We start from the raw sequence: 56925 nt of genomic DNA, 5'->3' as shown, positions 1-56925 counted from the left end.
GTCAATCTGGCAACAGAATTGCTTGACATTCGACCTTAAGTCCGTCGTGCTACAGCACTGATGCGCGAAAACACCTGTGAACTCAGTCACCTGGGCACCACACTTCACGCGCCCGGTTTTAAAGAGGGGTTGATAACCACGGATATCGCCGCCACATCATCGGATGTCGCGGTGGAGAGTGAATCAACGTGCGACGTATTCCTGGAAGAATCAAATTAGGTAAAGGTGAATATGGGTAAAGCACTCGTCATCGTTGAGTCCCCGGCAAAAGCCAAAACGATCAATAAGTATCTGGGTAATGACTACGTGGTGAAATCCAGCGTCGGTCATATCCGCGATCTGCCGACCAGTGGCTCAGCACCCAAAAAGAGCGCCGACTCCGCCACCACCAAAACGGCCAAAAAGCCTAAAAAGGATGAACGTGGCGCGCTGGTCAACCGCATGGGCGTTGACCCATGGAACGAATGGGATGCACGCTATGAAGTGCTTCCGGGCAAAGAAAAAGTCGTTGCCGAACTGAAAGCCATCGCTGAAAAAGCGGACCATATCTATCTCGCAACCGACCTTGACCGCGAAGGGGAAGCCATTGCCTGGCACCTGCGGGAAGTGATCGGGGGCGATGACTCGCGCTACAGCCGCGTGGTGTTTAACGAAATCACCAAAAACGCTATCCAGCAGGCGTTTGAAAAGCCGGGTGAACTGAATATCGACCGTGTAAATGCTCAACAGGCGCGCCGCTTTGTGGATCGCGTGGTGGGTTACATGGTGTCGCCGCTGCTGTGGAAAAAGATCGCCCGCGGCCTGTCTGCCGGACGCGTTCAGTCCGTGGCGGTGCGTCTGGTGGTCGAGCGTGAGCGCGAAATCAAAGCCTTTGTCCCGGAAGAGTTCTGGGAAATCGACGCCAGCGTTACCACGCCTTCCGGCGATGCGCTGCCGTTGCAGGTGACGCATCAGCAGGACAAGCCTTTCCGTCCGGTTAATCGCGAGCAGACTATGGCGGCGGTAAGCCTGCTGGAAAAAGCGCGCTACACCGTTACGGATCGGGAAGATAAGCCCACCAGCAGCAAGCCTGGCGCGCCTTTTATTACCTCCACGCTTCAGCAGGCGGCCAGTACGCGCCTTGGCTTTGGCGTGAAGAAAACCATGATGATGGCGCAGCGTCTGTACGAAGCGGGCCACATTACCTATATGCGTACCGACTCCACCAACCTGAGTCAGGACGCCGTCAGCATGGTGCGTGGCTATATCAGCGATAATTTCGGTAAAAAATATCTGCCGGAAAGCGCCAATCAGTACGCCAGCAAAGAAAACTCCCAGGAAGCGCACGAAGCCATCCGTCCTTCCGACGTGGCGGTGCTGGCAGAGTCCCTGAAGGATATGGAAGCGGACGCGCAGAAGCTGTATCAGCTGATCTGGCGTCAGTTTGTCGCCTGTCAGATGACGCCAGCGCAGTACGATTCCACCACCCTGACCGTGGAAGCGGGCGAGTTCCGCCTGAAGGCGCGTGGCCGTACGCTGCGTTTCGATGGCTGGACGAAGGTGATGCCGCAGCTGCGTAAGGGCGATGAAGATCGCACGCTGCCGGCGGTGAACAAAGGCGATGTGGTATCCCTTGTGGAACTGCTCCCGGCGCAGCACTTTACCAAGCCGCCTGCGCGTTTCAGCGAAGCATCCCTGGTGAAAGAGCTGGAAAAACGCGGTATCGGTCGTCCGTCGACCTATGCTTCTATCATCTCGACCATTCAGGATCGCGGCTACGTGCGTGTAGAAAACCGCCGCTTCTATGCCGAGAAAATGGGCGAAATCGTCACTGACCGTCTGGAAGAGAATTTCCGCGAGCTGATGAACTACGATTTCACCGCGCAAATGGAAAACAGCCTTGACCAGGTTGCCAACCATGAAGCGGAATGGAAAGGCGTGCTGGACAACTTCTTTACCGACTTCACCGGCCAGCTTGAAAAAGCGGAAAAGGATCCGGAAGAAGGCGGCATGCGTCCGAATCAGATGGTGCTGACCAGTATCGACTGTCCGACCTGCGGTCGCAAAATGGGTATCCGTACCGCCAGCACCGGCGTGTTCCTCGGCTGTTCCGGCTATGCGCTGCCGCCGAAAGAACGCTGCAAAACCACCATTAACCTGGTGCCGGAAAACGAAGTCCTTAACGTGCTGGAAGGCGACGACGCCGAAACCAACGCCCTGCGTGCTAAGCGTCGTTGCGTGAAATGCGGCACCGCTATGGACAGCTATCTGATCGATCCCAAGCGTAAGCTGCACGTCTGTGGTAACAACCCGACCTGCGACGGCTATGAAATCGAAGAGGGCGAATTCCGCATCAAAGGCTATGACGGCCCGATCGTGGAGTGTGAGAAGTGTGGTTCTGAAATGCACCTGAAAATGGGGCGTTTCGGCAAGTACATGGCCTGCACCAACGACGAATGCAAAAACACGCGTAAGATCCTGCGTAACGGCGAAGTCGCGCCACCGAAAGAAGATCCGGTGCCGCTGCCTGAGCTGCCATGTGAAAAATCAGACGCCTATTTTGTACTGCGCGACGGTGCGGCAGGGGTATTCCTGGCGGCGAACACCTTCCCGAAATCCCGTGAAACCCGCGCACCGCTGGTGGAAGAGCTGCATCGCTTCCGCGATTGTCTGCCGGAAAAACTGCGTTATCTGGCCGATGCGCCTGTCGCGGATCCAGAAGGCAACAAAACTGTCGTTCGCTTTAGCCGTAAGACTAAGCAGCAGTATGTTTCCGCCGAGAAAGAGGGTAAAGCGACCGGCTGGTCTGCTTTCTTCATCGACGGGAAATGGGTGGAAGGTAAGAAGTAATTTAGCCTGTCTGCTCCCTGCAAGGGCCGGATATCCGGCCCTTTTTTGTTGCTTATAATTTTGCGTTCCTGTCTATACAGACCGGGCATTAATGATATAGTGGTTATAGTTAAGTCATTTCTTATTATTAAATCGTCTTAAACGATTGCTCGTCAGCGCTCAACCGGATGGTCCGTCATGAAACTACAGCAGCTTCGTTATATCGTTGAGGTGGTGAATCACAACCTTAATGTCTCCTCTACCGCTGAGGGGCTATACACCTCGCAACCCGGCATCAGCAAACAGGTCCGTATGCTGGAAGATGAGCTGGGGATCCAGATTTTCGCCCGCAGCGGCAAGCATCTTACCCAGGTCACGCCAGCCGGTGAGGAGATCATACGCATCGCCCGTGAAGTGCTCTCCAAAGTTGATGCCATTAAGTCGGTGGCGGGAGAGCATACCTGGCCGGATAAAGGCTCGCTCTACGTCGCGACCACCCATACCCAGGCGCGTTATGCGCTGCCCGGCGTAATCAAGGGCTTTATTGAGCGCTACCCACGTGTTTCGCTGCATATGCACCAGGGCTCGCCGACGCAGATTGCGGAAGCCGTCTCCAAAGGCAATGCTGATTTCGCCATCGCCACCGAAGCGCTGCACCTGTATGACGATCTGGTCATGCTGCCGTGCTACCACTGGAATCGTTCGATTGTCGTCACGCCCGATCATCCGCTGGCGGGCAAACAGTCGGTGAGCATTGAGGAGCTGGCGCAGTACCCGCTGGTTACTTATACCTTTGGCTTTACCGGCCGTTCAGAGCTGGACACCGCCTTTAATCGCGCCGGGCTGACGCCGCGTATCGTCTTTACCGCCACGGACGCTGACGTGATCAAAACTTATGTGCGCCTGGGTCTTGGGGTAGGGGTGATCGCCAGCATGGCGGTTGATCCGGTATCGGATCCGGATCTGGTAAAACTGGACGCACAGGACGTGTTCAGCCACAGCACCACGAAAATCGGTTTTCGTCGCAGCACTTTCCTGCGCAGTTATATGTATGATTTTATTCAGCGCTTCGCACCACATTTAACCCGTGACGTGGTGGATACCGCGGTGGCATTGCGTTCAAATGATGATATTGAAGCCATGTTCCAGGACATTAAGCTGCCAGAAAAATAATTTCCTGCGGTATCTTCCCGCCCGGGAAGATACCCTTTTATCGCCCTAAACCTAAATCAGAATTATCATCATCTGCCTTAACTCACATTTCCCCGAGTGATTCCTGTCACAACTTAACCGCAATTGTGTCGTGTTTTCGCGACAAAAGTAGAAAGTAATTTACGGGTCCGCAAATTTTATTCTTCAATTATTTATTTCCGGTCAAAAGATTGAATATTTAACTGGAAATCATTGGTAAATTCGCTGGCTTTTTTCCTAAACTTATTTTAGGATTTGTCTCATCTAGTGATTACTTATACCTATTGTTAGGTGTCAAAATGATAAGTGATGTCGATTGTGTGAGGTTAGCAATGCCATCAGGAAGCGACGAATCGCAAAGGGATCACGCGCTGAAACGCAAAGCCTGGCTGGCGGTGTTTCTTGGCTCAGCCCTGTTCTGGGTGGTTGTAGCCTTGCTGGTGTGGAAATTTTGGGGTTGAGAATGGTGTTTACGGGGCAGTTCGGCACAGTGAAGCCAGTATGTCAGTTACATGACAAGCCTCTTAGCGCCAAAAAGGACGCCGAGGTGCGTATTCCTGACGAATGGGAACTCACCCCGCAGCAGCGTGCCTTTATTGAAACGTTCGCAGAAGACGAACCAAAAAAACAATAATTTAACCAACAGCGTGGGCGCGAAATTAGCCTGACGCCCAGCGGTCTTTTGTACTTCTTAATAAATACACCTCAGCAATATAGAAACGGGTAACAACCCGGTGTGGCGCTTGATTAATTCGTAGGGTGTATAAATGATAAATAATCTCAAATACTGGTCATGGATGGGCGCATTCACCGTCTCGGTTATGTTCTGGGGACAACTGGTCTGGATGATGGCTCACTAACCGCATAAAAACCTCGCTTAAGCGGGGTTTTTTGTTTTTATCCCTTCAATGGTTTTACCTCTTTTATCAATTTGAGTTGTTATCAAAACGTTACAGCATGTTTGTGTTATCTTTAATACAGACCCTGATGATAATCAGGGAATTGCAATCCCTGTATTAAGGAGGAGCTTATGTCGTCGACCCTACGCGAAGCCAGTAAGGACACATTGCAGGCTGAAAACAAAACCTACCATTACTACAGCCTGCCCCTGGCCGCAAAGGAACTTGGGGATATTTCCCGTTTGCCCAAGTCGTTAAAAGTGTTACTGGAAAACCTGCTGCGCTGGCAGGATGGTGAGTCCGTCACTGAGGAGGATATCCATGCCCTCGCAGGCTGGTTGAAATCCGCCCACGCCGATCGTGAAATCGCTTATCGTCCCGCCCGCGTGCTGATGCAGGATTTTACCGGCGTTCCCGCTGTTGTTGATCTCGCCGCCATGCGTGAAGCCGTGAAACGCCTTGGTGGCGATACCACTAAAGTTAACCCGCTTTCCCCTGTTGATCTGGTTATCGACCACTCTGTCACCGTCGACCATTTCGGCGATGACGACGCCTTTGAAGAAAACGTCCGTCTGGAAATGGAGCGTAACCACGAACGCTATGTGTTTCTGCGCTGGGGCCAGCAGGCCTTCAGCCGGTTCAGCGTTGTGCCGCCTGGCACCGGCATCTGCCATCAGGTCAACCTGGAATATCTGGGTAAGGCCGTCTGGAGCGAGCTGCAGGATAAAGAGTGGGTCGCTTATCCGGATACCCTGGTCGGCACCGACTCCCACACTACCATGATCAACGGGCTGGGCGTGCTTGGCTGGGGCGTGGGCGGTATCGAAGCGGAAGCCGCCATGCTTGGTCAGCCTGTATCCATGCTGATCCCGGATGTGGTGGGCTTTAAGCTCACCGGTAAACTGAGCGAAGGCATCACCGCCACTGACCTCGTGCTAACCGTGACGCAAATGCTGCGTAAACACGGCGTGGTGGGTAAGTTTGTGGAGTTTTATGGCGACGGTCTCGACTCCCTGCCGCTGGCGGACCGGGCCACTATCGCCAATATGGCGCCGGAATATGGCGCGACATGCGGATTCTTCCCGATTGATGACGTGACGCTTGAGTACATGCGTCTTAGCGGCCGCAGCGACGATCAGGTGGCGCTGGTGGAAGCCTATGCGAAAGCGCAGGGCATGTGGCGTCAGCCGGGTGATGAACCTGTCTTTACCAGTACCCTGGAACTGGACATGAGCAGCGTCGAAGCCAGCCTTGCCGGACCAAAACGTCCGCAGGATCGCGTGGCGCTGGGCGATGTGCCAAAAGCCTTTGCGGCCAGCACCGAGCTGGAGCTCAATACCGCCCAGAAAGATCGTCAGCCGGTGGATTATGTTCTGAACGGTCATCAGTATCAGCTGCCAGATGGCGCGGTGGTCATCGCAGCCATTACCTCATGTACCAACACCTCGAACCCGAGCGTGCTGATGGCGGCCGGTCTGCTGGCGAAAAAAGCCGTCACCCTCGGGCTGAAGCGTCAGCCGTGGGTGAAAGCCTCGCTGGCGCCCGGCTCGAAAGTGGTATCGGATTATCTGGCGCAGGCGCGTCTGACGCCGTATCTCGATGAGCTGGGCTTTAACCTGGTGGGCTATGGTTGCACCACCTGTATCGGTAACTCCGGCCCGCTGCCGGATCCTATCGAACAGGCGATCAAAAAAGGCGATCTGACCGTCGGGGCCGTGCTTTCCGGCAACCGTAACTTTGAAGGTCGTATTCATCCGCTGGTGAAAACCAACTGGCTGGCCTCGCCGCCGCTGGTGGTGGCCTATGCGCTGGCCGGCAATATGAACATCAACCTGGCAACCGATCCGCTGGGCCACGATCGCAAAGGCGATCCGGTGTATCTGAAAGATATCTGGCCGAGCGGACAGGAGATCGCCCGTGCGGTAGAGCAGGTGTCCACTGACATGTTCCGCAAGGAGTATGCGGAAGTGTTTGAAGGGACTGACGAGTGGAAGTCCATCAAAGTGGAAGCCTCCGATACCTACGGCTGGCAGTTTGACTCCACCTACATCCGCTCCTCGCCATTCTTTGAGGAGATGGAAGCCCAGCCGAAGCCGGTAGAGGATATTCAGGGCGCGCGCATTCTGGCGATGCTCGGCGATTCTGTGACCACTGACCATATCTCACCGGCGGGCAGCATTAAAGCCGACAGCCCGGCGGGACGCTATCTGCAAAACCATGGCGTGGAGCGCCGCGATTTTAACTCCTACGGTTCACGACGCGGTAACCACGAGGTGATGATGCGCGGCACCTTCGCCAACATCCGCATCCGCAACGAAATGGTGCCCGGTGTGGAAGGGGGCATGACGCGCCATCTGCCGGGCAGTGAAGTGATCTCCATTTATGATGCCGCGATGCGTTATCAGCAGGAGGGCACGCCGCTGGCGGTGATTGCCGGTAAAGAATACGGTTCCGGCTCCAGCCGTGACTGGGCGGCGAAAGGCCCGCGTCTGTTAGGGATCCGCGTGGTGATCGCTGAATCTTTCGAGCGTATCCACCGTTCTAACCTGATCGGCATGGGCATTTTGCCGCTGGAGTTCCCGCAGGGCGTGACCCGTAAAACGCTGGGGCTGAGCGGGGAAGAGCGGCTGGATGTGGAAGATCTGACCGGACTTAAACCTGGTGCGACGGTACCGGTACGCCTGACCCGCGCCGACGGCTCGCAGGAAGTGATTTCCTGTCGCTGCCGTATTGATACGGCAACCGAGCTGACTTACTACCAGCACGGCGGGATCCTGCATTACGTGATCCGCAACATGCTGCACTGATAACCCTTCACGCTAGCCCGGCGGGACATACCGCCGGGCTTTTTTTATTAATCCAGCAAATGCCCCATTTTCGCGGCCTTGGTATCAAGGTAATGCGCGTTTTTCGGGTTGCGTCCGACGATCAGCGGTACGCGTTCAACAATATTAATGCCTGCTTCGGTGAGGATCTCCACCTTGCGCGGGTTGTTAGTCAGCAAACGCACTTCGTCCACGCCCAGTAGTTTGAACATGTCCGCGCATAAAGTGAAATCACGCTCATCGGCGGCAAAGCCGAGCTGGTGGTTTGCTTCTACAGTGTCGTAACCCTGATCCTGTAACGCATACGCGCGGATTTTATTCAGCAGCCCAATATTACGGCCTTCCTGACGATGATAGAGCAGGATGCCGCGGCCTTCTTCGGCAATATGGGACAGCGCCGCTTCCAGCTGGAAACCGCAGTCGCAGCGCAGACTGAACAGGGCATCGCCGGTCAGACACTCTGAATGGACGCGGGCAAGCACCGGCGTCTGGCCTGAAATGTCGCCATAGACCAGCGCAACATGGTCCTGCCCGGTGGCCAGTTCTTCAAAACCCACCATCAGGAAATCGCCCCATGGGGTTGGCAGTTTGGCTTCTGCCACACGTTTAAGCTGCATGTGATTCTCCGGATTTATTCTGGCACCTGACGTGCCTTGTCGCCCTCAGGCTTTCATTCTGGGGGTATTTTGCCACAAGGCGGCCAACTTCTCTAATTGCGTCAACGGGCTGTAAAGATTAAGCGCACAAATCCGTCACTCCTGCCGGTGATGTTGTTTTTCAGTTACTATTAAGCGGCCTGGCACATAAAGGAGAGAACATGCTGTCTATTGTAAAGCGCACCATGGCGGGGGTGGGGATATTACTGATTATGCCGCTGATAGTATGGGGATCCGGCTGGCAGTGGACGCCAGGTAACAACAGCGCGTGGCTGAAGGCGCTGTACTGGGTAACCGAAACGGTGACGCAGCCCTGGGGGATCATCACCCATGTGCTGCTCTGCGGCTGGTTTTTATGGTGTCTGCGATTTCGTCTGAAAGCCGCGCTGATGCTTTTTGTGATCCTCGCCGCCGCTATCCTAATCGGGCAGGGCGTGAAGTCCTGGGTGAAGGATCGGGTGCAGGAGCCGCGGCCTTTTGTCATCTGGCTTGAAAAAACACACCATATTCCGGTTGATGAGTTCTACACTTTAAAACGTAAGGATCGCGGGCATCTGGTAAAAGAGCAGCTGAGCGGTGAAGAGAACATTCCGGCGTTCTTGCGCAAACACTGGCAAAAAGAGACCGGTTTCGCTTTCCCGTCAGGGCATACCATGTTTGCCGCCAGCTGGGCGTTGCTGGGCGTAGGTTTGCTGTGGCCACGGCGGCGCACTATCACTATTGCCGTGCTGCTGATGTGGGCGACGGCGGTGATGGGCAGCCGCATGCTGTTGGGAATGCACTGGCCACGCGATCTGGTGGTCGCCACGCTGATTTCCGGACTGCTTGTCACCTTCGCCACCATGCTGGCGCAGCGTATCTGCGGGCCATTAACGCCGCCGGTCGAAGAGAAGAAAGAGATCGCCGACCGCGACGACGAATAATATTATCGACGGGCCTGATGGGTTAACGCGCATTCGGGGTTGAAATAGCGAATTTCGCCCGCAAATCCATCAGGTCACTCGCTTTTCCATTTCGTCCAGGTCGCGAAAATGGTAGGTTATAAGGCTGGATGCAGTCAGTTGAACAGAATTTATTCGCTCCAATCCACATAACGGGACGTAATGTGAAATATTTACTCATTTTCTTACTGGTGTTAGCGATTTTTGTCATTTCGGTCACGCTGGGTGCACAGAACGATCAGCTCGTCACATTCAATTATTTGCTGGCGCAGGGTGAATTCCGTATTTCAACGCTGCTGGCGTGTCTGTTTGCCGCAGGCTTTGTGATTGGCTGGCTGGTATGCGGACTGTTCTGGCTGCGTGTGCGTGTTTCGCTGGTACGCGCGGAACGTAAAATTAAACGACTTGAACATCAGCTTGCCCCCGCAAACGACGTTCCCGTAACGACCGGCACGCCGTCCGTCAAGGAATAACATTATATGCTTGAGTTGTTGTTTCTGCTGTTGCCCGTAGCGGCCGCGTATGGCTGGTATATGGGGCGCAGAAGCGCGCAACAAACAAAGCAGGATGAGGCAAACCGACTCTCGCGTGATTACGTGGCGGGTGTTAACTTTCTGCTTAGTAATCAACAGGATAAAGCGGTTGACCTGTTCCTCGATATGTTAAAAGAGGATACCGGAACCGTTGAGGCCCATCTCACCCTCGGAAACCTCTTCCGCTCGCGTGGCGAGGTTGACCGCGCAATCCGCATTCACCAGACGCTGATGGAAAGCGCCTCGCTGTCTTACGATCAGCGTCTGCTGGCCGTACAACAGCTGGGCCGCGATTACATGGCGGCGGGTCTGTACGATCGCGCTGAAGACATGTTCAATCAGCTGGTTGACGAAACCGACTTCCGTATCGGCGCGCTGCAACAACTGCTGCAAATTTACCAGGCGACCAGCGACTGGCAGAAAGCCATTGATGTGGCCGAACGTCTGGTCAAGCTGGGTAAAGATAAACAGCGTGTCGAAATCGCCCACTTCTACTGTGAGCTGGCGTTACAACAGATGGGCAACGACGATCTGGATCGTGCCATGGCGCTGCTGAAGAAGGGAGCCGCTGCCGATCGCAACAGCCCGCGCGTTTCCATCATGATGGGCCGCGTGCTGATGGCGAAAGGGGAGTACGAAAAAGCCATCGAAAGTCTGCTGCGTGTGGTGGATCAGGATAAAGAACTGGTCAGCGAAACGCTGGAGATGCTGCAAACCTGCTATCTGCATACCGGTAAAACCGATGAGTGGGCGGAATTTCTTCAGCGCTGCGTGGAAGAGAACACCGGCGCGGTAGCCGATCTGATGCTGGCGGATATCGTCGAGCAACGTGAAGGGCAGGATACGGCGCAAATGCTGGTGACGCGTCAGCTCCAGCGTCAGCCCACCATGCGCGTGTTCCACAAACTGATGGATTACCATTTGCAGGAAGCGGAAGAAGGGCGCGCGAAAGAGAGCCTGATGGCGTTGCGTGACATGGTGGGCGAGCAGATCCGCAGTAAGCCACGCTATCGCTGCCACAAATGCGGCTTTACCGCTTTCACCATGTACTGGCATTGCCCGTCCTGTCGCGCGTGGTCCACCGTCAAGCCCATTCGTGGCCTTGATGGTCAGTAATATTAAAAAAAACCCGCACTTTAGTTACAACATACTTTTTGTTCCCATGCATAACTACTGCGACATCGTGCCCTTATCGCCTGGTAGCAAAAAAATGCATTCTGTCCTTTTCAACGGCGCGCAGGTAGAATGCACGCCGTTTATTCTTATTGCGCCTGCGCGGGTGCCCATCATCAGGAAGGTCTGATCATGACGTCTACTGCTACATCCTCTTTTGCCGCTGTAACGCATTCCCCTGTGGTTGTTGCCCTTGATTACGCCGATCGCCATCAGGCGCTTGCTTTCGTCGACCGTATTTCCCCGTCGGATTGCCGCCTGAAAGTCGGGAAAGAAATGTTCACGCTGTTTGGCCCGCAATTTGTCCGCGACCTGCAACAGCGCGGCTTTGACGTCTTCCTGGATCTCAAATTCCACGATATTCCCAATACCACGGCACATGCGGTAGCCGCCGCCGCAGAGCTGGGCGTGTGGATGGTGAACGTTCATGCCTCCGGCGGGGCGCGAATGATGAGTGCGGCCCGTGAAGCGTTGATGCCTTTCGGTAAAGATGCGCCGCTGCTGATTGCTGTGACGGTCCTGACCAGCATGGAAGCGAGCGACCTGCATGATTTGGGGATCACCAGCACTCCGGCGGAACATGCCGAACGCCTGGCGCGTCTGACGCAAAACTGTGGGCTTGACGGCGTTGTCTGTTCTGCACAGGAAGCCGTGCGTTTTAAAAGCGAACTGGGGCAGGCCTTCAAACTGGTCACGCCGGGTATTCGTCCACAGGGCAGTGATGCTGGCGACCAGCGCCGCATTATGACGCCGGAACAGGCGCAGGCTGCCGGTGTGGATTACATGGTCATAGGCCGTCCGGTTACGCAATCTGCCGATCCGGCGCAGACGCTGAAGGCCATTAATGCTTCATTACGTGTGGAGGCCTAAATGAAGGATGCAAACAGCCGGCTGGTCTATTCCACCGACAGTGGACGTATCGATGAACCCAAACCGGTGGTCGAGCGCCCGAAAGGTGACGGTATTGTCCGTATCCAGCGTCAGACCAGCGGCCGTAAAGGGAAGGGCGTCTGTCTGATTACTGGTATTGATGCCAGTGACGAGGAAATTGCCCGTCTGGCCGCGGAGCTTAAAAAGAAATGCGGTTGTGGTGGTTCAGTGAAGGATGGCGTAATTGAAATTCAGGGCGATAAACGCGACCTGATTAAATCATTACTGGAAGCCAAAGGTATGAAGGTAAAACTGGCTGGCGGTTAACCGGATAAATAAGATAAGGCCACGGCAAATGCCGTGGCCTTTTAATTCACTGCGAATTTACGCAATAACGCCAGTATATATTCTGTACTGCGCGACACCTGTACGATTATTTACCGACCTGGTGACCCACAATACCACCGACTGCCGCGCCACCTAATGTGCCGAGTGTGCTACCGTCGGTTAATACTGCGCCGCCCAGTGCGCCTGCGCCTGCGCCAATCGCGGTATTACGATCGCGTTTAGACCAGTTAGAACAAGCACTCAGAGACATTGCCAGCGTTACCGCCAGTACCGCTGTAGCCATTTTTTTACCAGATAACATCATCATACTAATCTCCTGAAATAGGTATCCACGGAAAGAATTTCTCTATGAGTATAGTGCCTGTTCAGCAAACTTAAGTTCATTTCCGTAAATTATGTTGCGCAGGTGTTACTATAGATCACGTGAGTGATAGTTACGTCCTGTTATATCGTTCAACATAATTTTACTTCCTGCCGCTAAACGAGACAGGTAAATAGTCTTAATTGACAGGTCGGAAAACTCTCAGAGATGAAAGGTAAGCCCGCGCATGGCGGGCGCTGGCGAGTTATTGTGCGGAAGCTTTTTTTACTATATCGACAATCAGTCCGGATTGCGTTAATTGCGCCTGCTGCGCTGCATCCAGTTTTTCATCGGTAATTACCCGGTTAAATCGTCCCATTGGCCCTAAAGTATAGGGATGTACCGCGCCGAATTTTGAGCTGTCAGTGAGCACAATGGCTTCGCAGCTTTTTTCCAGTACCGCGTTGACTACATCGGCCCGCATCATATCCCGTCCGGTAAAGCCTGTTTCCGGCTGCCAGCCGTCAATGCCAATAAACGCCTTGCTGAAATGCACCTGCTGAACATACTGGCGCGTAAGCGGGCCAACCATGCTTTCGCTTCTCTTCTGATAAATGCCCCCCAGCAGGATCACTTCGCAGGCCGTCTCTTTTAACAGATGGGCGATGTAGGCGCTGACGGTAATAATAGTGATGTCTTTCTCATCGGCCAGCGCGCGGGCCAGCAGGGCATTGCTGCTGCCGTTTTCGATAAATACCGTTTCACCGGGAGACACCAGCGACGCGGCAAAGGCGGCCAGTTCGCGCTTAAGGGTGAAGTTACTCATCATGCGGGTTTCCACATCGTCGCTTTCCAGCGGCACGGCATAGCCATGGGTGCGGCGCAGATAACTTTGCTTCTCCAGGGTGTTCAGATCCTGACGGATAGTAACTTCAGAAACGCCGGTTGTTTTCGCCAGCTCGGCCACGCTGACGCGGCCCTGGTCAATGACCATTTGCAGAATAATTTGTTGTCGGGAATTCATAGCGTCTTATTCAGATTTCCCAGGGTGTTTTTGGCGCACCCTGCGGGGATATTTGCCCGGCGGCGTCAAGGGCGAGTAATTCGTCTTTCAGGATTTCCAGATTATGGATGGCGGAGTGGTAATCACCCGCCACCAGAATGTCCAGCACCGTATCAATACGTCCTGCCAGTTGCTTTGCGTCGATGTCGGCCATGTCGTCACCCTGTATCGAAAAGTTAATAAATTCAATGATGCAGAAATTAGTGTAAAAAGAGAAGGGAAAAAAGGAAATCTTAAAAAAGCATAAGTACCAATTATAAATTAGCTTACGCACATACTGCCTGGTTTGCTCCTGCATTAGTCTAAATCTGCGCGCAATGCGCTTTAATTAATGAGGAAAAGACCATGACAGTTACCAACCATGCATCATGCAAATTGTTCACTGATACAGAGCGCTTTACCCAACTGGCAGGCTACTACGAAGAGGAACGTCGCACGGTCTGGATGATGTTACGGGCGCAACCCCGCCCATGCTTCAATCACGGACTGATTGAGGAGATCATGAATATTTCCTGGCTGGTCAGGCAGGCGGGGTTCGCGGTGGATTTTTGGGTAACAGGCTCACTGGTCCCCGGTATTTATAACGCCGGAGGCGATCTGGGTTTCTTCGTTGACTGCCTGCAAAATGGCCGTCGTGAAGCGCTACGGGCTTACGCGCGAGCCTGTGTCGACTGTGTGCACGCCGCTTCACGCGGTTTCGATACCGGGGCGATCAGTCTGGCGATGGTGGAAGGCAGTGCGCTGGGCGGTGGCTTTGAAGCCGCGCTGGCGCACCATTTTGTGCTCGCGCAGCGGGACGCACGCCTGGGCTTCCCGGAAATCGCCTTTAACCTGTTTCCTGGCATGGGGGGATATTCGCTGGTCGCCCGGCGTTCGGGCATGAAGCTGGCCGAGGAGTTGATCTATAAAGGCGAATCCCATACGGCGGAATGGTACGAACCTAAAGGCCTGGTGGATGAACTCTTTGAACCGGGGCAGGGGGCGGTTGCCGTGCGCACCTTCATCGATACGCTGCAACCGCGTCTCAATGGCGTCCGTGCCATGCTGCGCGCGCGTCAGCGGGTCATACAGTTGCCTCGCAGTGAACTGATGGACATCACCGAAGACTGGGTGGACGCGGCGTTCTGCCTGCAACCCAAAGACATCGCCTACATGGAACGTCTGGTGCAGTTACAAAACCGGCATGTCGCCAGTCTGAGTAAAGCCAGCTAACGCGCTTTGCGCGTCAGATAACGTTTATACCATCGCTCGAATACGGCTGCGGGCATGGGCTTAGCAAAGAGAAAACCCTGCCGTTCATTGACGCCATTCTTCGTGAGAAAGGCGTCTTCTTTGGCGCTTTCCACTCCTTCCGCAATCACCTGCAAATTAAGCGCCTGAGCCACAGCGACAATGGCCCGTACCAGCGATTGGGAAATTGGCTGCTTATGCACATCACGCACAAAGGACTGATCGAGCTTAATGGCATCCAGCGGGAAGCGCGCCAGCTGCGACAGCGACGAATAGCCGGTACCGAAATCATCCAGATGCACCTGCGCCCCCAGCGCGCTGAACTGCTGGATCACTGACAGCGCCAGCTCCTCGTTTTCAATCAGGCAGCTTTCCGTTAACTCAACGTCGATCGGACAATATTCAAAATTGAGATCGCTCAGCGCCTGTTTCAGATCGCTGAAAATAGTCTGATCCGCCAGCTGACGGGCCGAAACGTTCACCGCCACGCGCAAATGAATGCCCTTGTCGCGCCACTTCGCCACCTGCTGCACCACGTTGAGCATGACCCAACGTCCCAGCGGCACAATCAGCCCGGACTCCTCGGCATAAGAGATAAACTCCATGGGGCCAATTAAGCCGCGCTCCGGCGACTGCCAGCGCACCAGCGCCTCCAGGCTGCGGATCTCGCCGCGCCAGGTCATTTTCGGCTGATAGTGGATCAGCAGCTGATCGTTCTCCAGCGCCTTACGCAGATTGGTATCCAGCCACAGGTATTCAAATACCCGCTGATTCATTTCTGGTGAGAAGACGCAGAACTTACCGCGGCCGCTCTCTTTGGCAGTATACATCGCGGTATCCGCGTTGCGGATCACGCTCTCGCGATCGTTGCCGTGCTGCGGCGCAAGGGAAATCCCCAGCGAACAACCGGTATAGACTTCGATAAGCCCGATGCGGAACGGCTGGCGCAGGCGCGTCAGAATACGCGAGGCCATGGCTTCCAGCGTACTCTGCGACGAATTCGTCGCCAGCACGATAAACTCATCGCCGCCCAGACGCGCCAGCACCTGGCCTTCTTCCAGGCAGCTTAAAATCGCCAGCGACACCGCCTGTAACAGCTGATCGCCAAACATATGCCCGTAGGCATCGTTCACCTTTTTAAAATTATCCAGATCGAGATAAACAATGCCCACCTGCGTATCGTCGCGGCAGGCAATGGCATCGCTGATCAGTTCATGGATGGCATTGCGGTTCGGCAGTCCGGTAATGGTGTCGGTGTTGGCCAGTACGCGCAGCCGCTCCTGAGCCCGGCGCTCTTCGGTAATGTCGGTGCCGGAACAAATCAGGAAAATTTCGTTTTTGCCGCTGCCGCTGTGCACAAATTTATTGCGAAACAAAAACAGTCGCTGGCCTTTGCGCGTCTTGATCCAGCGCTCCACTTCATAGGAACTGCCGTTGCGGAAAAACTCGCTGATATTACGCTTTGAGGCGAGCGCCTCGCTGCGGCTCATAAATAATTTAAAAACGTTCTGCCCGATAACTTCCTGCTCGCGCATCCCTGTATATTCTTCAGATAGCCGGTTAAAGCGCTGGATGTTGCCGTGTCGATCAAGGATCACAATGACCGAATTGGCTTCGGATACCACCTGTTCCGCAAAGGACAACCCCTGCACCAAATCACGGGCTACGGAGGAAGTATCATTCCAGGAAGACGCCGTACCCGCCCACTCTTTTTTCGATATCTTGCGGCCCACCAGATGCAGCGGCACGTCATCGCCAAACATGGAAATGGTCATGGTCAAACTGGTGGTAATCACCGTCATTTCACGGATCGTATCCGCCTGATGATCGCTCAGCGCAAACACCTGGCTGATGTCTGCGGTTTCACTCGCGGCAAGATGAAGTGCGTTGCTGTCAGCGGTGAGACGCCAGAAAGGGCTGGTGGTCCCAAGGTAACGAAACAGCAAATTTTGCTCCACATCGTCTTTCATGCAGTCTCCCATTCCACCCAAAGCGCAACAGAACCTTATAACGGTGAAGTTTTCACACTGACTCTCCACAGGAGCAGGTTGAACTTACTGTTTTCCATTCGCATTCTTATAATAAAGCGTGGCTAACAAATTGCATATCTATTGCTAAACTCTTGTTCTGAACGACTTTTCATGCGTAAAAGTGCATAACTAAGTGTGGCTGTTTTTAGCCAAATGTGGGGGAAAAAATCCGGAATTTTGACGTAGCGCGGCAGACGTCAGGAGAGAGTAACGGTCTCGCCAGAACAGCGAGACCGGTTTATATACCGTTCGGCTTTTATGCCACAGGTCGGGCGATCACGCTACGGGTTTCCATACGCACCTCGGCGATGGTCACATCAATCACATCAGTGACTTTATACACCGTCTCGCCTTTGATCTGCACGGTACCGCTTTCCTGGCTGCATACCATTTCGTCGCGCACCGCATGGATGAACGGGGCGGGAATAAAGGCCACCGCGCCATTATCCACCAGACGGACGCGCATCCCGCCACGGCTGATGTCGATGATCTCTGCGGCAAAGCGCGTATCGGTTCCGGCTTTGTCTTTCAGGAAACGGGCATACAGCCAGTCGCCGACATCGCGCTCCGCCATACGGTTAAGGCGACGGCGTTCGGTCATCTGCACCGTGGTATCGTCCTGCGGACGGGCGATGGTTTCATTTTTGATGATCGCTTTCAGCAGACGATGGTTGATCATATCGCCGTACTTACGGATCGGTGACGTCCAGGTGGCATAGGCCTCAAGACCGAGGCCAAAGTGCGGGCCTGGCTCGGTGCTGATTTCCGCGTAAGACTGGAAGCGGCGAATGCGGCTGTCGAGGAAACCAGACGGCTGTGCGTCCAGTTCACGACGCAGCTTGCAGAAGCCGTTCAGCGTCAGCACTTCTTCGGCATCCACATGCAGACCGTGGGTGCTGAGCAGGGCCGCCAGCGCTTCGCCATTAGCCGGATCGAACCCTAAATGTACGTTGTAGATGCCGAAACCGAGCTTATCGCGCAGCACGCGGGCGGCACAGATGTTGGCGGCAATCATCGACTCTTCAACAATGCGGTTAGCGATGCGGCGCGGCTCGGCAACGATGTCCAGCACTTCGCCTTTTTCGCCCAGCACAAAGCGGTAATCCGGACGGTCTTTAAACACCAGCGCATGGGTGGTGCGCCATTCAGCGCGGGCAAGGCAGATACGATGCAGCAGACGGATCTGCGCGGCGATGGCATCCGTCGGCGGCGTCCAGCCATCTTTGCCTTCCAGCCAGTCAGAGATCTCGTCGTACACCAGCTTGGCTTTCGACTCGATGGTAGCGGCGAAGAATTCAATATTGTCTTCGATAGTGCCGTCAGCGCTGATGGTCATGCGGCAGGCCAGCGCCGGGCGCAGGGTCTGCGGACGCAGTGAACAGAGATCGTCAGAAAGCTCGCGCGGCAGCATCGGGATGTTAAAGCCCGGCAGATAGTTAGTGAAAGCACGAACTTTAGCGATGTTGTCCAGCTTGCTGTCCTGGGCTATCCACGCTGTCGGATCGGCAATGGCCACCGTCAGTTGCAGGCGGCCATCCGCCAGCTCTTCGGCGTACAGGGCATCATCCATATCTTCGGTGCTGGCGCTGTCAATGGTGACGAAATCCAGGGCGGTCAGATCGACACGCTCAAGGCCCTCGTCCAGCATTTCGGTAGCGACGCCGTTCGGCGCTTCTTTTTCCAGATTGTGACGGGCAAGGGTCACCCACCACGGCACGAAATGATCGTCGCCGAAGGTAATAAACTGGGTCAGTTCTGCATAAAAGCCGCGATCGCCTTTCAGCGGGTGACGGCGCATTTCTGCAACCGCCCAGTCGCCATCGGCAAAATTGTGCTCGACACCGCGCGCCGGTCGGCACTGGATGGCGTCTTTCAGCAGGGGATGGTCAGGGACGATGGACAGACGATCGTCTTTTTTCTGCACTTTACCGACGAAGCGCGACAGGAAAGGTTCAACCAGTTCCTCCGGCTCGGCGGATTCACGTTCTTTTTCGCTATGGATCACCGCGATAATACGGTCGCCATGCATCACTTTTTTCATCTGCGGCGGCGGAATGAAATAGCTTTTCTGCGCATCAACTTCGAGGAAACCAAAGCCTTTTTCCGTGGCTTTGACGACGCCTTCCGCGCGAGGCGTCTTAGAATGTAATTGCTGTTTTAGCTGAGCAAGCAGCGGGTTGTCCTGGAACATAATTTTGTATTTTCGTGGCCAAAAGAGCGGCTGACAGTTTTACGCGAATACGGGGGGCGCAGCAAGCGCTCTTTCGCGTTACTGGCGCTCACCCAGCGCGATTTTCAGACGGTTCAACCAGCCGCATAACCCGCTCCACGCCAGCAGCGAGAACGCCTGATGGGTGGTAAAACCCTGCTCAGTAAGCGGAATAAACTGCGCGGCGCTAAAGCGATCCGCCGCCCGGGTCAGCAGTTGTACGGCGACAATAACCGCCCGCGTTTGTGCGTCGTCCTGACTCCATGCCAGCAGCGCCTGCTCACCGTCCTGCAACGCGGTGCGCAGCGTCTCATCGCGTTGCGCGCTGGCCGCAAAACAGTCCACGCTGCCGTTAATGCGCGCGGTCAGTTGCGCCACCAGCTGCACTACCGCCGGGGGGAGTTCAGCCCGTAAGCCGCTTTCCAGGATCGCGCCGAGTTCATTAAGCACAACATGCTCATGGGCCAGCGACGCCGCCAGCACGCGCAGCTCCGGCTGCGTCTGCCATTGCGCATGGGCTTCCAGCTGGCTTGCGCTGGCGCGGCGCAGTTCTACGCCGCTGAAGGCCGCGGACCAGCCGTCAGCCCCGGCGCTAAAGCGTTCTGCATCAGCCCAGGCCTGCATTTCCATGCCTGGCAGCCAGCGCACCGGCATGCCCTGCATCGCCTGAAACGCGGCGACCACGCGCGCCTGAAAACCGATAAAGCCGATGATCTGATCCATCAAAATAATGTCGTCGCAGGTCAGGCCAACCTCATCAAGCTGCTGCCGGGCGCGGTTATCAATCACCTCCGGCGAGCTGGCGAGCTGCCGGGCGTACTGGGTGATTTGCGCCAGACGGCGGTTACTTTCCCGTGAGGGATCCGGGCCATTGAGCGGCGCGAGGCGTGCGGCATAGTGATTGCACAGCCGCTGGACGCCATACACCTGGGCTGCGGTCAGCGCCGTGCTGAGGCGGTCGTAAGCGGTAAAGGTGCGCAGGCGGCTCACGGCTACCTGCTGCGGAAACAGACGGGCGCACAGATTGCGTGCCGGGCGTAGCCAGGAGTCACAGGCGGCAAGCATGTCGTTCGTCAGCGGTAAATCCAGCAAAAAGCGGTCGTTAACGGTGGCGGCTTCGGGAACTAATGGTAGCGCGGGAGTCTGGCCGGTACTCGACTGGGTTTCATGATACCAGTGACCTTTGCCGGAAAAACGGCGTTGTTCCATGAGCGTTCCTTGATCTGAAAGTGACGATCCGGAGACGTGACATCAGGATGCGCCGGATCTTTTTCGCAGCATTATCCTGGCGTAAGCGGGAAGGAGGATGAAATATTGTTGGGTGATAACAAAGATCAGAAAGGCATAACGGGGAAAACACCCCCTCCGGGCGGAAGGGGCGTCAGGGGGATTATTTCAGTTCCAGCTCGTTCATCGCGGCGATGCTGAAGCCGCCGTCAACGTGAACCACTTCACCCGAAATACCGCCGGAGAGGTCAGAGCACAGGAAAGCGGCGCTGTTGCCCACATCTTCGATGGTCACAGTGCGACGGATCGGGGTGACCGCTTCGCAATGAGCCAGCATTTTACGGAAGTCTTTAATACCAGACGCCGCCAGGGTGCGGATCGGACCGGCAGAGATGGCGTTTACGCGCACGCCTTCCGGGCCCATAGCGTTCGCCATGTAACGCACGTTCGCTTCCAGAGACGCTTTTGCCAGACCCATCACGTTGTAGTTCGGGATAGCGCGCTCTGCGCCCAGGTAGGAGAGGGTCAGCAGGGCGGAGTTCGGGTTCAGCATTGCGCGACAGGCTTTTGCCATGGCCACAAAGCTGTAGGAGCTGATGTCGTGCGCGATTTTAAAACCATCACGGGTTACGGCGTTCACGTAGTCGCCATCCAGCTGATCGCCCGGTGCGAAACCGATGGAGTGTACGAAACCGTCGAATTTCGGCCAGCTTTTAGCCAGTTCGGTAAACAGCGCTTCGATGCTCTCATCTTCCGCTACGTCGCACGGAAGCACCAGGCTGGAGCCCAGGTCAGCGGCGAACCCTTCGACACGGCTTTTCAGCTTGTCGTTCTGGTAGGTAAAGGCCAGCTCTGCGCCTTCGCGATGCATTGCCTGTGCGATACCCCAGGCAATGGAGAGTTTACTGGCAACGCCAGTAATCAGAATGCGTTTACCGGTAAGAAAACCCATAGTTTTGAATCCTTATAGTTTCTGCTCATTTTATGACTTAATAATCATCAGGTTACGATTATTAAGTCACAATTATTCAACACTAACGGTAAATTATATCCCACTGACAATGGGATCTGTCACGTTATTTTTCCCGCGGTACGCTGCTGCGCCACAGGTCAGACATCTTTACGCCAGGCGTCAGCGGTTAAGGCTTCGCCAAAATGCCCGGCAATCAAGCGCCGGGTCAGCTCATGCAGCGGCGACGCCAGCACGTCGGCGGTGCTGCCGCGCTCCACCACTTCACCCTGGTGCATTACCAGCACCTGGTCGCTGATATGCTTCATCATGCCGATATGCTGGGTAACATAAATATATGAAATACCCTGTTTTTCCTGTAACTCCAGCATCAGATTAATCAGCTGCGAGCGCATCGACATGTCCAGCGAGGCCAGCGCTTCATCGGCAATAATGACCTGCGGACGCAGGATCAGCGCGCGCGCCAGCCCCAGACGCTGTTTCTGGCCGGGGGCCAGCATGTGGGGATAGTAGCTGACGTGATCCGGCAGCAGCCCGACCATGCGCAGCGTTTCGGCGATGCGCTTGCGGCGCGCTTCCGGCGTCAGATCGGTGTTCAGCCGCAGCGGAAAATCGAGGATCTGCGAAACGCGCGAACGCGGATTCAGCGAGGTGGAGGGATCCTGAAAAATCATACGGATGCGCTGGCTGCGGAACGAGTAATCGCCATAGTGCAGAGGATGATCGTTGATGCGCAGCTCGCCGGTGGTCGGCTCGGTCATGCCCACCAGCATTTTTGCCAGCGTCGATTTGCCGGAGCCGTTCTCGCCAATAATCGCCAGCGTCTGTTTCTCGCGCAGGGTAAAGCTGAGCGGTTTTACCGCCTCCAGCGTCTGACGGCGGAACCAGCCGGTGCGGTAGCGGAAGGTTTTGCTCAGGTTATGCACTTCAAGCAGCGTTTCCGGCATCTTATTCGCGCTCCATATTCAGGGGAAAATGACAGGCGAAAAGATGGTTTTTAGGCCCCGCGAGACGCGGCGTATCGATACATTTGCGCTGCGCATAGGGGCAGCGCGGCCCCAGACGGCAGCCTATCGGTAACTGTTCAAGCAACGGAATGGCTCCCGGCAGGGTGTTTAGACGGCTTTTGTGCGGCATCGGGCTGCCAAAATCCGGAATGGCGCGGATCAGCGCCTGGGTATAAGGATGATGCGGCGTGCTGATCAAATCCTCGCTCGGCGCGGTTTCCACCGTCTGGCCGCAGTACATCACGTTAATGCGATCGGCCCACTGGCTCAGCATTTGCAGGTCATGGCTGATCAACAAAATGGTGGTGTTATTGTTCTGATTAAGCCGGGACAGCAGGCGGAAAATCTGCGCCTGGGTGGTTGGCTCCATGGCGTTGGTCGGCTCATCGGCGATCAGCAGACGCGGCTGGTTGGCCAGCGCAATGGCGATCATCACTTTCTGGCACTCGCCTTCGGTCAGCTCGTAGGGGAAGCTGCGCATCGCGTCTTTATGATCTTTAATGCCCACCCGGTGCAGCAGCTCGATGGCGCGGCGTTTGCGCCAGCCGAAACGCTGCCACCAGCGGCCTTTATAGGTCCAGCCGGAGATATTCTGCATTAGCTGTTTGCCGACGCGCTCGGAAGGATCGAGACAGGACTGCGGCTCCTGGAAGATCATCGACACGTTATGGCCGAGCAGCTTACGCCGCTCGCGCACGGAGAGGCGCATCAGATCGATGTCGTCAAAACGCATACGGTCGGCGGTGACGCGCCAGTTATCTTTGTTGACGCCGCAAATCGCCTTCGCGACCAGGCTTTTGCCGGAGCCGGATTCGCCCACCAGCCCGCGGATCTCCCCTTCGGCCAGCGTAATGCTCACCCGGTCAACGGCGCGAACCCACTGCTCGCCAATTTTGACCTCAATGGTCAGATTACGAATATCGAGTAACGGCATTATTCCACCCCCGCATTGACCGCACGACGGATCCCGTCGCCCAGCAGGTTAACCAGCAAGACGCTCAGCATGATCGCCACGCCCGGCAGCATTACTGTCCAGGGCGCGACATAAATCAGCTCCAGCGCGTCGCCAAGCATTGCGCCCCATTCCGGGGAGGGCAGTTGCGCCCCCAGATCGAGAAAGCCCAGCGCCGCAATATCCAGAATGGCCATCGACAGGGCGCGGGTAATTTCCGTCACCAGCCCGGCGGTCATATTCGGCAGCACGGCGAACCACAAAATGTTCATTGTCGTCGCGCCATCCAGACGGGCGGCAACCACATACTCTTTTTCCAGCTCATCATGCACCAGACTGTAGACCGAGCGCACCATGCGCGGTAGCAGCGCCAGCCAGACGGCAAACATCGCGTGGCTGAGGTGTGGGCCGGAAAAGGCTACCACAATGATTGCCAGCAGCAGCGAAGGGATCGACAGCAGCGTATCCAGAATATGATTCAGTACCGCCGAGCGTAGCCCGTGCGTCGCTCCGGCGACCACGCCCAGCACCAGCCCGCACAGGGTTGCCGCGAGGGTCACCAGAAACGCGCCGCCCACCGTCGGGGCCGCGCCGCTGAGCAGACGGCTCAATACATCACGCCCCAGATCGTCAGTGCCAAGGAAAAACGACACTTCACCGTAGCGCGACCAGGACGGCGGCAGCAGCTGATAGCCCAGGAACTGCTGATCGATGCCATAAGGCGCAAACCAGGCGCCAAACAGGCACAGCAGCATCAGACCTGCGCAGCCGTACAGACCGACCATCGCGGCGGTATCGCTGTAAAATTTGCGCCAGACGTTGCGCAGCGCGCCGGGGGCGCGCTTTTCGCTGTAGACGTTATCGGAGGGCATACCATTCCTTATGTTTCAAGGGGTTCGCCAGCGCGCCCACAATGTCAGAAATCACGTTCACGATGATCACCAGTGCGCCAATCACCATTACGCCTGCGGAAATCGCCGCGTAATCCTGCTGGCGGATAGCGTTGATCATCCAGCGTCCCAGCCCCGGCCAGCTGAACACCATTTCAGTGATCATCGCCAGCGTCAGCATAGTGGAGAACTGCAAACCGAGACGCGGGATCACTGGCGGCAGGGCGTTGTGCAGCACATGGCGGCGCAAAATCGTCAGCCGCGACACGCCGCGCGTGGCCGCGGCTTTAATATAATTCTGCTCAAACACATCGATGGTGCTGATGCGCATCAGGCGGATCACTTCTGTGGTCGGAGCCACCGCCAGCGTCAGCACTGGCAGCACCATATGGCGCAGGGCGCTCACGATCATCTCATCGCGCCAGGGCGAATCCGACAGCCAGGCGTCGATAATGGCAAAGCCGGTCACGGTTTTCACTTCATACAGCAGATCAAAGCGTCCGGACACCGGCAGCCAGCCAAGGGTGAGCGAGAAAAACAGCGTCAGCAGCAGCGCCAGCCAGAACACCGGAATGGAAAAGCCGAGCAGCGCCAGCGCGCTGATAAATTTATCCTGCCATTTATTGCGCGAAATTCCCGCCAGCATACCGACGGGAATGCCGAGCACCAGCGCAAAGGTGAAGGCCAGAATGCACAGCTCCATGGTGGCCGGAAACACATCTTTTAACTGTTCGGAAATCAGCTGGCCGTTAATGCTGGAGACGCCGAAGTCCCAGTGCAGCACGCCGTTAAACCAGAACGCCCAGGCGTTCCACAGCGACGCCCCTGACAGCGGCGCATGGGGCGTAAAATAGCTCAGGCTGAAGGCGACAAAGGTCAGCAAAAACAGCGTGACCATCAGCAGAAGTATGCGCCGCAGCGTAAAAATGATCATGGCTGTTTATCCTCAGAATGCTCTTTTTCACGCGACACGCCCGCAAAAGAGGCGTTACCAAAGGGACTCAACACCAGGCCTTTCATATCGTACCGATAGGCCTGCAAACGCAGCGATGAGGCCAGCGGCAGCACCGGCAGTTCACGGGCGAGAATGGTTTGCGCCTCGTCGTAAGCCTCAATGCGCGACGCCAGCTGCTGCGAACGCAGGGCTTTTTGCAACACGTTATCGAATTCACGGTGGCACCAGTGGGCGAAGTTGGTCTGCGATTCGATCGCCGCGCAGCTCAACAGCGGACGGAAGAAACTGTCCGGATCGTTACTGTCCGTTGACCAGCCGGAAAGGGTGAGATCATGATTCATGTCCATCAGGCGCGCTTCCTGAAAACGGCCCTCTACCGGCACGATCTTCACCGTTACGCCCACCTGCGCCATATCCGCCTGGATCAGCTCCGCCGTTTTCAGGGGGCTGGGGTTCCAGGCCTGGGAGCTGGTCGGCACCCACAGCTCAAGGGTCATGTTTTCCAGTCCCAGCGCTTTAAGCCGTGCGCGCGCTTCATCGGGATTGTATTCGGTAATTTTCGCTTCGTTATCATAGGCCCAGGAGGCGCGGGGCAAAATCGACGCAGCGGTTTCGGCGGTGCCATAGTAAATAGACTGCATCAGCCGCTGATTATTAATCGCCAGCGCCAGCGCGTGGCGCACCTGCGGATTATTCAGCGGCGGCTTGTCGGTATTAAACGCCAGATAAGCGATGTTCATGCCGGGGCGCAGCGTCAGGCGCAGACGCGGATCGTCGCGCAGGCTGGTAAGCTGGCTGGCGGCGGGCCAGGCCAGCACATCGCATTCGCCGGTCAGCAGTTTGGATAACCGTCCGGTGCCGCCGGAGCCGAGATCGACCACCACCTGCGGCATCAGCGGCGTGCCACGCCAGAATCGTTCGTGACGTTGTAACCGAATATACTGCCCGGCGCGGTAATCGCCGAGCTGGAACGGGCCGGTGCCGACCGGCTGACGATCCAGTAGCTCCTGATGGTCGTTCTTCGCCAGATCCGCGGCGTACTCTGCCGACATCACCGACGCGTAATGGGTCGCCAGATGCCAGAGGAAAGACGCATCCGGCTGGCGCAGACGAAACTCCACGGTGCGGTTGTCGATTTTGCGCACGCTCTCCACGGTATCGGCGAATTGCAGGCTGTCGAAATAGGGGAAGCTGCTGCCGTTAATGTTATGCCACGGATGTTTGCGGTCGAAAATACGCTGGAAGGTAAAGGTCACATCGTCCGCATTCAGCTTACGGGTGGGTTTAAACCACGCGGTGGTCTGGAAGGACACGTCGTTGCGCAGACGAAAACGGTAAGTTGCGCCGTTGTCCAGCACTTCCCAGCTTTCCGCCAGCTCCGGCACCAGCCGGTAGGTGTAAGGATCGACATCCAGCAGGCGATCGTACAGCTGGGCGGCGAGGGTATCGACAATCAGGCCGCTGCTGGCTTTTTGCGGGTTAAAGGTGTTCACCTGACCGTTCACGCAGTACACAAAGCCGCTGTCACGAATATCGCGGGCGGCGGGCGGCACAGGCTCGCCCTGCGCCAGTCCGCTTAACAGACCGGCGCTCATCAGCAGAGACGATAAAATTAGGCGCATAATTTCTTTGGTTTTAAGACTGATCTGCAAAGTGTATCGCACTTAACGCCGCCGCGTAAAAATGTCTGCGGATAACTGGCGGAAAAGTCATCAAACGCGTCACTTTCGCAGGCGGCTGACGCTGAACAGCAGCGCCACTGCCGTCGCCATCGCCGCCACCCACAAACTCAGGTGTACCGCCAGCGCATCACCGGACAGCGACAGCAGCACGCCGACCAGCGCCGCGCCCATACATTGTCCGAAGGTACGCACTATCGCCAGTACGCCTGAGGCATAGCCGCTGTTCTCCCGCGAGACGTTCGCCAGCATTTCCCGGTTGTTCGGGCTCTGAAAACAGCCAAATCCCAGGCCACACACAAAACTGCGCACGCCGATGTCCCACATCGGGGCGTGATCCGACAACAGCGCCAGCAGGACCAGTCCTGCGGCAAACACGCACAGCCCGACGGTGGAGATCAGCGCGGGGGAATGGCGATCTGCAAAACGTCCGGCGTGCGGCGCGGCCAGAATGATGCCCAGCGGCCAGGGGGTAAACAGCAGCGCCGATTCAAAGGCGCTGTAACCATAGAGGCTCTGGAATAAAAACGGCAGCGCGACAAAGGTCATCCCCTGGCTGACAAAAGACGCCAGCGAGGTGAGCGCCGCCAGAGAAAAACGCATTGATGAGAACATCGCCAGCGGCAGCAGCGGTTTTGGCGCCCGCTGTTGCCGCCAGACGAACAGCACGCCTGCGACAATGGCGAGCAGTCCGTATGCCAGGGCGGTTATCAGCATACCGTCGTCTTTCTCCGGCCGGGCAAAGGTGCTGGCGGTCATGATCAGCGCGCCGAGCATTATCGCCGACAGCAGCGCGCCCGCGGCGTCAAAGGGTTCGCGCTGCGGCGCTTTTTTGCCGGGGATCGTTCGCAGGGTTAACGCCAGGGCCATCACGCCGAGCGGCAGATTAACGGCAAACAGCCAGCGCCAGCTCAGCGTCGCCAGCAGCGTGCCGCCAAGCAGCGGGGCCAGCGCGGTGCTGGCGGCGATGAGCAACGCATGCAGCCCAAGAATGCGGCCGAGCAGCCGGTCGGGAAAGATGGAGCGCAGGATCGCAGGCGCGATGCTCAGGGTCGCGGCCCCGCCGATCCCCTGCACAATACGCCAGCTGGTCAGCGCCGTCAGGGAGGAGGACAGGGTGCATCCCAGCGAGGCCACCGTAAACAGGCCAAGCCCACAGGCAAACAGCAGACGAAAACCAAAGCGGTTCGCCAGCGCGGCGAAAATCGCCAGCGTCATCGCCGCCGCCAGCAAATAACCGTTCGCCACCCACACCGCCGCCGGGGCAGCAACCTTAAGCGCAGCGGCGATCTGCGGCAGGGCGATATTCACCATTGATCCGTCAAACACCGCCATGGTGGTGGAGGTCATCACCGCCGCCATTGCCAGCGCACGCGGGCGTCCGGGTAAGCCTTCGTCGCCCGCTTTGTCAGAAAAGAGTTCCATCATATTCACCTTGTTAAGCGCATTGTCATCTGCTGACAGCCTACCGGCGTACCACACCCGGCGGAAGACGCAGCAATTGCAGTTATAACCTGCACCGGACGCCTGTTATAGTGCGATTGATGAGCGGGGAAATAAGGAAAGGCTGACATGAACCAACCGGATCTGAACTTGCTGATCGCCCTTGATGCGCTGCTGGCGGAAGCCAGCGTGGCGGGGGCGGCCCGGCGGCTTGGCCTCAGTGAATCTGCGATGAGCCGCACCCTCAGCCGCCTGCGGACGGTGACCGGCGATCCGCTGCTGGTGCGCGCCGGACGCCATATGGTGCTGACGCCCTATGCCGGTGCGGTGCGCGAGCGCACCCGGCAGACGGTGTTTGATGCGCTGGCCGTGCTGCGTCCGGCGGCGGAGAAGCTCGATTTAACCACTTACCGCCGCACCTTTACCCTGCGGGCTAACGACGGCTTTGTGGAGGCGTTCGGGCCAAAACTGATTGTCGCCGCCGCACAACAGGCCCCGCAGGTACGATTGTGCTTTGCGCCTAAGCTTGCGAAAAACGCCGCGCCGCTGCGGGAAGGGCAGATTGATCTGGAAATCGGCGTGCTTGGTGATATGGGACCGGAGATCCGCATTCAGGCGCTGTTCCGCGATCGTTTTGTCGGCGTGGTCAGACACGGGCATCCGCTGGCCGCGATGCCGGAAGTCAGCGTGGAAGAGTATATCGCCCACGGCCACGTGGTGGCGTCACGGCGCGGCAAGGCGGGCGGGCCGGTGGATGAAGCGCTGGCGGCGCTTGGCCTGGAACGCCATATCGCAGCCGTCGTGCCCGGCTTTCCGGCGGCGGTGGCGGTGGCCCAGGCGTCCGATCTGGTGGCGCTGGTGCCGGCCTCTTTTCTGATCCATCAGCAGGCGGCAAGGCTGCATACCTTTACGCTGCCGGTAGAAACCCGCCCGATCACCATTTCCCAGATGTGGCATCCCCGTATGGAAGCCGATGCCGGTCATCGCTGGCTGCGGGAGTTTGTGCGGGATATTTGCCGCAAACACGCCCCCGCCTGATATTATGGTGGTCTATCTCTGTGACCAAAAGGATTGCCGCGATGGCTATTATTCCGAAGAACTATGCCCGCCTGGAAGTGGATTACCGGGAACGTGCGTTAAAAATCTATCCGTGGGTGTGCGGCCGGTGCTCACGCGAATTTGTCTACTCAAACTTGCGTGAGTTAACGGTGCACCATATCGATCACGATCATACCAATAACCCGCCGGACGGCAGCAACTGGGAGCTGTTGTGCCTGTATTGCCACGATCATGAGCACTCGAAATACACCGAGGCGGATCAGTACGGCTCAACGGTGATCGCCGGGGAAGATGCGCAGAAAGATGTCGGCGAGGCGAAATATAATCCTTTCGCCGATCTGAAAGCGATGATGAATAAAAAATAGCCCTTACAGCGCGTGCTTTTTCAGCAGCGCGCGCAGCTGGTGGTAAGTCAGTCCCAGCAGTTCCGCCGCGCGTTTCTGATTAAATTTCGCCTGTTGCAGGCTGCTTTCCAGCAGCGCTTTCTCCTGGGATTGCTGAAACTGCCGCAGATCCAGCGGCAGGGCGGGCAGCGCTTCGCTATCCGTCGTTGACCTGACCGGCGACGGGGCGCGGTGAAAGGGATCGATAATTATCTCGTCAAGGGGCGTATCGCTGCTGCCGTGGCGGTACACCGAGCGCTCGACAACGTTTTTCAGTTCACGAATATTCCCCGGCCAGCGGTAGCCCAGCAGCGTGTCGCGGGCGCGTTCGGTAAAGCCCGGAAACAGCGGCAGCCCCAGCTCGCGGCACATCTGAATGGCAAAGTGATCGGCCATCAGCATGATGTCGCTTTGCCGTTCGCGCAGCGGCGGCAACTGCACCACATCAAAGGCCAGCCGGTCGAGCAGGTCGGCGCGGAAGGTTTCATTCTCCACCATCTGCGGTAAATCGGCGTTAGTGGCACACACCAGCCGCACGTTCACCTGTAACGGACGGCTGCCGCCGACGCGCTCCAGCTCGCCGTATTCGATCACGCGCAGCAGTTTTTCCTGCACCAGCATTGGCGCGGTCGCCAGCTCATCGAGAAACAGCGTGCCGCCGTCGGCGCGTTCAAAGCGTCCCGGATGGCGTTTCTGCGCGCCGGTAAAAGCCCCGGCTTCATGGCCGAACAGCTCGGTATCCAGCAGATTTTCATTCAGCGCGGCGCAGTTAAGCGAAATAAAGGGCCCGTCCCAGCGGGAAGAGAGAAAGTGCAGGCGGTTGGCTATCAGCTCCTTGCCGGTACCGCGCTCGCCGATGATCAACACCGGTTTATTCAGCGGCGCCAGACGGGAAACCTGCTCCAGCACATCGATAAAGCTGTTTGCTTCGCCAAGAAGATTATCTCTGTATTCCGCCATGATGAAATTCGCCACTGGTTGGTGTATTTCACCACTCTAACCCATTTCACCGCTGCGGTAAAATTAATCATTTCCTTTATTATCATTAACATAAAAAGCTGGCACGGGAATTGTATTACTCAATCAGCAGGGCCTGGCCCGATAACAGAAAATATGAGGACTGAATTATGGGTATTTTTTCTCGTTTCGCCGACATCGTGAACGCCAACATCAACTCACTGCTTGAGAAGGCTGAAGACCCGCAAAAATTAGTGCGTCTGATGATCCAGGAAATGGAGGACACGCTGGTCGAAGTACGCTCCACCTCAGCCCGTGCGCTGGCTGAAAAGAAACAGCTGTCACGCCGTATTGAACAGGCCACCGCCCAGCAGGCAGAGTGGCAGGAAAAAGCGGAACTGGCGCTGCGTAAAGAAAAAGACGATCTGGCCCGTGCGGCGCTGATCGAAAAACAGAAATTAACTGACGTGATCGCCACCCTCGAACATGAAGTGACGCTGGTGGATGATACGCTGGTGCGCATGAAGAAAGAGATCGGCGAGCTTGAGAACAAACTCAGCGAAACCCGCGCCCGCCAGCAGGCGCTGACGCTGCGCCACCAGGCGGCCAGCTCGTCCCGTGATGTGCGCCGTCAGCTCGACAGCGGCAAAATCGACGAAGCGATGGCGCGTTTTGAATCTTTCGAGCGTCGTATCGACCATATGGAAGCCGAGGCGGAAAGCCATGCTTTCGGTAAGCAGAAATCGCTGGATCAGGAGTTTGCGGAACTGAAAGCCGACGACGCCATCAGCGAGCAGCTGGAACAGCTGAAAGCGAAAATGAAGCAGGATCTTCAATAATAATGACAAGGCGCCTGAGCGCGCCTTCACCTCACCTGTAAGGAGTACACATGAGCGCGCTGTTTCTGGCTATTCCCCTGACGCTGTTTATTTTGTTCGTGCTGCCCATCTGGCTGTGGCTGCATTACAACAACCGGTCGTCCCGCAACGCGCTGTCGCAAAGCGAACAGCAACGCCTGGCGCAGTTGAATGCCGACGCACAACGTATGCGCGAACGTATCCAGGCGCTGGAATCTATCCTGGATGCTGAACATCCGAACTGGAGGGATCGCTGATGGCTGGATTAGATCTGAATAAAAAGCTCTGGCGTATGCCGCAGCAGGGCATGGTGAAAGGGGTCTGCGCCGGCGTGGCGCACTACTTCGACGTGCCGGTCAAACTGGTTCGCCTGATCACCGTGCTGGCGATGTTTTTCGGGCTGTTTTTCTTTGTGGTGGTGGCCTACATCATCATGACATTCATGCTTGACCCGATGCCGGATAATCTGGCCGACGGCGAGGCGGTGCCCACCAGCGGCGAATTGCTGGATGCGGTCGATGCCGAGCTGGCCGCGGGCGAGAAGCGTCTGCGCGACATGGAGCGCTATGTCACCTCTGACACCTTCTCCCTGCGCAGCCGTTTTCGCCAGCTATAATTAACTGTTTAACGAATGAGGTTTCTGATGGCGCGTAATTGGCAACAGGCAGGACAAAAAATGAAACCCGGTCTGAAAATCGCCGGAAAACTGGTGCTGTTGACAGCGCTGCGTTACGGTCCGGCCGGTGTGGCAGGGTGGGCGGTGAAATCCGTTGCCCGTCGTCCGGCAAAAATGTTGTTGGCGCTGGTGCTGGAACCTTTGCTGTCACGCATGGCGCGCAAAGTTTCCGCCCGTTTTAACAACAAACCTGTTAAACCCGTTCGTTGACGGCTTTTGTCGGGGTGAAGCCTTTCATCCCGACCTCTCAATTCCCCCGTTTTTAATGGCATACTGCCTCTCATGTAGTGAAACCTTCTGATCTGTACGTTCTGGATCCCTCATGCAACCTGGATGCTTATGAACAGAATAAAAAAAGAATTCAGTGCTCTGGTAAATCGCGGCGTGGATCGCCATTTGCGGCTGGCGGTTACCGGTCTTAGCCGCAGCGGGAAAACCGCTTTTATAACCGCTATGGTCAATCAGCTGTTAAATGTTCACAACGGCGCGCGTCTGCCGCTGCTCAGCGCCGTGCGTGAAGAACGGCTGCTTGGCGTGAAACGGGTGCCGCAGCGGGATTTTGGCATTCAGCGCTTCACCTATGATGAAGGCATCTCCCAGCTTTACGGCACGCCGCCGGACTGGCCGACGCCGACGCGCGGTGTCAGTGAGATGCGCCTTGCGCTGCGCTATCGTTCTAATGACTCCCTGCTGCGCCATTTTAAAGACACGTCCACGCTGTATCTGGAAATCGTCGATTATCCGGGGGAATGGCTGCTGGATCTGCCGATGCTGGCGCAGGATTACCTGACCTGGTCGCGACAAATGACCGGTTTGTTACAGGGTCACAGAAAAGAGTGGTCTGCCCGCTGGCGGCAACTGTGCGACGGTCTCGATCCGCTGGCGCCCGCCGATGAAAACCGCCTGGCGGAAATCGCCGCCGCCTGGACCGACTATCTGCACCAGTGCAAACAGCAAGGGCTGCATTTTATTCAGCCGGGACGTTTTGTGCTGCCCGGCGATATGGCGGGTGCCCCCGCGCTGCAATTCTTTCCGTGGCCGGACGTGGACGCCAGCGGCGAAGCGAAACTGGCGCAGGCGGATAAAAGCACCAACGCCGGTATGCTGCGCGAGCGCTTCAACTACTACTGCGAAAAAGTGGTTAAAGGATTTTATAAAAATTACTTCCTGCGCTTTGACCGGCAAATCGTGCTGGTCGACTGTCTGCAACCGCTGAACAGCGGGCCGCAGGCGTTTAACGATATGCGCCTCGCGCTCACGCAGTTAATGCAGAGTTTTCATTACGGACAGCGCACGCTGTTCCGCCGTCTGTTCTCGCCGGTGATCGACAAACTCCTGTTCGCCGCCACCAAAGCCGACCATGTGACCCTCGACCAGCACGCCAATATGGTGTCGCTGTTGCAGCAGCTGATCCAGGACGCCTGGCAAAACGCCGCCTTTGAAGGCATCAGCATGGACTGCATGGGGCTTGCCGCCGTACAGGCGACGCAAAGCGGGCTGATTGACGTCAAGGGCGAGAAAATTCCCGCCCTGCGCGGCAACCGGTTAAGCGATGGCGCGCCGCTGACGGTCTATCCCGGCGAAGTCCCGGCGCGGCTGCCGGGACAGGCGTTCTGGGAAAAGCAGGGCTTTCAGTTTGAGGCGTTTCGCCCGCAGGTCATGGATGTGGACAAACCGCTGCCGCATATCCGTCTGGATGCGGCGCTGGAGTTTTTAATAGGAGATAAACTGCGATGAATGAACCTTTAAAACCGCGCATCGACTTTGCCGGTCCGCTGGAATCAGAGCAGGCTGAGACGTTCAAAACCGCGCAGACGTTTGCCGGGCCGGAAGCCGATAATTTCGCCCCAGCCGTCACCGATGACACGCTACTCGTGGATGACAAACCGGAAGCGGTGATCGACGCGGCGCTGCGTCCGCGCCGCAGCCTGTGGCGTAAAATGGTAATGGCCGGTCTGGCGCTGTTCGGCGCAAGCGTGGTCGGCCAGGGCGTACAGTGGACAATGCATGCCTGGCAGACGCAGGACTGGGTGTCGCTCGGCGGCTGTGCCGCCGGCGCGCTGATTATCGGTGCCGGCGTCGGATCGGTGGCCACTGAATGGCATCGGCTGTGGCGGCTGCGCGAGCGGGCGCAGGAGCGGGATGAAGCGCGCGATCTGCTGCACAGCCACGGCGCGGGCAGGGGCCGGGCTTTCTGCGAAAAACTGGCGCAGCAGGCGGGCATTGATAAATCCCATCCGGCGCTCCAGCGCTGGTACGCCGCCATTCATGAAACCCAGAGCGATCGCGAGATCGTCACCCTGTATGCCCATCTGGTGCAGCCGGTGCTTGATGCCCAGGCGCGGCGGGAGATCAGCCGCTCGGCGGCGGAATCCACCCTGATGATCGCCGTCAGCCCGCTGGCGCTGGTGGACATGGCGTTTATCGCCTGGCGCAATATCCGGCTGATCAACCGCATCGCACGGCTGTACGGCATTGAGCTGGGGTATTACAGCCGTCTGCGCCTGTTCCGCCTGGTGCTGTTGAATATCGCCTTCGCCGGGGCCAGTGAACTGGTGCGGGAAGTTGGCATGGACTGGGTGTCGCAGGATCTGGCGGCGCGGCTTTCCGCCCGTGCCGCGCAGGGGATCGGCGCGGGGTTACTCACGGCGCGTCTGGGTATTAAAGCGATGGAACTGTGCCGCCCGCTACCGTGGATCGACGATGACAAACCGCGCCTTGGCGATTTCCGCCGCCAGTTAATCAGCCAGATGAAAGAGACGCTGCAAAAGGGGAAAACGGCGGCCTGATTTACGCCGTCGGGATGGTGCCGCCGTCAATAACGTACTCGGTGCCGTTAATGGCGGCGGCGCGATCGGAGGCCAGGAACGCAATCAGGCTCGCGACTTCCCCCGGCCGCGTCGGACGTCCCAGCGGAATACCCCCCAGCGCATCCATAATGATTTTTTTACCGCCGTCATAATCAGTTCCTGCCTGCATTGCCAGCCGTTCCGCCAGACGTACAGCAGCTTCGGTTTCAATCCACCCCGGCGACACGCTCACTACCCGCACGCCTTTCGGCGATATCTCTTTGGACAAACTTTTGCTGTAGACAGACAGCGCAGCTTTCGCAGCGGCGTAAGCGGTGGTGGCCTCCGGTAATGGCAATGTGCGCTGAATAGACGAAACATGAACGATCACACCGCTGCCCTGACTCACCATGCCCGGCGCCAGCAGACGATCCAGCCGGACGGCAGGGAAAAGATTGAGCGCCAGCTCCCGCTGCCATTGCGCGTCGTCAAGCGCTGCAAACCCTCCGGCTGGCGATGAGGAGCCGCCCAGCATATGCACGATGACGTCCACGCCCCCCAGCCGTTGCTGCACCGCCTCTGCCAGCCGGGCGCAGCCCGCTTCGGTGGTGAGATCGGCGGCGACAAACAGATCGCTCGCCTGGTCGTCCGGATGATGGCGGGCGCAGGTCATCACCTGCGCGCCCAGCTCGCGAAACAGCGCTACGGTAGCCGCGCCTGCGCCTTTAGTGCCAGAGGTGATCAGGACGCGTTTGTCAGTCAGTGCCAGAAAATCATGCATACGTTTTTCTCCTGTAGTGTGTCCGTTCACTTTAAGAAGGCTTTATAATTTAAACAATCGGGACAAACCGGGATGCCGTGATGAAAGGAGCGGGATAATGTCACGTATTGCACTGTCAGATCTGGACGCAGTGATGGCTATTGCCCGCCGGGGAACATTCCGGGCGGCGGCTATTGAACTGGGCGTATCCACCACGGCACTGAGTCATATGGTGGCAAAATTCGAGGCCACTCTTGGTGTGCGGCTGTTTAATCGCACTACCCGCAGCGTGGCGCTGACCGATGCCGGGCATCTTTTTATTGAGCGCATGGGACCGTCATTGCAGGGCGTGCATGACGCGCTGGACGCGGTGCGCTCCCGGCGGGAAACCCCGACGGGCGTGTTGCGCATTAACGCGCCGCCCTTTGCCGCCCGTACGCTGCTCAACAACATTGTGCTGGAGTTTTTGCGCCGCTTTCCGGAGATGCATGTGGATCTGGTCACCGAAGGCAAACTCGTCGACATTGTGGCGGAAGGCTTTGATATTGGCGTGCGCGTCGCCGATTTGATCCCCGCTGATATGATTGCCGTCTCGCTGGGGCAACCGCAGCGCTTTGCGGTGGTGGCGTCCCCCGCCTATCTGGCCCGACATCCCCGTCCCCTCAAACCCATGGATTTACTGGCGCACTCCTGTATTCGGGTACGTTTACCCGATGGATCTCTGTATCGCTGGCATCTGGAAAAGCAGGGCGAGGTCGTGCTGCCGGAGGTGCGCGGGCCGCTAACGCTGGACGAGGCCTCGCTGGTGCGGGCGGCGGTATTGCAGGATGTCGGCATCGGCTTCTTTCTGGAACAGGACATTATTGATGACCTGCGCGCCGGACGGCTGGTGCGCCTGCTGGAGGAGTGGACGCCGCCGTTTCCCGGATTGTGTCTCTATTATCCTGGACGGCGTCATCCCTCGGCGGGGCTGGCGGCCTTCCTCGCGCTGGCCCGTGAGCTGACGCAGAACATGCCCTGAACCTATAACTTTACGCCTGAGTGCCTGTTTTTCCGTCAGGCTGTCAATATTTGTTGACAGACAGCTTCCTGCCAGCCAATAAGTGGCTTATCATTTCATCATACGTTAACTATTCAGGGTGAAGCCCTCATGCGTCTGGAAGTGTTTTGTGAAGACCGCCTTGGTCTGGCCCGCGAGCTGCTCGATCTGCTGGTATTACGCGGCATAGATCTGCGCGGTATCGAAATCGACCCTATCGGTCGCATCTACCTTAATTTTGCTGAACTGGAGTTCACCACCTTCAGCAGCCTGATGGCGGAGATCCGCCGTATCGCGGGCGTCACCGACGTGCGCACCGTACTGTGGATGCCGTCGGAGCGTGAACATCTGGCGCTCAGCGCCTTACTGGAAGCGCTGCCGGAGCCAGTGCTCTCGGTCGATATGAAATGCAAAGTGGAGCTGGCGAACCCGGCCAGTTGCCAGCTGTTCGCGCTTGAGCAGGCAAAGCTGCGCAACCATACCGCGATGCAACTTATCCCTGGTTTTAACTTCCAGCGCTGGCTGGAGGGGAATCCGCAGGCGTCCCACAACGAACATGTGGTGATCAACGGGCAAAATTTCCTGATGGAAATCACCCCGGTGCATCTGGAAGGCGAAGCGGGGACGCCGGTGCTGACCGGCGCGGTGGTGATGCTGCGTTCGACCATCCGTATGGGCCGCCAGCTGCAAAATATGACCACCCAGGACGTCAGCGCCTTCAGCCAGATCGTCGCCGTCAGCCCGAAAATGCGTCAGGTGGTGGATCAGGCCCGCAAACTGGCGATGCTTACCGCGCCGCTGCTGATCGTCGGCGATACCGGTACCGGCAAAGATTTGCTGGCGCACGCCTGTCATCTTGCCAGCCCGCGCGCTGCTAAGCCTTATCTGGCCTTAAACTGCGCCTCCATTCCGGAGGATGCGGTGGAAAGCGAACTCTTTGGTCACGCGCCGGAAGGCAAAAAAGGCTTCTTCGAGCAGGCAAACGGCGGCTCGGTGCTGCTGGATGAGATCGGCGAAATGTCGCCGCGCATGCAGGTCAAACTGCTGCGCTTCCTTAACGACGGCACGTTCCGCCGCGTCGGGGAAGATCATGAGGTGCATGTGGATGTGCGGGTAATTTGCGCGACGCAGAAAAACCTCGTGGAACTGGTGCAGAAAGGGTTGTTCCGGGAAGATCTCTATTATCGTCTGAACGTGCTGACGCTCAATCTGCCGCCGCTGCGCGATCGTCCGCAGGATATCATGCCGTTGACCGAACTTTTCGTGGCGCGTTTTGCCGATGAGCAGGGCGTGCCGCGCCCGAAACTGTCCGCTGAGCTGAATACAGTGCTGATGCGCTATGGCTGGCCGGGCAACGTTCGTCAGCTTAAAAACGCCATTTATCGCGCGCTGACGCAACTGGAAGGCTATGAATTACGGTCGCAGGATATTTTGCTGCCCGATTATGACGCCGGTAGCCTGGCCGTGGGCGAAGAGGCGATGGAAGGCTCGCTGGATGACATCACCAGCCGCTTTGAGCGTTCAGTGCTGACGCAGCTCTACCGGAGCTATCCGAGCACGCGCAAACTGGCGAAACGCCTTGGCGTATCCCATACGGCGATTGCCAATAAGCTGCGGGAATACGGCTTAAGCCAGAAGAAGGGCGAGGAGTAAGCGGGAAATGAGTGCCGGGTGTAATGGATAAGCCCGGCAAGCCTGCGCCGCCGGGCGAACTAACCTGAAATTACGCTTTCAGCGCAGCCAGCGCGGCGTCGTAATTCGGTTCGTTGGTGATTTCGTTCACCAGCTCGCTGAACAGCACGGTGTCGTTCTCGTCGATCACCACAACTGCACGGGCCGCCAGGCCTTTCAGTGCGCCTTCGGTGATGCCGATACCGTAGTTTTCCAGGAACTCTGCATTACGCAGGGTGGAAAGGGTGATGACGTTGCTCAGACCTTCCGCGCCGCAAAAACGGGAATGGGCGAACGGCAGATCCGCAGAGATGCACAGCACAACGGTGTCTTTCATCTCGGTGGCGAGCTGGTTGAATTTGCGCACGGACGCGGCGCAGACGCCGGTATCAATGCTCGGGAAGACATTCAGTACTTTGCGTTTGCCCGCGAACTGGCCCAGCGTGACATCCGTTAAATCTTTTGCCACCAGCGTGAATGCCGGCGCTTTGCTGCCAGCCTGGGGAATGGTGCCGGCAACAGCGACCGGATTGCCCTGAAAATGAACGAGTTGTGACATAAATAGCTTCCTGTTTACATATAGTTAACGTCGCGGCTAGTTTACGGGATTATTCAGGAACTCGGCAAACCTATTTTCATCACTATACTGTCCACATCGCGCCTGAGGAGTAACGGAATGAGAACCGTCAAGGTTTATGAAGAGAACTGGCCGCTGCATACGCCCTTTGTGATCTCGCGTGGCAGCCGCAATGAAGCGCGGGTGGTGGTGGTTGAACTGGAAGAGAATGGTGTGCGGGCAGTGGGCGAATGTACGCCCTATCCGCGCTATGGTGAAAGCGATGCCTCGGTGATCGCGCAAATCATGACCGTAGTGCCGCAGCTGGAAGGCGGGCTGACGCGTCAGGATCTGCAATCGCTCCTGCCGCCTGGCGCGGCGCGTAATGCCGTGGACAGCGCCCTGTGGGATCTGGAGGCGCGTCGCGCAGGACAGAATCTGATGGATCTCCTGCACGTGCCGCTGACGGGCACGGTGACCACCGCGCAAACGGTGGTGATCGGCACGCCGCAGCAGATGGCGGCCAGCGCGGCGGCGCTGTGGGAAAAGGGCGCGCGTCTGCTGAAGGTGAAACTCGATGATACGTTTATCAGCGAACGGCTGGTGGCGGTACGCTCGGCGGTGCCCGACGCCACCCTGATTGTCGATGCCAATGAGTCCTGGCACAGCGAAGGGCTGGCGGCACGCTGCCAGTTGCTGGCAGATCTGGGCGTAGCGATGCTGGAGCAGCCGCTGCCCGCCAGCGATGACGCCATGCTGGCGAATTTTATCCATCCGCTGCCCATCTGCGCCGATGAAAGCTGCCACACGCGCAGCTGCCTGCAAAATTTGCAGGGCCGCTATGAGATGATCAACATCAAGCTGGATAAAACCGGCGGCCTGACCGAGGCGCTGGCGCTGGCGGACGCCGCTTCAGCGCAGGGGCTGGGATTGATGCTCGGCTGTATGCTCTGCACCTCGCGGGCCATCAGCGCGGCGCTGCCGCTGGCGGGAAAAGTGCGTTTCGCCGATCTGGATGGCCCGACCTGGCTGGCGGTGGACGTGGAGCCGGGGCTGCGCTTCTCCACCGGTCAGCTTCACCTCTGAGGCGTCCAGCGCAGCAGATCCATCATCGCCTGCAAATAGATTTCGCTCGCCTCATCGTTTGAGATGGGCGGAAACTCGGCGGTGATGCAGTTCAGGCCAATGTCGGCGCACCAGCTGCCAAAAGAGCCGGGCGTTTCATAGCCGACGCTGGTGACGTGCGGCAGGGCGAACGCCTGCGCCAGCCACGCCCCCAGCTCGCTTTGCGCGGGATCTTCAATACAGGCCAGCGGATCGTGAAAGGTCACCACCCATGCCGGATGAATACGGTGGATCAACTGGCACAGCGCCTGCGTTTCCGGTTCGGAGCCGGGCGTCGTGCCGGTCTGTAATACCACATCCCGCGCCTCGGCGGCGCTGTTCCAGCGATACACCGTGTCCCCGGCCCGCCAGTTGGCCGCCGGAAAGTTGCGGTTCAGATCGACGCCGTTCGCATTGGCGCGTAAACCGAGCTGGCAGCCGTCCGGGTTCACCGCCAGCACCACATGATGGTGACGAAACTGCGGGCTTAACGTCCGCAGCGCGCATGACAGCGTAACCACGGCGGCATTTTCATCGCCATGGGTACCGGCAATGATCAGCCCGCTGTCCGACGAGGCCTGCGGCGCGGGAAACCAGATCAGCGGCGCCCCAAGCCCGGAGATGCCATAATGTTCCGTCAGCGGGGGAAAAGCCCCTCGTTCGGCGCGCGGAAGGGAAACGGACATAGACATCCTTACTCTGTCGGGTGATGGTTAAAAGTGTTAAGCAAAACACGATCCTTTTCAAATCGTTATTTTCTGAAGGGATATGTTTGCTTTCCCAGTTGTTAAAACAAATAATTACCTCATCTTTCGCCGGCCGGCACCTACTTTTGAGGGGATCTCATGAAACATTCCGTTTCGCTAACCTGTTGTGCGCTGTTGATGTGCAGCTTTTCGTCGCTTTCTGTTGCCGCCGAGGTGCCAGCGGGCGCAGTGCTGGCGAAAAAGCAGGTGCTGGTGCGCCACATTAAAGACGAGCCTGCATCACTGGATCCGGCTAAAGCCGTTGGCCTGCCGGAAATCCAGGTGATCCGCGATCTGTTCGAAGGGCTGGTGAATCAGAATGAGAAGGGCGAGCTGGTGCCCGGCGTCGCCACCAAATGGCAGAGCAACGATAACCGCGTCTGGACCTTTACTCTGCGCGACGATGCAAAATGGTCGGACGGCACGCCGGTGACCGCGCAGGATTTTGTCTACAGCTGGCAGCGGCTGGTCGATCCGAAAACCACTTCGCCATTCGCCTGGTTTGCGGCGCTGGCGGGCGTCAGCAATGCGCAAAACATCATTGACGGCAAAGCCACGCCGGACAAGCTCGGCGTCACTGCCGTTGACCCCCACACGCTGCGCGTTCAGCTTGATAAACCGCTGCCCTGGTTTGCCAATCTGACCGCCAGCTTCGCGTTTTATCCGGTACAGAAAGCGAATGTGGAGCAGGGCGCGGAGTGGACGAAGCCCGGCAAGCTCATCGGTAACGGCGCTTATGTATTAAAAGATCGCGTGGTGAACGAAAAACTGGTGGCGGTGCCGAACGTCAATTACTGGGACAATGCCCGTACGGTGATCCAGCAGGTCACTTTTGTGCCGATCAACCAGGAGAGCGCCGCCACCAAACGCTATCTGGCGGACGATATTGATATCACCGAATCCTTCCCGAAAAACCTCTATCAGAAGCTGATGAAAGACATTCCGGGCCAGGTCTACACGCCGCCGCAGCTGGGCACCTATTATTACGCCTTTAACACCCAGAAAGGCCCGACCGCCGATCCGCGTGTGCGTCTGGCGTTAAGCCTGACCATCGACCGCCAGCTGATGGCGGACAAAGTGCTGGGCACCGGCGAGAAACCCGCGTGGCATTTCACGCCGGACGTGACGGCCGGGTTTAAAGCTTCGCCATCGCCTTTTGCTTCCATGAGCCAGGAAGAGCGGAACGCGCAGGCGAAAACCCTGTTGCAGGCGGCAGGTTACGGCCCGCAGCGCCCGCTGGATCTGACCTTGCTGTATAACACCTCGGAAACGCACCAGAAAATCGCCATTGCGGTGGCGTCGATGTGGAAGAAAAATCTGGGCGTGGATGTGAAGCTGCAAAACCAGGAGTGGAAAACCTACATCGACAGCCGCAACACCGGCAATTTTGATGTGATCCGCGCGTCATGGGTGGGGGATTACAACGAGCCGTCAACTTTCCTGTCGCTGCTGGCTTCCAGCCATAGCGGCAATATTTCGCGCTTTAACGATCCGGCTTACGATAAAGTACTGAATCAGGCCGCGCAGGAAACCACTGCGGAAGCGCGTAATGCCGATTATAACGAAGCGGAAAAAATCATTGCCGAAAAAGCGCCGATTGCGCCTATCTACCAGTACAGTAACGGACGACTGATCAAACCCTGGCTGAAAGGCTATCCGATTAACAATCCGGAAGACGTGGCTTACACCCGCACGATGTATATTTTGCAGCACTGACAGACGCGGGCTGGCTTGCCAGCCCGTTATCCCGCCTGGTGAGGGTAAATCTCATCGCCTTTGCTGAACATCACGCGGTTGCGGCCGCTGGCTTTGGCATTATAAAGCGCCACATCCGCCCGCCGCAGCGCCGCTTCCATATCGTTACCTTCATCCTGCAAACTGACCACGCCGCCGCAAAGCCGCATCTTGTGCGTGTACGGGAAATCGGTGTTTTCCACCGTTTTACGGATACGCTCCGCCAGCGCGATGGCCTCGCTCAACGAGGTGTCCGGCAGGAAGATCACAAACTCCTCACCGCCGAAGCGATTAATAATGTCGCTCTCGCGGCAGACGGCTTTCAGCAATACCGCCAGGCTTATCAGCACCGCATCCCCGGCGTCATGGCCGTGCTCGTCGTTGATCACCTTAAAGTGATCGATATCCAGCGCCAGCAGGCAGTGGTGATCGCTGTGCCGGTAGCGGCGGGTCATCTCTCTGAAACCCCGACGGTTATACAGGCCAGTGAGCGGGTCGGTCATCGCCTCGTCGTTCAGCGCGCTGACCCGGTTGACCATCATCAGCACGTGGTGATACACCGCTTCCCGCAGATTCGCCGCCTCCGCATACCAGGCCTGGATCCCCGGCAGCGCTTTCAGCGTGCGGGTGCTGTCCTCTGAGCGCGTCAGTTCCGCCAGTTTTTCCAGCGGCGCGGAGATACGCGAGGAGAGCCAGGCCACCAGCGTGATCATCAGACTGATCAGCGTCAGCAGGATCCAGGTGGCGTTTTCCGCCGTCAGCGCCAGAATACGCTGCACATTATCTGAGGTACCGTAAATAAAAACATTCCAGCCGGTCGCCTTCAGGCTGGCATAGCCGAGCAGATATTCCTGTCCCTGATGAGTCAGTAAATATTTACCGCTCTGTTCGTGGATTAATTTATCTTTAAGATCAGGATTAACCGCGATATGGCCACCGACGAGGGACGGATCGTGGTTATAAATAACTTTGCCATCGTTACTGACAATACTCACCTGAGAATCATCTTCATAAAAATGCTGGCTGATAATATTGCTCAGCATACTCGGCTTTTTCAGATAGATAGAGCCGCCGACAAAGCCGAGATAATGTCCGTCAGCGGCATAAAGCGGCTGGGAGATAAACACCACATAATTTCCGGCAGCTGACATAAACGGACTGGAAATAAAGGGTTGTTTAAGGGCGATGGCGCGCCTGGTGGCGTCAGAGGTGAGCTTTTGCCCGACCAGCCCCAGACTTTCAGGCGAGGCGGCAGCCACCACCGCCTGGGAGGTGACGATCACCACCGAGTTAAAAAATCCGGATTGCAGGCGTAACCGTTCCGCTTCGCGATGCAGATTATCCTCATCGCGCAGCGTTTTGATTTGCTGTGCGCTGTAGGCCAGTTCGCGCTGCGCTGTGGAAAAGTAGCCGTCGGTGGTGTCCGCCAGTTTGCGCGCATAGGCGATATTGCTGCGCAGCAGGCTGTCCTCAATATTTTCTTTCTGTATGAGCCACAGCGTGCTGAGCAGAAGCAGGGAGGTCAGCGTGACGCTGCCCACAGAGAGGATGATCAATAGCGAACGAAGCCCGATTCTTTTTTTGGACATGCCGGTTGGTCGTCGATAGCAGGTAAAAGGGGCGCTATGTTAGCAAACCAGGCGCTAAAAAGCTGTTTGTTTATTAAGCGATTTTACCCTGTCCCGGCGGGAGGAGGCGCTGTAACAAAGCGGTCAAATAACAGATTATGCGCGCCGGAATTTTTGGCTGGCGTCAGCCTTTATCACCGAATTATTAAAAAGGCGCATTAGCTTTTGCGTTGCACATTATTTCTTCGCATTTAAGTGTGGCTACATTAAATTTCAGGGGCGGAGTGTGAAAGGACGCTAAATATTTCTTCATGCTTATCCCTGAGACAACCGCGCTGCGGCGTCAAACACGTTTATGCTACAGATGCAGTGTTATCCACTTATGAAAATATTTTAAGTAGTGAAAAATTATCCCTTGGGTAAAACTTTCCGCTATTAACGGCGAACATGATGCGCCTTAAAAATGAGAGTGAAAAAGGGTATTCCAGATGCTATAAAACTACTGAATCCCTCCCTGACGTATTAGCAGGCCTGTTTATGCTTAAACATATTAGTGTTCGAACCTTCATCATGTTATTCCTGCTGAGTACATTTGTTGTCATGGAAATAATAGTGATGGCCGTCTCAAAAGACGGCACCTTAATTACTCTGCTGGCTATTTTATCGCTGATAACGCTCGGTTTATTATGGGCATATATGACGTTTTATTTAGTCTCGCCGATCAATACCGTTAAAAAAAGCATCGATGAAGTCATCGCCGGTAACTTATCTATTACCATCCCGATTTTCGGTAACAACTGTGCGGGGCGGTTGATCCCGGGCATCAATCATCTTTCCAGTAACATCGCCACGCTGGTGCGGGAAATCCGCGCCTCCTCGCAGGCGGCCATGGATCTTTCCGGGCAGCTGCACTCCCGCAGCGCGGAGCTGGCGGTGAAAAGCGAAGAGCAGTCCGCCGCGCTGATCCAGACCGCTTCCAGCATGGAGCAAATGGCGGCCAGCACCAGAAATAACGCGGAAAACACCCGGCGCGCCACGCAGTACGCCAGCGAAGCCACCGGCAGCGCGCGCCGGGGCGGTGAGCTAATGGATCAAGTCTCGAACAATATGCAGTCCATTACCGACTGTGCGCAGCAGATGACCGACATTATCGCCATGATCGACGGCATCGCGTTCCAGACCAATATTCTGGCCCTTAACGCCGCGGTGGAAGCCGCCCGTGCGGGGGATCATGGTAAAGGTTTCTCGGTGGTAGCGGGAGAGGTCAGAACCCTTGCGCACCGCAGCGCCGAAGCCGCCAAAAGCATCAAATCGCTGATCGCGGTGACGACGCAAAACGTCAGCCAGGGCGCGCAGGTGGTCGAAGAAGCAGGTAAAAACATGCAGGAGATCGTCGCCGGGGCCGGGCAGGTGAGCCAGCTTATGGATGAGATTTCGGTTTCAACGCTGCAACAGGAAAAAGGTATCGCGCAAATCAGCCAGGCGCTGTCAGAGCTGGAAAAACTCACCCAAAGCAATGTCACTATGGTGGATGAGCTGTCCGGCTCGGCGGATGTGCTGAAAAGCCAGGTGCTTGAACTCCAGGGCAGAACGCGCAGTTTCCGGCTGGAAAACGCGCCGCAGCCAGTGGCGCAGGCAGGCGCGGCATTTCTCCATAAAATTCAGCGCACTGGCACCTTTTCTGATTGCTTAAGCCCGGCAGACAGCTAGACTGTTTTCATTACAGTGCTGAATGCGGAGGGGCCGTGGAGGCAATTAAGGGATCGGACGTTAACGTCCCGGATGCAGTCTATGCGTGGCTGCTGGATGGTAAAGGCGGCGTGACGACGCTGAGCGATGAAGACGTTATTGACGACAAGCATCCATGCTGGCTGCACCTCAACTATACCAATCAGGAGAGCGCGGCCTGGCTTGCGACCACGCCTTTGCTTCCCAACAACGTGCGCGATGCGCTGGCGGGCGACAGCCTGCGGCCGCGCGTCAGCCGCTTAGGCGAGGGGACGCTGATCACGCTGCGCTGCATTAACGGCAGCACCGATGAGCGCCCGGATCAGCTGGTGGCGATGCGTTTATATATGGATGAGCGGCTGATTGTCTCGACACGGCAGCGTAAAGTGCTGGCGCTGGATGACGTGGTGCACGATCTCCAGGAAGGCACCGGGCCGACGGACGTCGGCGGCTGGCTGGTGGATGTCTGCGATGCCCTGACCGATCATGCCAGCGAATTTATCGAAGTGCTGCATGACAAAATCATCGATCTGGAAGATAACCTGCTCGATCAGCAAATTCCCCCGCGGGGTTTTCTGGCTCTGCTGCGCAAACAGCTGATCGTAATGCGGCGCTATATGGCGCCGCAGCGGGATGTGTATGCCCGTCTCGCCAGCGAGCGTTTTCCGTGGATGAATGACGATCAGCGCCGCCGTATGCAGGATATTTCTGACCGGCTGGGACGCGGGCTGGATGAAATCGACGCCTGTATCGCCCGTACGGGCGTGATGACCGATGAGATCACCCAGGTGATGCAGGAGTCATTGTCACGACGCAGCTACACCATGTCGCTGATGGCAATGGTGTTTTTACCCAGTACCTTCCTGACCGGGCTGTTCGGCGTTAACCTCGGCGGCATTCCCGGCGGCGGCTGGCATCTCGGCTTTGCGATCTTCTGCCTGATGTTGGTGGTATTGATCGGCGGAGTTACCTGGTGGTTACATCGCAGTAAATGGTTGTAAATTTTAACCTTTTTAACAAAATGCAAACATGAAAAGGCCATCTTAGTTGAGCGAAATCAATAAAACGCCGGTTCATTCAGGGCACTATCTCTCCCGCAGGTGAATGCAACGTCAAGCGATGGGCGTTGCGCTCCATATTGTCTTACTTCCTTTTTTTGAATTACTGCATAGCACAATTGATTCGTACGACGCCGGCTTTAAAGAGTCGGCTTTTTTTTGCCTCTTTTCCGTGAGCTTCTACCCTTAAGGTGTGCTTCATTCACGCGGAGGTAACTATGTCCCGTCTCAATCTGTTTAATCCTGTTGATACGCTGCCCACCGACCCGATCCCCGTTGACCCGGTTCCGGTGCCCGATCCCATTCCCCATCCACAGCCTTTACCCGATCCGCCGCCGGACGAGGTGCCGATTAAATTGTCGCGTTGAGCGGGCAGATCTGAGAGGATACGCGCCTGCTGAACCTGGCCTTTTATCGCGAGAATATACTGTGACCGCTTTTTCTACCCTGAATGCTCTACCCGCCGCCCAGATCGAGAACCTGAACGAACTGGGCTATCTGACCATGACACCTGTCCAGGCAGCGGCGTTGCCCGCGATCCTTGCCGGGAAAGATGTCCGCGTGCAGGCAAAAACCGGGAGCGGGAAAACGGCGGCTTTTGGCTTAGGGCTGTTGCAGCACATTGACGCCAGCCAGTTTCAGACGCAGTCGCTGATTTTATGCCCGACCCGTGAACTGGCGGATCAGGTTGCCAGCGAACTGCGCCGCCTGGCGCGTTTTATGCCGAACATTAAGATCCTGACGTTGTGCGGCGGCCAGCCATTCGGCGCGCAGCGCGATTCGCTGCAACATGCGCCGCATATTATCGTCGCCACGCCGGGGCGTTTACTGGATCACCTGCAAAAGAACACCGTGGCGCTCGATCACCTGCAAACGCTGGTGATGGATGAAGCGGATCGCATGCTGGATATGGGATTCAGTGATGCCATTGACGCGGTGATTCGCTTTGCGCCCGCCTCGCGCCAGACGCTGCTGTTTTCCGCCACCTGGCCGGAGGCTATCGCCGCCATCAGCGGACGCGTGCAGCGCGATCCGGAAACTATCGAAATTGATACCGTCGACGATCTGCCTGCCGTTGAGCAGCAATTTTTTGAAGTTTCCCGCAACGGCAAAATCAGCCTGTTGCAAAAGCTGCTGAGCGAGCACCGCCCGGCGTCCTGCGTGGTATTCTGCAACACCAAAAAAGATTGTCAGGAAGTATGCGATGCGCTGAACGAAGCAGGGCAGGACGCGCTGGCGCTGCATGGCGATCTGGAGCAGCGCGACCGCGACCAGACGCTGGTGCGCTTTGCCAACGGCAGCGCCCGCATCCTGGTGGCGACCGACGTGGCGGCCCGCGGGCTGGACATCAAGTCCCTTGAACTGGTGGTGAACTACGAGCTGGCGTGGGATCCGGAAGTGCACGTGCACCGTATTGGCCGTACGGCGCGAGCCGGTAACAGCGGTCTGGCGATCAGCCTCTGCGCCCCGGAAGAAGCCCAGCGCGCCAATATCCTGTCTGAAATGCTGCAACTGAAGCTGAACTGGCTGAACCCGCCAGCAAACGTGAAAGTTGTGCCGCTGGAAGCGGAAATGGCGACGCTGTGCATTGATGGCGGTAAAAAAGCCAAAATGCGCGCCGGGGATGTGCTGGGGGCGATGACCGGAGATATGGGCATGGATGGCGCAGATATCGGTAAGATTACCATTCATCCGGCACATGTTTATGTGGCGGTGCGTCAGGGCGTGGCGCGTCAGGCGTGGAAGCAGTTCCAGAGCGGCAAAATTAAAGGCAAGACCTGCCGCGTACGTTTACTGAAATAAGCCTTAATGCCTCTCTGGCCATATGACCAGAGAGGCGCAACATCATTTCACTTCAACAACGTTAAGGCGCAGCTCATCGAGTTGAGCGTCTTCGTCTTCCGGCTGCCAGCCTACCGGTTGCAGCGGAATGGATTCACGATCGAAGGCCAGATCGCCGCCATCCACCACTTCAGCCCCCTGCGTAATACCTTTAAAATCAAACAGGTTAACGTCGTTCAGGTGCGATGGCACCACGTTCTGCATGGCGCTGAACATGGTTTCCAGACGGCCCGGATAGCGTTTATCCCAGTCGCGCAGCATGTCGCCAATCACCTGACGTTGCAGGTTCGGCTGCGAACCGCACAGGTTGCACGGAATAATCGGGTAGCCTTTCGCTTCGGCAAAACGCTCAATGTCTTTCTCGCGGCAGTAGGCCAGCGGACGGATCACAATATGCTTGCCGTCGTCGCTCATCAGCTTCGGCGGCATGCCTTTCATTTTGCCGCCATAGAACATATTCAAAAACAGCGTTTGCAAAATGTCATCGCGATGATGGCCGAGGGCGATTTTCGTGGCGCCCAGCTCGGTGGCGGTACGGTAAAGAATGCCACGACGCAGACGCGAACAGAGTGAACAGGTGGTTTTACCTTCCGGGATCTTCTCTTTTACGATGCCGTAGGTATTTTCCTCAACGATTTTATATTCGACGCCGAGCTGTTCGAGATATTCAGGAAGAATATGACCCGGGAAGCCAGGCTGTTTCTGATCGAGGTTAACCGCCACCAGCGAGAAATTGACCGGCGCGCTCTGCTGCAGATTGCGCAGGATCTCCAGCATGGTGTAGCTGTCTTTACCGCCTGACAGACACACCATAATGCGATCGCCTTCTTCAATCATGTTGAAGTCCGCAATGGCTTCACCCACATTGCGGCGCAGACGCTTCTGGAGTTTGTTCAGGTTATACTGTTCTTTTTTGTTAACTTCTTGATTTTGCGACATGTAATAGTGGCTCAGTTCGGATGATGGCATTTTATGGCATCCACCCTGGTGTTGGGTCAGATCCGCCGGGCACGATTGTAGCAATAAATTCGTCTGATTACTCCTTTCGCCGGAATACGCCGTCTCGTTCAAGAACTACGCAGTCACACGTCATCGTGAAAAATTTACACATATATCTAAATCATTAATTAATAATGAAATTTATCTTATAAAGCCAATTCTATGAGACTTTTCGGCTCAGGCAGGGACTTGATCAGCGTAATATATAAATCTACTGTATAAATACACAGTAAAAACAAATAAGGTGACTCACCATGAAGTGCTATCACCCTGCTGAACTGCGCGTGGTTTACGCGCTCCCTTTGTTCGGCGATCTTGTCCAGTGCGGTTTTCCTTCTCCCGCGCAGGATTATGTTGAAAAAACGCTCGATATGAATGAATGGCTAATTCAGCATCCCTCAGCCACTTATTTTGTCCGCGCTGCGGGCGATTCAATGATTGAAGGGGGAATTAGCGACGGCGATCTGCTGGTGGTGGATGCCTCGCTAAAAGCCGATCATGGCGATATTATTATTGCCGCCGTCGACGGCGAATTTACCGTCAAACAACTCCAGCTTCGTCCCGTCCTGCAACTTAATCCGCTCAACCGCGCCTATCGACCTATTCCCATCCTGAGCGAAGATGCGCTGGAAGTATTCGGCGTGGTCACCTTTATCGTAAAAGCGACACGCTGATTATGTTTGCTCTGGTGGATGTCAACTCATTTTATGCCAGTTGCGAAACCATATTCCGGCCTGATTTGTGGGGTAAGCCGGTAGTGGTGCTCAGCAATAATGACGGCTGCGTGATTGCCCGCAGCGCCGAGGCGAAAAAATACGGCGTGGTAATGGGCGCGCCTTTTTTCAAACAGCGGGATCTGTTTCGCGCCCATAACATCACCTGTTTCAGCAGTAACTATGAGCTCTACGCCGACATGAGCAAAAGGGTAATGGACACGCTGGAATATCTCTGTCCGCGCGTGGAAATGTACTCCATCGACGAAGCCTTTTGCGATTTAACCGGCGTGCGCAATTGTCGCGATCTGACGGCGTTCGGCCAGGAGATCCGCCAGACCATCGCGCGGGATACCCGCCTGAAGGTTGGCGTTGGCATCGCGCAAACCAAGACGCTGGCGAAGCTGGCTAACTATGCCGCCAAACGCTGGCCGCAGTTTAACGGCGTGGTGGATCTGTCGAACCTGGAGCGGCAGCGCAAGCTGATGGCGCGGCTGGATGTGGGCGAGGTGTGGGGCATCGGGCGGCGCATCGCCAGAAGGCTGGAGGCAATGGGGATCAGCAAAGCCATTCAGCTGGCCGATGCCGACATTAACTTTATCCGTAAACATTTCAGCGTGGTGCTGGAAAGAACCGTGCGCGAGCTGCGCGGCGAATCCTGCCTGGCGTTCGAGGAGTTGACCCCGACCAAACAGGAGATCATCTGTAGCCGCAGCTTCGGCGAGCGGGTGACGGACTATGAGCACATGCGTCAGGCCATTTGCAGCCATGCCTTTCGCGCGGCGGAAAAACTGCGGGCGGAACGCCAGTACTGCCGGTTTATTTCGGCCTTCGTGAAGACCTCGCCCTTTGCGTTAAACGAGCCTTACTATGGCAAAAGCGCCTCCATCAGCCTGCTGACGCCCACTCAGGACAGCCGGGATATTATTGACGCCGCCACGCGCTGTCTGAAACTCATCTGGAAAGAGGGATTCCACTATCAGAAAGCGGGCGTCATGCTGGGGGATTTCTTCAGCCAGGGCGTCGCCCAGCTTAATCTGTTTGATGACCATGCCCCGCGGCCCGGCAGCGAGGCGCTGATGGCGACGCTTGATGAACTGAACCGCAAAAAAGGACGGGGGACGCTCTATTTCGCCGGGCAGGGGATCCGTCAGGAGTGGCAGATGAAACGTGAAATGCTGTCGCCGCGCTACACCACGCGGTTTTCTGATTTTCTGATGGTGCCGGTGGGATAAAAGATCAGGCGATGCGGTGCTCCGGATATTTTCCTTTCACCACGCCATCATAAAAGCGGCCTTTCGAGACGACCGTCAGAAAGACGCTGAAAATGCGCGAGGGGACGCCGCGATACTGGTAAACGTTTTTATTATGAAACCGCACTTCCAGCGTACGGGTGCTTTCTTCGTACCCGATGGAGGCAATTCGCGATGATTTTACGGGATGATGGCGCACGGTGGTGTCCTTAACAGCTCGGCATTCATCAAGATTATCATTTTTTACAGCATATCGGGTGATGAAATAACGGCCTTTCAGGGGGCTTAAAAGCCCGATGGGCACCGGGCTTTAGAAAGTACCGGGCCAGCATTCGGCCCGGATGACGGCTTATTCCGCCGGGTGTTTTTCCGCTTTACCGGCCAGCTGCGCCAGGAAGTCATAGCGCTTTTGCAGATCGGCGGCGGCGTCCTTCCATAACTGTTCCGCCACTTCCGGCTGCTGGGCGTTCAGGCGACGGAAACGCTGCTCTTTCATCAGCGTATCCGCCAGCGCCTCAGACGGCGGACGGGAGTCCAGCGCCAGCGGCACTTTACCTTCGTCGGCGCGACGCGGATCGAAGCGGTACAGCGGCCAGAAGCCGGTTGAGGTGAGCTGGCGCATCTGATCGTGGCTTAACGCCAGATCGTAACCGTGCTCTTCGCACGGGCTGTAGGCGATGATCAGCGACGGCCCCGGATAGGCCTCCGCCTCCTGAATGGCTTTCACCGTCTGGTTAAGCTGCGCCCCCAGCGAGATCTGCGCGACATACACATGCCCGTACATCATCATGCTGACGCCCAGATCTTTACGCGCTTTACGTTTACCGTGTTCGCCAAACTTGGTGACCGCGCCCAGCGGTGTGGCTTTCGAGGCCTGGCCGCCGGTATTGGAATAACACTGCGTATCCAGCACCAGAATATTGACGTTTTCCGTCAGGCTCAGCACGTGATCCAGTCCGCCAAAGCCGATGTCATAGGCCCAGCCGTCACCGCCGATAAGCCAGATGGATTTCTCCACCAGCGCGTCGGCGTCGGTCAGCAGCTCCTCCGCGCCGTCGGTACCGGCCAACTGCTGACGCAGGGCGGCGACCTGTTCACGGCGAACTTCCGGCGTGGCGGGGGCGTGCAGCGCATCGTTAAGGTCGGCAGGAATACGATCGGCAAAGGTGTCCAGCAGACGCATCACGCGCTGACGATGCTGATCCACCGTCAGACGGAAGCCAAGCCCGAACTCGGCGTTATCTTCAAACAGTGAGTTGGCCCATGCCGGACCACGGCCATGGCGGTCGGTGGTGTAGGGCGTGGACGGCAGGTTCCCGCCATAAATGGACGAACAGCCGGTGGCATTGGCGATCAGCATCCGGTCGCCATACAGCTGCGTCAGCAGTTTGATATAGGGCGTTTCGCCGCAGCCAGAGCAGGCGCCGGAATATTCAAACAGCGGCGAGATCAGCTGCGAGGTACGAATATCAATACGCTCAAGAGACGTGCGGTCGATTTCCGGCAGATCGAGGAAGAAGTCGTAATGCACTTTTTCTTCTTCCACATGCTCCAGGCGCGACATCATATTGATGGCCTTGATCTCCGGGTTCTGGCGATCTTTAGCCGGGCACACTTCAACGCACAGATTACAGCCGGTGCAGTCTTCCGGCGCGACCTGCAACACGTATTTCTGGCCGCGCATATCGCGGGATTTGACGTCCAGCGATTGCAGGCTGGCAGGCGCGTTTTCCATCGCCTCCGGCTGCACCACTTTGGCGCGAATGGCAGAGTGCGGGCAGGCGGCGACGCAGTGGTTACACTGGGTGCAGATCTCCGGTTTCCAGATGGGGATTTCTTCGGCGATATTGCGTTTTTCCCAGCGGGTGGTGCCCACCGGCCAGGTGCCGTCCGGCGGCAGGGCAGAGACGGGCAGCGCATCCCCCAGACCGGCGAGCATGGCAGCGGTCACGGTTTTCACGAAATCCGGCGCGGCATCCGACACCACTGGCGGCCGGTGCGGGCTGGCGGCATTCACCGACTGCAGCGGCACTTCTGACAACGACTCGCGCGCCAGCGCCAGCGCCTGCCAGTTACGCTCCACCAGCTCCGTGCCTTTGCTGCTGTAGCTTTTGGCGATGGCGCCCTGTAACGCTGCCAGCGCGTTGTCGCCCGGCAGAATGTTGGTCAGATGGAAAAACGCCATCTGCATCACGGTATTGATACGCGCGCCGAGGCCGCATTCGCGGGCGATTTTCGCCGCATTGACCACCCACAGCCGCGCTTTTTTCTGGTTCAGCACCGCCTGCACATCCTGCGGCAGTCGCGTCCACACCTCATCCGGCGCGTAAGGCGTGTTGAGCAGGAAAATACCGCCCGGCTTCAGGCGCTCCGCCATCTGGTACTTGTCGATAAACTGCAACTGGTGACAGCCGACAAAGTCCGCCTGCGAAATCAGATAAGCGGAGTTAATGGGCTGCTCGCTGACGCGCAGGTGCGACACCGTCAGGCCACCGGCTTTTTTGGAGTCGTACACGAAATAGCCCTGGGCGTACCACGGCGTCGAGTTACCGATGATCTTAATATTGTTTTTGGTGGCCGACACGCTGCCGTCGCTGCCGAGGCCGTAGAACAGCGCCTCCAGTTTGGCTTTTGACGGCAGGGTATTCTCCGGCAGCGGTAACGACAGGTTGGTGACGTCATCGTAAATGCCGACGGTAAAGCGCGGTTTCGGCTTTGCCGACTGCAATTCATTAAATACCGCCAGCACGCACTCCGGGCCAAATTCTTTGGAGGAGAGGCCGTAGCGCCCGCCGATGACGCGCGGCAGGGCGTCGCGTTCGCCATTACTGAAGGCTTCCGCCAGCGCGGTCATCACGTCGAGATAGAGCGGTTCCGCATGGGCGCCCGGCTCTTTGGTGCGATCCAGCACGGCAATAGTGCGCGCGCTTTCCGGCAACGCCGCCAGCAAATGTCGCGCCGAGAACGGGCGGAACAGCCGCACTTTCAGCACGCCGACTTTTTCGCCGCGGGTGAGTAATTCATCCACCACCTCTTCACAGGTACCGATCGCCGAGCCCATCAGAATAATCACGCGTTCAGCCTGCGGGTGACCGTAATATTCAAACGGCTTATAAGCGCGACCCGTGGCGGCGGCAAAATCATCCATCGCCTGCTCAACGCGATCGTAAACGGCGTTGTACCAGGGGTTAGTCGCCTCGCGGGACTGGAAATAGGTATCGGGGTTCGCCGAGGTGCCGCGGATCACCGGATGCTCCGGATTCAGGGCGCGGGCACGGTGGGCGGCGATCTCCTCCTGCGGCAGCAGGGCGCGGATGGTCTCGTCGGCGATCGGGGCGATTTTGTTGATTTCGTGGGAGGTGCGGAAACCATCAAAGAAATGAATAAATGGCACCCGGCTTTTCAGCGTCGCGATATGGGAAATCAGCGCGAAATCCTGCGCTTCCTGCACGCTGCTGGCGCACAGCATGGCGCAGCCGGTCTGGCGCACAGCCATGACGTCAGAGTGATCGCCAAAGATCGACAGCGCATGGGTCGCCACGGTGCGCGCCGCCACGTGCAGCACAAAAGGCGTTAACTGCCCGGCCAGCTTATACAGCGTGGGGATCATCAGCAGCAGGCCCTGTGACGAGGTGAAAGAGGTGGAAAGCGCCCCGGTTTGCAGCGCGCCGTGCACCGCGGCAATCGCCCCGGCTTCCGACTGCATCTCCACCACACGCGGGACATCGCCCCAGACGTTTTTCAGCCCGTTGCCCGCCCAGGCGTCAGCCTGCTCGGCCATGGTCGAGCTGGGGGTAATAGGGTAGATGGCGATAACTTCGCTGGTGCGGAACGCCACTGAGGCGACTGCGCCATTACCGTCAGTTGTGATCATAGGACACCCTTACATTGCGCAATAAAAGGGACACGCATAACACCGGCGTGCCCTGTAATTATGCTTCTATTTTAGCAAATCCCCTCTGAAGCCATTTTCGCTTTTGTGTACTCCTCATAACCCCGGTCAATGAATTGATGTTTAATGGTCGGGCTTGAAAATATAAATGTTATATCATAACATCCATGTTTCTAAATCTTAATGAGGGTAGCGTTTTGATAAAGCAATATGGAACAGTGGCAATGGCGCTCGGGGCGCTTTTACTGAGCGGGCAGGCGCTGGCGCATGGTCATCATTCTCACGGAAAACCGCTGACCGAAATGGAACAAAAAGCCGCGAACGGCGTATTCCAGGACAGCGACGTAAAAGATCGTAGCCTGAGCGACTGGGACGGCGTATGGCAATCCGTTTATCCGTTGCTGGAAAGCGGCGAACTGGATCCGGTATTCAAGAAGAAAGCGGAACAGGACAAGAGCAAAACCGCTGACGAGTACAAAGCCTATTACCGCAAAGGCTACGCCACGAAAGTGGACACTATCGGCATTGAAAACGGCGTGATGGAATTCCACACCGGCGACGTGGTTAACGCCTGTAAGTACGATTACGCGGGCTACAAAATCCTCACCTATACCTCGGGCAAGAAGGGCGTGCGCTACCTGTTCGAATGTAAGGATGCCAACAGTAAAGCGCCGAAGTTCGTGCAGTTCAGCGATCACACCATCGGCCCGCGCAAATCCGCGCATTACCACATTTTCACCGGCAATACCTCGCAGGACGCTCTGCTGAAAGAGATGGATAACTGGCCGACCTATTATCCGTATCAGCTGACTAACGAGCAGGTCGTCGATGAAATGCTTCATCATTGATTAAGAAAAGGACCCGCTGCGGCGGGTTTTTTTACGTCCTGACCAATTGGGAGCCATACCGCAAAATGGGGAAATTCTCATGGCCGGACAGAAAAAGCGCAGTCTGGCTCTCGACGTCAGCCGCCGGGCTGCCTATTATGCATAGGTTTTGCTAAATCGACGGGGGAGAAAACATGCGAGCAGGATTGTGGGTAGGGTGCGCGGCATTATTATTATCGGCTTGCAGCAGCGAGCCAGTTCAGCAGGCCACGGCGGCGCACGTCGCGCCAGGTCTGAAAGCCGCCATGACCAGTTCCGGTGAAGCCAGCTGCGCGATGATTGGCGGATCGCTGTCCGTCGCACGTCAGCTTGATGGCTCGGCCACCGGCATGTGCGCACTGCCCAACGGTAAACGTTGTAGCGAACAATCGCTCGCGTCAGGCACGTGCGGCGCGTACTGATTACTGCCCCAGGTCGGCCAGTTTAAAGATTAACGTCTGCTCTGCGGTGGCCA

General features: G+C 56.9%; 54 protein-coding genes (1 of these 54 only partly in view). 31 read left to right on the top strand and 23 right to left on the bottom strand.

Features of this window, described 5'->3' with window-relative positions; translation table 11 throughout:
* Positions 1-231 precede the first annotated feature (231 nt).
* The 5 genes from topA (at position 232) to acnA (ending at position 7705) form a co-directional block, all read left to right on the top strand.
* Positions 232-2829, top strand: a complete 2598-nt coding sequence (gene topA, locus BMF08_RS16465; RefSeq protein ID WP_072568619.1) for a type I DNA topoisomerase — start codon at positions 232-234, stop codon at positions 2827-2829.
* Between the two features lie 177 nt (positions 2830-3006).
* Complete coding sequence (cysB, locus tag BMF08_RS16460) at positions 3007-3981, top strand: HTH-type transcriptional regulator CysB (RefSeq protein WP_072568618.1); 975 nt, start codon at positions 3007-3009, stop codon at positions 3979-3981.
* A gap of 338 nt (positions 3982-4319) precedes the next feature.
* Positions 4320-4460 carry a YmiA family putative membrane protein gene (locus tag BMF08_RS16455; RefSeq protein WP_234007231.1) on the top strand — a complete coding sequence of 47 codons (141 nt, stop codon included), beginning with the start codon at positions 4320-4322 and terminating at the stop codon, positions 4458-4460.
* A 306-nt stretch (positions 4461-4766) separates the two neighbouring features.
* Positions 4767-4859: a small membrane protein YmiC gene (ymiC, locus tag BMF08_RS21370; RefSeq protein ID WP_234007187.1), complete on the top strand. Its 93-nt coding sequence runs from the start codon at positions 4767-4769 to the stop codon at positions 4857-4859.
* 170 nt (positions 4860-5029) lie between these two features.
* Positions 5030-7705, top strand: coding sequence for an aconitate hydratase AcnA (gene acnA, locus BMF08_RS16450; RefSeq protein WP_072568616.1), 2676 nt, complete (start codon positions 5030-5032; stop codon positions 7703-7705).
* Positions 7706-7752: 47 nt separating this feature from the next.
* Here acnA and ribA read toward each other — a convergent pair whose 3' ends face one another.
* Entirely contained in the window at positions 7753-8340 is a 588-nt protein-coding gene (gene ribA, locus BMF08_RS16445; RefSeq protein ID WP_072568615.1) for a GTP cyclohydrolase II, read from the bottom strand.
* A gap of 200 nt (positions 8341-8540) precedes the next feature.
* Here ribA and pgpB point away from each other — a divergent pair, with 200 nt between their 5' ends.
* From pgpB to yciH, 5 genes are all read left to right on the top strand, one after another.
* Positions 8541-9302, top strand: a complete 762-nt coding sequence (gene pgpB / locus BMF08_RS16440) for a phosphatidylglycerophosphatase B (protein WP_072568614.1) — start codon at positions 8541-8543, stop codon at positions 9300-9302.
* Positions 9303-9484: 182 nt separating this feature from the next.
* Positions 9485-9793 carry a LapA family protein gene (locus BMF08_RS16435; protein WP_072568613.1) on the top strand — a complete coding sequence of 103 codons (309 nt, stop codon included), beginning with the start codon at positions 9485-9487 and terminating at the stop codon, positions 9791-9793.
* Positions 9794-9799: 6 nt separating this feature from the next.
* Entirely contained in the window at positions 9800-10969 is a 1170-nt protein-coding gene (gene lapB, locus BMF08_RS16430; protein WP_072568612.1) for a lipopolysaccharide assembly protein LapB, read from the top strand.
* Positions 10970-11158: 189 nt separating this feature from the next.
* Positions 11159-11896 carry an orotidine-5'-phosphate decarboxylase gene (gene pyrF / locus BMF08_RS16425; protein ID WP_105310582.1) on the top strand — a complete coding sequence of 246 codons (738 nt, stop codon included), beginning with the start codon at positions 11159-11161 and terminating at the stop codon, positions 11894-11896.
* Positions 11897-12223: a stress response translation initiation inhibitor YciH gene (yciH, locus tag BMF08_RS16420; protein WP_072568610.1), complete on the top strand. Its 327-nt coding sequence runs from the start codon at positions 11897-11899 to the stop codon at positions 12221-12223.
* Between the two features lie 106 nt (positions 12224-12329).
* Here the strand turns inward: yciH and osmB are convergent, their stop codons facing one another.
* From osmB to BMF08_RS16405, 3 genes are all read right to left on the bottom strand, one after another.
* Entirely contained in the window at positions 12330-12548 is a 219-nt protein-coding gene (gene osmB / locus BMF08_RS16415; protein WP_072569457.1) for an osmotically-inducible lipoprotein OsmB, read from the bottom strand.
* A gap of 262 nt (positions 12549-12810) precedes the next feature.
* Positions 12811-13569 (bottom strand): DNA-binding transcriptional regulator YciT, encoded by a 759-nt coding sequence (gene yciT / locus BMF08_RS16410; protein ID WP_072568609.1) that lies wholly within the window; start codon positions 13567-13569, stop codon positions 12811-12813.
* Positions 13570-13579: 10 nt separating this feature from the next.
* Positions 13580-13762, bottom strand: coding sequence for a YciZ family protein (locus tag BMF08_RS16405; protein WP_072569456.1), 183 nt, complete (start codon positions 13760-13762; stop codon positions 13580-13582).
* A 191-nt stretch (positions 13763-13953) separates the two neighbouring features.
* Here BMF08_RS16405 and BMF08_RS16400 point away from each other — a divergent pair, with 191 nt between their 5' ends.
* The gene (locus BMF08_RS16400; RefSeq protein WP_072568608.1) at positions 13954-14820 is read left to right on the top strand and encodes a crotonase/enoyl-CoA hydratase family protein; all 867 of its coding nucleotides are present in this window, start codon (positions 13954-13956) and stop codon (positions 14818-14820) included.
* On the opposite strand, the gene pdeR is transcribed toward BMF08_RS16400, so the two are convergent.
* From pdeR to BMF08_RS16350, 10 genes are all read right to left on the bottom strand, one after another.
* Positions 14817-16808 carry a cyclic di-GMP phosphodiesterase gene (gene pdeR / locus BMF08_RS16395; protein WP_072568607.1) on the bottom strand — a complete coding sequence of 664 codons (1992 nt, stop codon included), beginning with the start codon at positions 16806-16808 and terminating at the stop codon, positions 14817-14819. The genes BMF08_RS16400 and pdeR overlap by 4 nt on opposite strands.
* Before the next feature lie 316 nt (positions 16809-17124).
* Positions 17125-19059, bottom strand: coding sequence for an exoribonuclease II (locus tag BMF08_RS16390; RefSeq protein ID WP_072568606.1), 1935 nt, complete (start codon positions 19057-19059; stop codon positions 17125-17127).
* 78 nt (positions 19060-19137) lie between these two features.
* Positions 19138-20286 (bottom strand): carboxymuconolactone decarboxylase family protein, encoded by a 1149-nt coding sequence (locus tag BMF08_RS16385; protein WP_072568605.1) that lies wholly within the window; start codon positions 20284-20286, stop codon positions 19138-19140.
* Between the two features lie 181 nt (positions 20287-20467).
* Positions 20468-21256 (bottom strand): enoyl-ACP reductase FabI, encoded by a 789-nt coding sequence (fabI, locus tag BMF08_RS16380; protein WP_072568604.1) that lies wholly within the window; start codon positions 21254-21256, stop codon positions 20468-20470.
* Between the two features lie 158 nt (positions 21257-21414).
* Positions 21415-22221, bottom strand: a complete 807-nt coding sequence (sapF, locus tag BMF08_RS16375) for a putrescine export ABC transporter ATP-binding protein SapF (protein ID WP_072568603.1) — start codon at positions 22219-22221, stop codon at positions 21415-21417.
* Position 22222: 1 nt separating this feature from the next.
* Positions 22223-23215 (bottom strand): putrescine export ABC transporter ATP-binding protein SapD, encoded by a 993-nt coding sequence (gene sapD / locus BMF08_RS16370; protein WP_072568602.1) that lies wholly within the window; start codon positions 23213-23215, stop codon positions 22223-22225.
* Complete coding sequence (sapC, locus tag BMF08_RS16365; protein ID WP_072568601.1) at positions 23215-24105, bottom strand: putrescine export ABC transporter permease SapC; 891 nt, start codon at positions 24103-24105, stop codon at positions 23215-23217. The genes sapD and sapC overlap by 1 nt, the downstream gene beginning before the upstream one ends.
* Positions 24092-25057 carry a putrescine export ABC transporter permease SapB gene (gene sapB / locus BMF08_RS16360; protein ID WP_072568600.1) on the bottom strand — a complete coding sequence of 322 codons (966 nt, stop codon included), beginning with the start codon at positions 25055-25057 and terminating at the stop codon, positions 24092-24094. The genes sapC and sapB overlap by 14 nt, the downstream gene beginning before the upstream one ends.
* Positions 25054-26700 (bottom strand): ABC transporter substrate-binding protein SapA, encoded by a 1647-nt coding sequence (gene sapA / locus BMF08_RS16355; RefSeq protein WP_072569455.1) that lies wholly within the window; start codon positions 26698-26700, stop codon positions 25054-25056. The genes sapB and sapA overlap by 4 nt, the downstream gene beginning before the upstream one ends.
* Positions 26701-26799: 99 nt before the next feature.
* Positions 26800-28182 (bottom strand): MFS transporter, encoded by a 1383-nt coding sequence (locus BMF08_RS16350; protein ID WP_072568599.1) that lies wholly within the window; start codon positions 28180-28182, stop codon positions 26800-26802.
* A 147-nt stretch (positions 28183-28329) separates the two neighbouring features.
* Between BMF08_RS16350 and BMF08_RS16345 the strand changes: the two genes are divergently transcribed.
* Both BMF08_RS16345 and yajD read left to right on the top strand, forming a co-directional pair.
* The gene (locus BMF08_RS16345; protein ID WP_072568598.1) at positions 28330-29238 is read left to right on the top strand and encodes a LysR family transcriptional regulator; all 909 of its coding nucleotides are present in this window, start codon (positions 28330-28332) and stop codon (positions 29236-29238) included.
* A 41-nt stretch (positions 29239-29279) separates the two neighbouring features.
* On the top strand, positions 29280-29624 hold the full coding sequence (gene yajD, locus BMF08_RS16340; protein ID WP_072568597.1) for an HNH nuclease YajD: 345 nt from the start codon (positions 29280-29282) through the stop codon (positions 29622-29624).
* Between the two features lie 3 nt (positions 29625-29627).
* Here yajD and pspF read toward each other — a convergent pair whose 3' ends face one another.
* On the bottom strand, positions 29628-30617 hold the full coding sequence (gene pspF / locus BMF08_RS16335) for a phage shock protein operon transcriptional activator (protein ID WP_199775928.1): 990 nt from the start codon (positions 30615-30617) through the stop codon (positions 29628-29630).
* Between the two features lie 152 nt (positions 30618-30769).
* On the opposite strand from pspF, the gene pspA reads away from it, so the two are divergent.
* The 6 genes from pspA (at position 30770) to BMF08_RS16305 (ending at position 34921) form a co-directional block, all read left to right on the top strand.
* The gene (gene pspA, locus BMF08_RS16330; protein WP_072568595.1) at positions 30770-31438 is read left to right on the top strand and encodes a phage shock protein PspA; all 669 of its coding nucleotides are present in this window, start codon (positions 30770-30772) and stop codon (positions 31436-31438) included.
* A 50-nt stretch (positions 31439-31488) separates the two neighbouring features.
* Positions 31489-31713 carry an envelope stress response membrane protein PspB gene (gene pspB, locus BMF08_RS16325; protein ID WP_072568594.1) on the top strand — a complete coding sequence of 75 codons (225 nt, stop codon included), beginning with the start codon at positions 31489-31491 and terminating at the stop codon, positions 31711-31713.
* Entirely contained in the window at positions 31713-32072 is a 360-nt protein-coding gene (gene pspC, locus BMF08_RS16320) for an envelope stress response membrane protein PspC (RefSeq protein ID WP_072568593.1), read from the top strand. The genes pspB and pspC overlap by 1 nt, the downstream gene beginning before the upstream one ends.
* Positions 32073-32099: 27 nt before the next feature.
* Positions 32100-32342: a phage shock protein PspD gene (gene pspD, locus BMF08_RS16315; RefSeq protein ID WP_072568592.1), complete on the top strand. Its 243-nt coding sequence runs from the start codon at positions 32100-32102 to the stop codon at positions 32340-32342.
* 129 nt (positions 32343-32471) lie between these two features.
* On the top strand, positions 32472-33869 hold the full coding sequence (locus BMF08_RS16310; protein ID WP_072568591.1) for a YcjX family protein: 1398 nt from the start codon (positions 32472-32474) through the stop codon (positions 33867-33869).
* The gene (locus BMF08_RS16305; RefSeq protein WP_072568590.1) at positions 33866-34921 is read left to right on the top strand and encodes a YcjF family protein; all 1056 of its coding nucleotides are present in this window, start codon (positions 33866-33868) and stop codon (positions 34919-34921) included. The genes BMF08_RS16310 and BMF08_RS16305 overlap by 4 nt, the downstream gene beginning before the upstream one ends.
* Before the next feature lies 1 nt (position 34922).
* Here the strand turns inward: BMF08_RS16305 and BMF08_RS16300 are convergent, their stop codons facing one another.
* A complete protein-coding gene (locus BMF08_RS16300) occupies positions 34923-35702 on the bottom strand; it encodes an SDR family oxidoreductase (RefSeq protein WP_072568589.1) in 780 nt (259 codons plus the stop codon).
* A gap of 97 nt (positions 35703-35799) precedes the next feature.
* Between BMF08_RS16300 and BMF08_RS16295 the strand changes: the two genes are divergently transcribed.
* Positions 35800-36702 carry a LysR family transcriptional regulator gene (locus BMF08_RS16295; protein WP_072568588.1) on the top strand — a complete coding sequence of 301 codons (903 nt, stop codon included), beginning with the start codon at positions 35800-35802 and terminating at the stop codon, positions 36700-36702.
* 129 nt (positions 36703-36831) lie between these two features.
* Positions 36832-38373: a transcriptional regulator TyrR gene (gene tyrR / locus BMF08_RS16290; protein ID WP_072568587.1), complete on the top strand. Its 1542-nt coding sequence runs from the start codon at positions 36832-36834 to the stop codon at positions 38371-38373.
* Positions 38374-38443: 70 nt separating this feature from the next.
* Here the strand turns inward: tyrR and tpx are convergent, their stop codons facing one another.
* A complete protein-coding gene (tpx, locus tag BMF08_RS16285; RefSeq protein ID WP_072568586.1) occupies positions 38444-38950 on the bottom strand; it encodes a thiol peroxidase in 507 nt (168 codons plus the stop codon).
* A 117-nt stretch (positions 38951-39067) separates the two neighbouring features.
* On the opposite strand from tpx, the gene ycjG reads away from it, so the two are divergent.
* The gene (gene ycjG, locus BMF08_RS16280; RefSeq protein ID WP_072568585.1) at positions 39068-40033 is read left to right on the top strand and encodes an L-Ala-D/L-Glu epimerase; all 966 of its coding nucleotides are present in this window, start codon (positions 39068-39070) and stop codon (positions 40031-40033) included.
* Here the strand turns inward: ycjG and mpaA are convergent.
* A complete protein-coding gene (gene mpaA / locus BMF08_RS16275; RefSeq protein ID WP_072568584.1) occupies positions 40024-40737 on the bottom strand; it encodes a murein tripeptide amidase MpaA in 714 nt (237 codons plus the stop codon). The two genes, ycjG and mpaA, sit on opposite strands and share 10 nt — an antisense overlap.
* A 159-nt stretch (positions 40738-40896) precedes the next feature.
* On the opposite strand from mpaA, the gene BMF08_RS16270 reads away from it, so the two are divergent.
* Entirely contained in the window at positions 40897-42513 is a 1617-nt protein-coding gene (locus tag BMF08_RS16270; protein ID WP_072568583.1) for a peptide ABC transporter substrate-binding protein, read from the top strand.
* 26 nt (positions 42514-42539) lie between these two features.
* Here BMF08_RS16270 and BMF08_RS16265 read toward each other — a convergent pair whose 3' ends face one another.
* Entirely contained in the window at positions 42540-44120 is a 1581-nt protein-coding gene (locus BMF08_RS16265) for a sensor domain-containing diguanylate cyclase (protein WP_072568582.1), read from the bottom strand.
* Positions 44121-44714: 594 nt separating this feature from the next.
* On the opposite strand from BMF08_RS16265, the gene BMF08_RS16260 reads away from it, so the two are divergent.
* From BMF08_RS16260 to dbpA, 4 genes are all read left to right on the top strand, one after another.
* Positions 44715-45809, top strand: coding sequence for a methyl-accepting chemotaxis protein (locus BMF08_RS16260; RefSeq protein WP_442778365.1), 1095 nt, complete (start codon positions 44715-44717; stop codon positions 45807-45809).
* Positions 45810-45844: 35 nt separating this feature from the next.
* On the top strand, positions 45845-46828 hold the full coding sequence (gene zntB, locus BMF08_RS16255) for a zinc transporter ZntB (RefSeq protein ID WP_072568580.1): 984 nt from the start codon (positions 45845-45847) through the stop codon (positions 46826-46828).
* Between the two features lie 275 nt (positions 46829-47103).
* Complete coding sequence (ynaL, locus tag BMF08_RS21260; RefSeq protein ID WP_199775927.1) at positions 47104-47253, top strand: proline-rich small protein YnaL; 150 nt, start codon at positions 47104-47106, stop codon at positions 47251-47253.
* A gap of 61 nt (positions 47254-47314) precedes the next feature.
* A complete protein-coding gene (gene dbpA / locus BMF08_RS16250; protein ID WP_072568579.1) occupies positions 47315-48688 on the top strand; it encodes an ATP-dependent RNA helicase DbpA in 1374 nt (457 codons plus the stop codon).
* Between the two features lie 42 nt (positions 48689-48730).
* Here the strand turns inward: dbpA and ttcA are convergent, their stop codons facing one another.
* The gene (ttcA, locus tag BMF08_RS16245) at positions 48731-49666 is read right to left on the bottom strand and encodes a tRNA 2-thiocytidine(32) synthetase TtcA (RefSeq protein WP_072569454.1); all 936 of its coding nucleotides are present in this window, start codon (positions 49664-49666) and stop codon (positions 48731-48733) included.
* Between the two features lie 314 nt (positions 49667-49980).
* On the opposite strand from ttcA, the gene BMF08_RS16240 reads away from it, so the two are divergent.
* Together BMF08_RS16240 and BMF08_RS16235 are read left to right on the top strand one after the other, a co-directional pair.
* Positions 49981-50400: a translesion error-prone DNA polymerase V autoproteolytic subunit gene (locus BMF08_RS16240; protein WP_072568578.1), complete on the top strand. Its 420-nt coding sequence runs from the start codon at positions 49981-49983 to the stop codon at positions 50398-50400.
* A gap of 2 nt (positions 50401-50402) precedes the next feature.
* A complete protein-coding gene (locus BMF08_RS16235) occupies positions 50403-51674 on the top strand; it encodes a Y-family DNA polymerase (RefSeq protein WP_072568577.1) in 1272 nt (423 codons plus the stop codon).
* Positions 51675-51678: 4 nt separating this feature from the next.
* On the opposite strand, the gene BMF08_RS16230 is transcribed toward BMF08_RS16235, so the two are convergent.
* Together BMF08_RS16230 and nifJ are read right to left on the bottom strand one after the other, a co-directional pair.
* Positions 51679-51891 (bottom strand): KTSC domain-containing protein, encoded by a 213-nt coding sequence (locus tag BMF08_RS16230; protein WP_072568576.1) that lies wholly within the window; start codon positions 51889-51891, stop codon positions 51679-51681.
* A gap of 150 nt (positions 51892-52041) precedes the next feature.
* Positions 52042-55566: a pyruvate:ferredoxin (flavodoxin) oxidoreductase gene (gene nifJ, locus BMF08_RS16225; RefSeq protein ID WP_072568575.1), complete on the bottom strand. Its 3525-nt coding sequence runs from the start codon at positions 55564-55566 to the stop codon at positions 52042-52044.
* Positions 55567-55808: 242 nt separating this feature from the next.
* Between nifJ and zinT the strand changes: the two genes are divergently transcribed.
* Complete coding sequence (zinT, locus tag BMF08_RS16220; RefSeq protein ID WP_072568574.1) at positions 55809-56432, top strand: metal-binding protein ZinT; 624 nt, start codon at positions 55809-55811, stop codon at positions 56430-56432.
* Positions 56433-56605: 173 nt separating this feature from the next.
* Positions 56606-56872 carry a putative hemolysin gene (locus tag BMF08_RS16215; RefSeq protein ID WP_072568573.1) on the top strand — a complete coding sequence of 89 codons (267 nt, stop codon included), beginning with the start codon at positions 56606-56608 and terminating at the stop codon, positions 56870-56872.
* On the opposite strand, the gene hslJ is transcribed toward BMF08_RS16215, so the two are convergent.
* A protein-coding gene (gene hslJ, locus BMF08_RS16210) for a heat shock protein HslJ (RefSeq protein ID WP_072568572.1) crosses the window boundary here: on the bottom strand, positions 56873-56925 show its 3' end. The gene runs 370 nt beyond the window's last position; 53 of the gene's 423 nt are visible here — the last part of the coding sequence; its start codon lies off the right edge, out of view; the stop codon is at positions 56873-56875.

Origin of the sequence: Enterobacter sp. SA187 (genome assembly GCF_001888805.2) — a bacterium.
Classification (GTDB): Bacteria; Pseudomonadota; Gammaproteobacteria; order Enterobacterales; family Enterobacteriaceae; genus Enterobacter_D.
The sequence above is the reverse complement of the archived record's forward strand: the minus strand, read 5'-3'. Positions and strand labels throughout refer to the sequence as shown.

Excerpts from the sequence above, each read along its gene's own strand:
- topA (WP_072568619.1), top strand. The coding sequence starts at position 232 with ATGGGTAAAGCACTCGTCATCGTTGAGTCCCCGGCAAAAGCCAAAACG.
- cysB (WP_072568618.1), top strand. The coding sequence starts at position 3,007 with ATGAAACTACAGCAGCTTCGTTATATCGTTGAGGTGGTGAATCACAAC.
- ymiC (WP_234007187.1), top strand. The coding sequence starts at position 4,767 with ATGATAAATAATCTCAAATACTGGTCATGGATGGGCGCATTCACCGTC.
- acnA (WP_072568616.1), top strand. The coding sequence starts at position 5,030 with ATGTCGTCGACCCTACGCGAAGCCAGTAAGGACACATTGCAGGCTGAA.
- ribA (WP_072568615.1), bottom strand. The coding sequence starts at position 8,340 with ATGCAGCTTAAACGTGTGGCAGAAGCCAAACTGCCAACCCCATGGGGC.
- pgpB (WP_072568614.1), top strand. The coding sequence starts at position 8,541 with ATGCTGTCTATTGTAAAGCGCACCATGGCGGGGGTGGGGATATTACTG.
- lapB (WP_072568612.1), top strand. The coding sequence starts at position 9,800 with ATGCTTGAGTTGTTGTTTCTGCTGTTGCCCGTAGCGGCCGCGTATGGC.
- pyrF (WP_105310582.1), top strand. The coding sequence starts at position 11,159 with ATGACGTCTACTGCTACATCCTCTTTTGCCGCTGTAACGCATTCCCCT.
- yciH (WP_072568610.1), top strand. The coding sequence starts at position 11,897 with ATGAAGGATGCAAACAGCCGGCTGGTCTATTCCACCGACAGTGGACGT.
- osmB (WP_072569457.1), bottom strand. The coding sequence starts at position 12,548 with ATGATGTTATCTGGTAAAAAAATGGCTACAGCGGTACTGGCGGTAACG.
- yciT (WP_072568609.1), bottom strand. The coding sequence starts at position 13,569 with ATGAATTCCCGACAACAAATTATTCTGCAAATGGTCATTGACCAGGGC.
- BMF08_RS16405 (WP_072569456.1), bottom strand. The coding sequence starts at position 13,762 with ATGGCCGACATCGACGCAAAGCAACTGGCAGGACGTATTGATACGGTG.
- BMF08_RS16400 (WP_072568608.1), top strand. The coding sequence starts at position 13,954 with ATGACAGTTACCAACCATGCATCATGCAAATTGTTCACTGATACAGAG.
- pdeR (WP_072568607.1), bottom strand. The coding sequence starts at position 16,808 with ATGAAAGACGATGTGGAGCAAAATTTGCTGTTTCGTTACCTTGGGACC.
- BMF08_RS16390 (WP_072568606.1), bottom strand. The coding sequence starts at position 19,059 with ATGTTCCAGGACAACCCGCTGCTTGCTCAGCTAAAACAGCAATTACAT.
- BMF08_RS16385 (WP_072568605.1), bottom strand. The coding sequence starts at position 20,286 with ATGGAACAACGCCGTTTTTCCGGCAAAGGTCACTGGTATCATGAAACC.
- fabI (WP_072568604.1), bottom strand. The coding sequence starts at position 21,256 with ATGGGTTTTCTTACCGGTAAACGCATTCTGATTACTGGCGTTGCCAGT.
- sapF (WP_072568603.1), bottom strand. The coding sequence starts at position 22,221 with ATGCCGGAAACGCTGCTTGAAGTGCATAACCTGAGCAAAACCTTCCGC.
- sapD (WP_072568602.1), bottom strand. The coding sequence starts at position 23,215 with ATGCCGTTACTCGATATTCGTAATCTGACCATTGAGGTCAAAATTGGC.
- sapC (WP_072568601.1), bottom strand. The coding sequence starts at position 24,105 with ATGCCCTCCGATAACGTCTACAGCGAAAAGCGCGCCCCCGGCGCGCTG.
- sapB (WP_072568600.1), bottom strand. The coding sequence starts at position 25,057 with ATGATCATTTTTACGCTGCGGCGCATACTTCTGCTGATGGTCACGCTG.
- sapA (WP_072569455.1), bottom strand. The coding sequence starts at position 26,700 with ATGCGCCTAATTTTATCGTCTCTGCTGATGAGCGCCGGTCTGTTAAGC.
- BMF08_RS16350 (WP_072568599.1), bottom strand. The coding sequence starts at position 28,182 with ATGGAACTCTTTTCTGACAAAGCGGGCGACGAAGGCTTACCCGGACGC.
- BMF08_RS16345 (WP_072568598.1), top strand. The coding sequence starts at position 28,330 with ATGAACCAACCGGATCTGAACTTGCTGATCGCCCTTGATGCGCTGCTG.
- yajD (WP_072568597.1), top strand. The coding sequence starts at position 29,280 with ATGGCTATTATTCCGAAGAACTATGCCCGCCTGGAAGTGGATTACCGG.
- pspA (WP_072568595.1), top strand. The coding sequence starts at position 30,770 with ATGGGTATTTTTTCTCGTTTCGCCGACATCGTGAACGCCAACATCAAC.
- pspB (WP_072568594.1), top strand. The coding sequence starts at position 31,489 with ATGAGCGCGCTGTTTCTGGCTATTCCCCTGACGCTGTTTATTTTGTTC.
- pspC (WP_072568593.1), top strand. The coding sequence starts at position 31,713 with ATGGCTGGATTAGATCTGAATAAAAAGCTCTGGCGTATGCCGCAGCAG.
- pspD (WP_072568592.1), top strand. The coding sequence starts at position 32,100 with ATGGCGCGTAATTGGCAACAGGCAGGACAAAAAATGAAACCCGGTCTG.
- BMF08_RS16310 (WP_072568591.1), top strand. The coding sequence starts at position 32,472 with ATGAACAGAATAAAAAAAGAATTCAGTGCTCTGGTAAATCGCGGCGTG.
- BMF08_RS16305 (WP_072568590.1), top strand. The coding sequence starts at position 33,866 with ATGAATGAACCTTTAAAACCGCGCATCGACTTTGCCGGTCCGCTGGAA.
- BMF08_RS16300 (WP_072568589.1), bottom strand. The coding sequence starts at position 35,702 with ATGCATGATTTTCTGGCACTGACTGACAAACGCGTCCTGATCACCTCT.
- BMF08_RS16295 (WP_072568588.1), top strand. The coding sequence starts at position 35,800 with ATGTCACGTATTGCACTGTCAGATCTGGACGCAGTGATGGCTATTGCC.
- tyrR (WP_072568587.1), top strand. The coding sequence starts at position 36,832 with ATGCGTCTGGAAGTGTTTTGTGAAGACCGCCTTGGTCTGGCCCGCGAG.
- tpx (WP_072568586.1), bottom strand. The coding sequence starts at position 38,950 with ATGTCACAACTCGTTCATTTTCAGGGCAATCCGGTCGCTGTTGCCGGC.
- ycjG (WP_072568585.1), top strand. The coding sequence starts at position 39,068 with ATGAGAACCGTCAAGGTTTATGAAGAGAACTGGCCGCTGCATACGCCC.
- mpaA (WP_072568584.1), bottom strand. The coding sequence starts at position 40,737 with ATGTCCGTTTCCCTTCCGCGCGCCGAACGAGGGGCTTTTCCCCCGCTG.
- BMF08_RS16270 (WP_072568583.1), top strand. The coding sequence starts at position 40,897 with ATGAAACATTCCGTTTCGCTAACCTGTTGTGCGCTGTTGATGTGCAGC.
- BMF08_RS16265 (WP_072568582.1), bottom strand. The coding sequence starts at position 44,120 with ATGTCCAAAAAAAGAATCGGGCTTCGTTCGCTATTGATCATCCTCTCT.
- BMF08_RS16260 (WP_442778365.1), top strand. The coding sequence starts at position 44,715 with ATGGCCGTCTCAAAAGACGGCACCTTAATTACTCTGCTGGCTATTTTA.
- ynaL (WP_199775927.1), top strand. The coding sequence starts at position 47,104 with ATGTCCCGTCTCAATCTGTTTAATCCTGTTGATACGCTGCCCACCGAC.
- ttcA (WP_072569454.1), bottom strand. The coding sequence starts at position 49,666 with ATGTCGCAAAATCAAGAAGTTAACAAAAAAGAACAGTATAACCTGAAC.
- BMF08_RS16240 (WP_072568578.1), top strand. The coding sequence starts at position 49,981 with ATGAAGTGCTATCACCCTGCTGAACTGCGCGTGGTTTACGCGCTCCCT.
- BMF08_RS16235 (WP_072568577.1), top strand. The coding sequence starts at position 50,403 with ATGTTTGCTCTGGTGGATGTCAACTCATTTTATGCCAGTTGCGAAACC.
- nifJ (WP_072568575.1), bottom strand. The coding sequence starts at position 55,566 with ATGATCACAACTGACGGTAATGGCGCAGTCGCCTCAGTGGCGTTCCGC.
- zinT (WP_072568574.1), top strand. The coding sequence starts at position 55,809 with ATGGCGCTCGGGGCGCTTTTACTGAGCGGGCAGGCGCTGGCGCATGGT.
- BMF08_RS16215 (WP_072568573.1), top strand. The coding sequence starts at position 56,606 with ATGCGAGCAGGATTGTGGGTAGGGTGCGCGGCATTATTATTATCGGCT.